General features: G+C 57.4%; 56 protein-coding genes, 9 tRNA genes, 1 riboswitch and 1 other annotated feature (2 of these 67 running past the window's edge). Of the genes, 40 read left to right on the top strand and 25 right to left on the bottom strand.

Annotated features, from left to right (window positions below):
* The 12 genes from lon to C6Y32_RS04390 form a co-directional block, all read left to right on the top strand.
* Positions 1-2,206, top strand: the 3' portion of a protein-coding gene (gene lon, locus C6Y32_RS04445) for an endopeptidase La (RefSeq protein ID WP_243562526.1). 218 nt of this gene lie to the left of the window's left edge; 2,206 of the gene's 2,424 nt are visible here — the last part of the coding sequence; its start codon lies off the left edge, out of view; its stop codon occupies positions 2,204-2,206.
* 94 nt (positions 2,207-2,300) lie between these two features.
* Positions 2,301-2,894 (top strand): ribosome biogenesis GTP-binding protein YihA/YsxC, encoded by a 594-nt coding sequence (gene yihA, locus C6Y32_RS04440; protein WP_105204052.1) that lies wholly within the window; start codon positions 2,301-2,303, stop codon positions 2,892-2,894.
* Between the two features lie 57 nt (positions 2,895-2,951).
* Positions 2,952-4,253: a diaminopimelate decarboxylase gene (gene lysA, locus C6Y32_RS04435; RefSeq protein WP_105204050.1), complete on the top strand. Its 1,302-nt coding sequence runs from the start codon at positions 2,952-2,954 to the stop codon at positions 4,251-4,253.
* 175 nt (positions 4,254-4,428) lie between these two features.
* On the top strand, positions 4,429-4,728 hold the full coding sequence (locus tag C6Y32_RS04430) for a YerC/YecD family TrpR-related protein (RefSeq protein ID WP_105204048.1): 300 nt from the start codon (positions 4,429-4,431) through the stop codon (positions 4,726-4,728).
* Between the two features lie 10 nt (positions 4,729-4,738).
* Positions 4,739-5,485 (top strand): class I SAM-dependent methyltransferase, encoded by a 747-nt coding sequence (locus C6Y32_RS04425; RefSeq protein WP_105204046.1) that lies wholly within the window; start codon positions 4,739-4,741, stop codon positions 5,483-5,485.
* Between the two features lie 2 nt (positions 5,486-5,487).
* Entirely contained in the window at positions 5,488-6,363 is an 876-nt protein-coding gene (gene hslO, locus C6Y32_RS04420; RefSeq protein ID WP_105204044.1) for an Hsp33 family molecular chaperone HslO, read from the top strand.
* A 77-nt stretch (positions 6,364-6,440) separates the two neighbouring features.
* Positions 6,441-6,517: transfer RNA gene (locus C6Y32_RS04415), tRNA-Asp, on the top strand.
* Between the two features lie 5 nt (positions 6,518-6,522).
* A tRNA-Phe gene (locus tag C6Y32_RS04410) sits at positions 6,523-6,598 on the top strand.
* A gap of 4 nt (positions 6,599-6,602) precedes the next feature.
* A tRNA-Gly gene (locus tag C6Y32_RS04405) sits at positions 6,603-6,678 on the top strand.
* 153 nt (positions 6,679-6,831) lie between these two features.
* A complete protein-coding gene (locus tag C6Y32_RS04400; protein ID WP_207204804.1) occupies positions 6,832-7,380 on the top strand; it encodes a methylated-DNA--[protein]-cysteine S-methyltransferase in 549 nt (182 codons plus the stop codon).
* Between the two features lie 196 nt (positions 7,381-7,576).
* Entirely contained in the window at positions 7,577-7,921 is a 345-nt protein-coding gene (locus tag C6Y32_RS04395) for a VOC family protein (RefSeq protein WP_105204040.1), read from the top strand.
* A 10-nt stretch (positions 7,922-7,931) separates the two neighbouring features.
* Positions 7,932-9,938 carry a fructose-1,6-bisphosphatase gene (locus C6Y32_RS04390; protein ID WP_105204038.1) on the top strand — a complete coding sequence of 669 codons (2,007 nt, stop codon included), beginning with the start codon at positions 7,932-7,934 and terminating at the stop codon, positions 9,936-9,938.
* 55 nt (positions 9,939-9,993) lie between these two features.
* Here the strand turns inward: C6Y32_RS04390 and C6Y32_RS04385 are convergent, their stop codons facing one another.
* Positions 9,994-10,464, bottom strand: coding sequence for a VanZ family protein (locus C6Y32_RS04385; RefSeq protein WP_164998135.1), 471 nt, complete (start codon positions 10,462-10,464; stop codon positions 9,994-9,996).
* 183 nt (positions 10,465-10,647) lie between these two features.
* Between C6Y32_RS04385 and C6Y32_RS04380 the strand changes: the two genes are divergently transcribed.
* On the top strand, positions 10,648-11,199 hold the full coding sequence (locus C6Y32_RS04380) for a TIGR01440 family protein (RefSeq protein ID WP_105204034.1): 552 nt from the start codon (positions 10,648-10,650) through the stop codon (positions 11,197-11,199).
* Positions 11,200-11,322: 123 nt separating this feature from the next.
* Here C6Y32_RS04380 and C6Y32_RS15280 read toward each other — a convergent pair whose 3' ends face one another.
* Entirely contained in the window at positions 11,323-11,493 is a 171-nt protein-coding gene (locus C6Y32_RS15280; RefSeq protein ID WP_164998134.1) for a hypothetical protein, read from the bottom strand.
* A 166-nt stretch (positions 11,494-11,659) separates the two neighbouring features.
* Between C6Y32_RS15280 and C6Y32_RS04375 the strand changes: the two genes are divergently transcribed.
* Complete coding sequence (locus C6Y32_RS04375; RefSeq protein ID WP_243562523.1) at positions 11,660-14,035, top strand: ATP-dependent DNA helicase; 2,376 nt, start codon at positions 11,660-11,662, stop codon at positions 14,033-14,035.
* Between the two features lie 76 nt (positions 14,036-14,111).
* Here the strand turns inward: C6Y32_RS04375 and C6Y32_RS04370 are convergent, their stop codons facing one another.
* On the bottom strand, positions 14,112-14,312 hold the full coding sequence (locus C6Y32_RS04370) for a hypothetical protein (RefSeq protein ID WP_105204033.1): 201 nt from the start codon (positions 14,310-14,312) through the stop codon (positions 14,112-14,114).
* A gap of 287 nt (positions 14,313-14,599) precedes the next feature.
* On the opposite strand from C6Y32_RS04370, the gene C6Y32_RS04365 reads away from it, so the two are divergent.
* The 9 genes from C6Y32_RS04365 (at position 14,600) to C6Y32_RS04325 (ending at position 17,545) form a co-directional block, all read left to right on the top strand.
* Positions 14,600-14,675 (top strand) — tRNA-Val (locus tag C6Y32_RS04365).
* 5 nt (positions 14,676-14,680) lie between these two features.
* Positions 14,681-14,757, top strand: a tRNA-Asp gene (locus tag C6Y32_RS04360).
* A gap of 5 nt (positions 14,758-14,762) precedes the next feature.
* Positions 14,763-14,838, top strand: a tRNA-Phe gene (locus C6Y32_RS04355).
* Between the two features lie 12 nt (positions 14,839-14,850).
* Positions 14,851-14,926 (top strand) — tRNA-Gly (locus C6Y32_RS04350).
* Between the two features lie 58 nt (positions 14,927-14,984).
* Positions 14,985-15,058: transfer RNA gene (locus C6Y32_RS04345), tRNA-Cys, on the top strand.
* A 4-nt stretch (positions 15,059-15,062) separates the two neighbouring features.
* Positions 15,063-15,138 (top strand) — tRNA-Gly (locus C6Y32_RS04340).
* 348 nt (positions 15,139-15,486) lie between these two features.
* Positions 15,487-16,002: a CarD family transcriptional regulator gene (locus C6Y32_RS04335; protein ID WP_105204031.1), complete on the top strand. Its 516-nt coding sequence runs from the start codon at positions 15,487-15,489 to the stop codon at positions 16,000-16,002.
* A complete protein-coding gene (locus C6Y32_RS04330; RefSeq protein ID WP_105204029.1) occupies positions 15,999-16,466 on the top strand; it encodes a hypothetical protein in 468 nt (155 codons plus the stop codon). Before C6Y32_RS04335 ends, C6Y32_RS04330 begins: the two co-directional genes overlap by 4 nt.
* Before the next feature lie 230 nt (positions 16,467-16,696).
* Entirely contained in the window at positions 16,697-17,545 is an 849-nt protein-coding gene (locus C6Y32_RS04325; RefSeq protein ID WP_105204027.1) for an AraC family transcriptional regulator, read from the top strand.
* A 188-nt stretch (positions 17,546-17,733) separates the two neighbouring features.
* Here C6Y32_RS04325 and C6Y32_RS04320 read toward each other — a convergent pair whose 3' ends face one another.
* The 3 genes from C6Y32_RS04320 to C6Y32_RS04310 all read right to left on the bottom strand — a co-directional run bounded on the left by C6Y32_RS04320 (position 17,734) and on the right by C6Y32_RS04310 (position 19,876).
* Positions 17,734-18,015 carry a hypothetical protein gene (locus C6Y32_RS04320; protein ID WP_129589384.1) on the bottom strand — a complete coding sequence of 94 codons (282 nt, stop codon included), beginning with the start codon at positions 18,013-18,015 and terminating at the stop codon, positions 17,734-17,736.
* Between the two features lie 371 nt (positions 18,016-18,386).
* Positions 18,387-19,466 (bottom strand): phage major tropism determinant, encoded by a 1,080-nt coding sequence (locus C6Y32_RS04315; protein ID WP_105204023.1) that lies wholly within the window; start codon positions 19,464-19,466, stop codon positions 18,387-18,389.
* Positions 19,463-19,876: a hypothetical protein gene (locus tag C6Y32_RS04310; RefSeq protein WP_105204021.1), complete on the bottom strand. Its 414-nt coding sequence runs from the start codon at positions 19,874-19,876 to the stop codon at positions 19,463-19,465. The genes C6Y32_RS04315 and C6Y32_RS04310 overlap by 4 nt, the downstream gene beginning before the upstream one ends.
* Before the next feature lie 246 nt (positions 19,877-20,122).
* Here C6Y32_RS04310 and C6Y32_RS04305 point away from each other — a divergent pair, with 246 nt between their 5' ends.
* Both C6Y32_RS04305 and radA read left to right on the top strand, forming a co-directional pair.
* On the top strand, positions 20,123-20,845 hold the full coding sequence (locus tag C6Y32_RS04305; protein ID WP_105204019.1) for an N-acetylmuramoyl-L-alanine amidase family protein: 723 nt from the start codon (positions 20,123-20,125) through the stop codon (positions 20,843-20,845).
* Positions 20,846-20,868: 23 nt separating this feature from the next.
* Positions 20,869-22,260, top strand: coding sequence for a DNA repair protein RadA (gene radA, locus C6Y32_RS04300; protein ID WP_105204017.1), 1,392 nt, complete (start codon positions 20,869-20,871; stop codon positions 22,258-22,260).
* On the opposite strand, the gene C6Y32_RS15275 is transcribed toward radA, so the two are convergent.
* Complete coding sequence (locus C6Y32_RS15275; RefSeq protein ID WP_164998133.1) at positions 22,257-22,412, bottom strand: hypothetical protein; 156 nt, start codon at positions 22,410-22,412, stop codon at positions 22,257-22,259. The two genes, radA and C6Y32_RS15275, sit on opposite strands and share 4 nt — an antisense overlap.
* 223 nt (positions 22,413-22,635) lie before the next feature.
* Here C6Y32_RS15275 and C6Y32_RS04295 point away from each other — a divergent pair, with 223 nt between their 5' ends.
* The 4 genes from C6Y32_RS04295 to C6Y32_RS04280 all read left to right on the top strand — a co-directional run bounded on the left by C6Y32_RS04295 (position 22,636) and on the right by C6Y32_RS04280 (position 27,108).
* Positions 22,636-23,586, top strand: coding sequence for an efflux RND transporter periplasmic adaptor subunit (locus C6Y32_RS04295; protein WP_105204016.1), 951 nt, complete (start codon positions 22,636-22,638; stop codon positions 23,584-23,586).
* Positions 23,583-24,767, top strand: a complete 1,185-nt coding sequence (locus C6Y32_RS04290; protein ID WP_105204014.1) for an ABC transporter permease — start codon at positions 23,583-23,585, stop codon at positions 24,765-24,767. The genes C6Y32_RS04295 and C6Y32_RS04290 overlap by 4 nt, the downstream gene beginning before the upstream one ends.
* Before the next feature lie 66 nt (positions 24,768-24,833).
* A complete protein-coding gene (locus C6Y32_RS04285) occupies positions 24,834-25,553 on the top strand; it encodes a DUF6873 family GME fold protein (RefSeq protein WP_105204012.1) in 720 nt (239 codons plus the stop codon).
* Positions 25,554-26,055: 502 nt separating this feature from the next.
* Complete coding sequence (locus C6Y32_RS04280; RefSeq protein WP_105204010.1) at positions 26,056-27,108, top strand: tyrosine recombinase XerC; 1,053 nt, start codon at positions 26,056-26,058, stop codon at positions 27,106-27,108.
* A gap of 102 nt (positions 27,109-27,210) precedes the next feature.
* Here the strand turns inward: C6Y32_RS04280 and C6Y32_RS04275 are convergent, their stop codons facing one another.
* The 5 genes from C6Y32_RS04275 to proC form a co-directional block, all read right to left on the bottom strand.
* Positions 27,211-27,576, bottom strand: a complete 366-nt coding sequence (locus C6Y32_RS04275) for a DUF2200 domain-containing protein (protein WP_105204008.1) — start codon at positions 27,574-27,576, stop codon at positions 27,211-27,213.
* Between the two features lie 373 nt (positions 27,577-27,949).
* Entirely contained in the window at positions 27,950-28,570 is a 621-nt protein-coding gene (locus C6Y32_RS04270; protein WP_105204006.1) for a flavodoxin family protein, read from the bottom strand.
* Entirely contained in the window at positions 28,571-29,494 is a 924-nt protein-coding gene (locus C6Y32_RS04265) for a tyrosine-type recombinase/integrase (protein ID WP_105204004.1), read from the bottom strand.
* Between the two features lie 19 nt (positions 29,495-29,513).
* Complete coding sequence (locus C6Y32_RS04260; protein WP_105204002.1) at positions 29,514-30,143, bottom strand: stage II sporulation protein M; 630 nt, start codon at positions 30,141-30,143, stop codon at positions 29,514-29,516.
* Between the two features lie 69 nt (positions 30,144-30,212).
* Positions 30,213-31,028, bottom strand: coding sequence for a pyrroline-5-carboxylate reductase (proC, locus tag C6Y32_RS04255; protein WP_105203999.1), 816 nt, complete (start codon positions 31,026-31,028; stop codon positions 30,213-30,215).
* Between the two features lie 332 nt (positions 31,029-31,360).
* Here proC and C6Y32_RS04250 point away from each other — a divergent pair, with 332 nt between their 5' ends.
* Positions 31,361-32,227 carry an EamA family transporter gene (locus tag C6Y32_RS04250; protein WP_105203997.1) on the top strand — a complete coding sequence of 289 codons (867 nt, stop codon included), beginning with the start codon at positions 31,361-31,363 and terminating at the stop codon, positions 32,225-32,227.
* A gap of 89 nt (positions 32,228-32,316) precedes the next feature.
* Positions 32,317-32,526, top strand: a complete 210-nt coding sequence (locus tag C6Y32_RS04245) for a hypothetical protein (protein WP_105203996.1) — start codon at positions 32,317-32,319, stop codon at positions 32,524-32,526.
* A 240-nt stretch (positions 32,527-32,766) separates the two neighbouring features.
* On the opposite strand, the gene C6Y32_RS04240 is transcribed toward C6Y32_RS04245, so the two are convergent.
* The 3 genes from C6Y32_RS04240 to tgt form a co-directional block, all read right to left on the bottom strand.
* Positions 32,767-33,180, bottom strand: a complete 414-nt coding sequence (locus C6Y32_RS04240) for a TIGR04086 family membrane protein (protein WP_105203994.1) — start codon at positions 33,178-33,180, stop codon at positions 32,767-32,769.
* A gap of 183 nt (positions 33,181-33,363) precedes the next feature.
* Positions 33,364-33,687, bottom strand: coding sequence for a preprotein translocase subunit YajC (gene yajC / locus C6Y32_RS04235; protein WP_105203992.1), 324 nt, complete (start codon positions 33,685-33,687; stop codon positions 33,364-33,366).
* A 122-nt stretch (positions 33,688-33,809) separates the two neighbouring features.
* Positions 33,810-34,940 carry a tRNA guanosine(34) transglycosylase Tgt gene (tgt, locus tag C6Y32_RS04230; RefSeq protein WP_105203991.1) on the bottom strand — a complete coding sequence of 377 codons (1,131 nt, stop codon included), beginning with the start codon at positions 34,938-34,940 and terminating at the stop codon, positions 33,810-33,812.
* Positions 34,941-35,165: 225 nt separating this feature from the next.
* Between tgt and C6Y32_RS04225 the strand changes: the two genes are divergently transcribed.
* Positions 35,166-35,540 (top strand): metal-dependent transcriptional regulator, encoded by a 375-nt coding sequence (locus tag C6Y32_RS04225; RefSeq protein WP_105203989.1) that lies wholly within the window; start codon positions 35,166-35,168, stop codon positions 35,538-35,540.
* A 133-nt stretch (positions 35,541-35,673) separates the two neighbouring features.
* On the opposite strand, the gene gpmA is transcribed toward C6Y32_RS04225, so the two are convergent.
* The 3 genes from gpmA to eno form a co-directional block, all read right to left on the bottom strand.
* On the bottom strand, positions 35,674-36,453 hold the full coding sequence (gene gpmA / locus C6Y32_RS04220; protein ID WP_370738802.1) for a 2,3-diphosphoglycerate-dependent phosphoglycerate mutase: 780 nt from the start codon (positions 36,451-36,453) through the stop codon (positions 35,674-35,676).
* Positions 36,454-37,245 (bottom strand): ZIP family metal transporter, encoded by a 792-nt coding sequence (locus tag C6Y32_RS04215; RefSeq protein ID WP_105203985.1) that lies wholly within the window; start codon positions 37,243-37,245, stop codon positions 36,454-36,456. It abuts the gene before it with no gap.
* Between the two features lie 145 nt (positions 37,246-37,390).
* On the bottom strand, positions 37,391-38,683 hold the full coding sequence (eno, locus tag C6Y32_RS04210) for a phosphopyruvate hydratase (protein WP_105203983.1): 1,293 nt from the start codon (positions 38,681-38,683) through the stop codon (positions 37,391-37,393).
* Positions 38,684-38,904: 221 nt separating this feature from the next.
* Here eno and C6Y32_RS04205 point away from each other — a divergent pair, with 221 nt between their 5' ends.
* Positions 38,905-39,099 carry a hypothetical protein gene (locus tag C6Y32_RS04205; RefSeq protein WP_105203981.1) on the top strand — a complete coding sequence of 65 codons (195 nt, stop codon included), beginning with the start codon at positions 38,905-38,907 and terminating at the stop codon, positions 39,097-39,099.
* A 216-nt stretch (positions 39,100-39,315) separates the two neighbouring features.
* Here the strand turns inward: C6Y32_RS04205 and C6Y32_RS04200 are convergent, their stop codons facing one another.
* The 4 genes from C6Y32_RS04200 to queA form a co-directional block, all read right to left on the bottom strand.
* Positions 39,316-41,082: an ABC transporter ATP-binding protein gene (locus C6Y32_RS04200; RefSeq protein ID WP_105203979.1), complete on the bottom strand. Its 1,767-nt coding sequence runs from the start codon at positions 41,080-41,082 to the stop codon at positions 39,316-39,318.
* The gene (locus tag C6Y32_RS04195) at positions 41,079-42,869 is read right to left on the bottom strand and encodes an ABC transporter ATP-binding protein (RefSeq protein ID WP_243562520.1); all 1,791 of its coding nucleotides are present in this window, start codon (positions 42,867-42,869) and stop codon (positions 41,079-41,081) included. Before C6Y32_RS04195 ends, C6Y32_RS04200 begins: the two co-directional genes overlap by 4 nt.
* Before the next feature lie 49 nt (positions 42,870-42,918).
* Entirely contained in the window at positions 42,919-43,815 is an 897-nt protein-coding gene (locus tag C6Y32_RS04190; protein WP_164998132.1) for an AraC family transcriptional regulator, read from the bottom strand.
* A gap of 547 nt (positions 43,816-44,362) precedes the next feature.
* Positions 44,363-45,406 (bottom strand): tRNA preQ1(34) S-adenosylmethionine ribosyltransferase-isomerase QueA, encoded by a 1,044-nt coding sequence (queA, locus tag C6Y32_RS04185; protein ID WP_129589383.1) that lies wholly within the window; start codon positions 45,404-45,406, stop codon positions 44,363-44,365.
* 169 nt (positions 45,407-45,575) lie between these two features.
* Positions 45,576-45,755, top strand: a riboswitch (Lysine riboswitch).
* A gap of 116 nt (positions 45,756-45,871) precedes the next feature.
* Between queA and asd the strand changes: the two genes are divergently transcribed.
* From asd to C6Y32_RS04150, 7 genes are all read left to right on the top strand, one after another.
* Positions 45,872-46,951, top strand: coding sequence for an aspartate-semialdehyde dehydrogenase (gene asd, locus C6Y32_RS04180; RefSeq protein WP_105203973.1), 1,080 nt, complete (start codon positions 45,872-45,874; stop codon positions 46,949-46,951).
* Between the two features lie 55 nt (positions 46,952-47,006).
* Positions 47,007-47,894: a 4-hydroxy-tetrahydrodipicolinate synthase gene (gene dapA, locus C6Y32_RS04175; protein ID WP_105203971.1), complete on the top strand. Its 888-nt coding sequence runs from the start codon at positions 47,007-47,009 to the stop codon at positions 47,892-47,894.
* A 75-nt stretch (positions 47,895-47,969) separates the two neighbouring features.
* Positions 47,970-48,719, top strand: a complete 750-nt coding sequence (gene dapB, locus C6Y32_RS04170; protein WP_105203969.1) for a 4-hydroxy-tetrahydrodipicolinate reductase — start codon at positions 47,970-47,972, stop codon at positions 48,717-48,719.
* A gap of 27 nt (positions 48,720-48,746) precedes the next feature.
* Positions 48,747-49,199 (top strand): ACT domain-containing protein, encoded by a 453-nt coding sequence (locus C6Y32_RS04165; protein ID WP_105203967.1) that lies wholly within the window; start codon positions 48,747-48,749, stop codon positions 49,197-49,199.
* A 221-nt stretch (positions 49,200-49,420) separates the two neighbouring features.
* Positions 49,421-50,164 (top strand): MerR family transcriptional regulator, encoded by a 744-nt coding sequence (locus C6Y32_RS04160; protein WP_105203965.1) that lies wholly within the window; start codon positions 49,421-49,423, stop codon positions 50,162-50,164.
* A 408-nt stretch (positions 50,165-50,572) separates the two neighbouring features.
* Positions 50,573-51,142: an ABC transporter ATP-binding protein gene (locus C6Y32_RS04155; RefSeq protein WP_306418965.1), complete on the top strand. Its 570-nt coding sequence runs from the start codon at positions 50,573-50,575 to the stop codon at positions 51,140-51,142.
* Entirely contained in the window at positions 51,139-51,882 is a 744-nt protein-coding gene (locus C6Y32_RS04150; RefSeq protein WP_105203963.1) for an ABC transporter permease, read from the top strand. Before C6Y32_RS04155 ends, C6Y32_RS04150 begins: the two co-directional genes overlap by 4 nt.
* A gap of 105 nt (positions 51,883-51,987) precedes the next feature.
* Here C6Y32_RS04150 and C6Y32_RS04145 read toward each other — a convergent pair whose 3' ends face one another.
* The 3 genes from C6Y32_RS04145 to recN all read right to left on the bottom strand — a co-directional run.
* Positions 51,988-52,821 carry an alpha/beta fold hydrolase gene (locus tag C6Y32_RS04145; protein WP_105203961.1) on the bottom strand — a complete coding sequence of 278 codons (834 nt, stop codon included), beginning with the start codon at positions 52,819-52,821 and terminating at the stop codon, positions 51,988-51,990.
* 209 nt (positions 52,822-53,030) lie between these two features.
* Positions 53,031-54,254, bottom strand: coding sequence for a tyrosine--tRNA ligase (gene tyrS, locus C6Y32_RS04140; RefSeq protein WP_105203959.1), 1,224 nt, complete (start codon positions 54,252-54,254; stop codon positions 53,031-53,033).
* 89 nt (positions 54,255-54,343) lie between these two features.
* Positions 54,344-54,610: a binding site (T-box leader), on the bottom strand.
* A 77-nt stretch (positions 54,611-54,687) separates the two neighbouring features.
* On the bottom strand, positions 54,688-55,836 hold the 3' portion of the coding sequence (gene recN, locus C6Y32_RS04135; RefSeq protein WP_105203957.1) for a DNA repair protein RecN. Its footprint extends 525 nt past the window's final position; the window shows 1,149 of its 1,674 coding nt (coding positions 526-1,674); its start codon lies off the right edge, out of view; it ends in the stop codon at positions 54,688-54,690.

Raw genomic sequence — 55,836 nt, 5'->3', positions numbered from 1 at the left:
CGGCACCGTGGCCAAGGTCAAGCAGATCTTAAAAATGCCCGGCGACGGCATCAAAGTGCTGGCCAAAGGTCTCTATCGGGCCAAAACGATCGAGATGCATACCGGCGGCGACATGCTCACCGCCGTCACCGAACGCATCGATCTGCCGCTGCCCCGCCGCACTACCGACAGTCTGCTGGCCAAAATGCGCACAGTCAAGCAGCTGTTCGAGACCTATTCGCTCTCGGGCAACAAGCAGGCCCCCAAAGATATCCTGCTGGGCGTGCTGGCCGAGCAGGAGCCGGCCCGGCTGGTGGAGTTCGTCTGCGCCAATACGGTGCTCCCCTACGAAGTCAAACAGGAGATATTGGAGCAGCCCACCGTCATCAAACAGCTCGACCGGCTGATGGTGGCGCTGGAGCGCGAGATCAACGTGCTGCAGATCGAGCGCGAGATCTACGACAAGGTGAAGGTGCAGCTCGAGCAGAACCAGCGCGACTTCGTGCTGCGCGAGCAGATGCGCATCATCCAGAGCGAGCTGGGGGAGGACGACGACACCGCCGACGAGCTCGACGAGATGGAGGCCAAGATCCTCTCGCTGCAGGTCCCGCAAGACACCACCGACCATTTGATGAAGAACCTGCACCGCCTCTCTAAAATGCCCCCCAGCTCGCAGGAGGCCAATTTGTTGCAGACCTATCTCGAGACCTGCCTCGAGCTTCCCTGGAACACCTGCACCAAGCAAAACTACTCCATTTCCAGCGCCAAGCGCATTTTAGAGCGCGATCACTACGGACTGCAAAAGGTCAAAGAGCGCATCCTGGAGTTCATCGCCGTATCCAAAATAGCGCCCAGTTCCACCGGTCAGATCCTCTGCCTGGTAGGCCCTCCGGGCGTGGGCAAGACCTCCATCGCCAAAAGCGTGGCCGAGGCGATGGGTCGCAATTACGTGCGCATCTCGTTGGGCGGCGTAAAGGACGAGGCCGAGATCCGCGGCCACCGCAAGACCTATATCGGAGCCATGCCCGGCCGCATCATCCGCGCCATGGCCGATGCCGGCAGCCAAAACCCGCTCATCCTCCTCGACGAGGTAGATAAGCTGGGCGGCGACTACAAGGGAGATCCCTCCTCGGCGCTGCTGGAAGTGCTCGACAAGGCCCAGAACTCCACCTTCCGCGACCACTATATCGAGGTGGAGTACGACCTGTCCAACGTGCTGTTCATCACCTCCGCCAACGATGCCTCGCAGATACCCGGCCCGCTCTACGACCGCATGGAGATCATCGAGCTCGACGGCTATACCGATGTCGAGAAATTTAACATCGCCAAGCGCCACCTGGTGCCCAAACAGCTGGCCGCCCACGGGCTCACCGCCGGGCAGCTGCGCTTTTCCAAAGACGCCATCTTCGAGATGATCGACGGCTACACCCGCGAGGCCGGTGTGCGCAGCCTGGAGCGCCAGATCGCCTCCTGCTGCCGCAAAGCGGCCAAAGCCATCGTCTCGGGCGAGAGCGAAAAGATCTCGCTGACGGCCAAAAATCTGGCCCATACGCTGGGCCGCCGCAAATTCGAAAAAGACGACGACCGGCACGAGAACCGGGTGGGTCAGGTCACCGGTCTGGCCTGGACTTCGGTGGGCGGCGACACCCTGCCCATCGAAGTCATCGTGCTCGAGGGCAGCGGAAAAACACAGTTTACCGGCAAATTGGGCGAAGTGATGCAGGAGTCGGCCCAGCTGGCGGTGAGCTATGTGCGCTCCATCGCCGATATCTACGAGATACCCGGCAATTTCTACAAGACCAAAGACATCCACATCCACGCCCCCGAGGGCGCCGTGCCCAAAGACGGCCCCTCCGCCGGCGTCACCATGACTACCGCTCTGGTCTCGGCTCTGACCGAGCTGCCGGTGCGCGGCGATATCGCCATGACCGGCGAGATCACCCTGCACGGCGACGTGCTGCCCATCGGCGGCCTCAAAGAAAAAAGTATGGCCGCCTACAAAAATGGCTATACCACGGTGCTCATCCCCCAAAAAAACCTGCCCGATCTGGAGGATGTAGACCAGGAGGTCAAAGACCACCTGCAATTCATCCCGGTACAAAAACTGTCCGAGGTGCTGCAGCTGGCGCTGGTGCGCCCCGCAAAAAAAGAGGCCCGGCACCAGGATCTGCCGGCGGTGCCCCAACAGCAGCCGCCGCGCGAAAAAGGCCGTCGGGTGCGGGTGTGATCTATCGGGTCAAACGGCGCCAAACAAGGGCAAAACAGGCTGTTTTTACAGTTTGTTCACATTTATCTTGCCGGTGACCGGCAGGGGAGATAACATGAATTTTCAGCAGATCGAATTTTATACCTCTTTTGGCGTGTCCAGCCAGCTGCCCGGCGAGAGCACGCCCGAGATCGTGTTCTCCGGCCGCTCCAACGTGGGCAAATCCTCACTGCTCAACAAGATCGCGGGGCGCAAAAACCTGGCGAGGGTCTCGTCTATGCCGGGTAAAACAGCTACCATCAACTTCTATACCGCCGCCCCGGGCTACTTTGTAGACCTGCCGGGTTACGGCTACGCCAAGGTGGCCAAAACTGAAAAGCAGCGCTGGGCCCAGCTGATGGAGCACTATTTTCACTCCCAGCGCGACATCCGCCTGGTGATCCAGCTGGTGGATATGCGCCACCCCCCTTCGGCGGATGACCTGAATATGATCAATTTCCTCATCGACGGCGGCTACCCGTTCCTCATCGCCCTGACCAAGAGCGACAAGCTCACCAAAAACCAGCAGGCGAAGCGGTTGGAAGAACTGGCCGGCGAGATACCCTGCGGCGACCAGGTCACGCTGGTGCCCACCTCGGCCCAGACCGGTGTCGGCATCGAGACGCTGCGCGAGATCATCGAGGATGTGTTCATCGACGCCGAGGAATAGACTGCCGGCTGCTGCCGCATGTTCACTCACGACGCCCCAGAGGGAGGAATATACACCATGTACATAGCTAAAAATCTCAACACCAACGAACTGGGCCACCTGACCATCGGCGGCATCGACAGCCTACAGCTGGCCGAGCAGTACGGCACCCCCCTGTACGTGATGGACGAGGACCTGCTGCGCGAGAACTGCCGGGCCTTCAAGGGTTCTATCGACAAGTACTACGGCGGCCGGGGGCTGGTCACTTACGCCAGCAAGGCTTTCTGCTGCAAAGCGGTGTGTAAGATCGCCGCGCAGGAGGGGCTGGGGCTGGATGTGGTCTCGGCCGGCGAGTTGTACACGGCGCTGCAGGCCGGCTTTCCCATGCAGCGGGTGTTTTTCCACGGCAACAACAAGACCCCGGTAGAGCTGCGCCAGGCGCTGGAGAACGGCGTGGGCTACATCGTAGTCGACAATCTAGATGAGCTGCGGCTGCTGGGCACGATGGCCCAGGCGGCGGGCAAGGTGCAGGATATCCTGTTTCGCATCAAGCCCGGCATCGACGCCCACACTCACGACTTCATCCGCACCGGCCAGATCGATTCCAAGTTTGGCCTGGCGCTGGAAAACGGTGAGGCCGAAGAGGCGGTGCGCGAGGCGCTGGCTATGCCCGGGGTACGGCTGGTGGGTCTGCACTGCCACATCGGCTCCCAGATCTTCGATATCGCCCCCTTCGAGCTGGCCGCCCAGGTAATGCTCGACTTCATTGCCAAGATCGGCAGCGAACTGGGCGCCGAGATCGAGATACTGGATCTCGGCGGCGGCTTTGGCATCCAGTACACCAGCGCCGACCACCCCTCCAGCTACGACGAGTACATGCGGCGGGTGTCGTCCGTCATCGCCGCGCGCTGTGCGCAGCTGGGGATCGATACGCCGTTCGTGGTCATCGAGCCCGGCCGCAGCATCGCCGGCCCGGCGGGCATCACGCTGTACACTGTGGGCTCGGTCAAGCACATCGAAGGGGTGCGTACCTATGTCTCGGTCGACGGCGGCATGACCGATAACCCCCGTTATGCCCTGTATCAGGCCAGCTACGATGTGCTGGCCGCCGGCAAAGCCGCCCAGCCCCGCACCGAGACGGTAACGGTGGCCGGCAAGTGCTGCGAGAGCGGAGACCTCATTCAGGAAAACACCCAGATACAGCCGGTCCAGCCCGGCGATGTCTTGGCGGTGCTGGCCACCGGCGCCTATAACTACTCTATGGCCTCCAACTACAACCGCATCCCGCGCCCGGCGGTGGTGTTCGTAAAAGACGGCCAGAGCCGGGTGGCCGTGCGGCGCGAGTCGCTGGAGGACCTGCTGCAAAACGATCTGGACTAAGCGGCAGCGCCCCGACAAATTTTGTGAAAAGGCTTTACTTTCACGGTTTAAGGTGTTAAACTTTAAATATGTGAACTGCCTGTATGGCGGCAGGGGACTGCCGGGCATGGCCCGGCGGCCCCCTGTGTGCTGTACCGGCCTTTTCTAAAGAAGAAAATTGGGGAGGTAGCGGGTTTTGAACAGCAACTTATCCAGAGATACTTTCGAGGACCTGTTTACGGCCATCGTGTCCATCGACAACATCGACGACTGCTACGACTTTTTCGACGACCTGTGCACGATCCAGGAGCTCAAGGCCATCGCGCAGCGCTTTCACGTAGCCAGAATGCTGCGGGCCAAAAAGGTCTATTCCGAGATCGTCAAAGAGACAGGTGCCTCTACGGCCACCATCAGCCGGGTCAACCGCTCGCTGCTCTACGGCTGCGGCGGGTACGACAAACTGCTCGACCGCGAGCAGGAGAACGCACAGGATTAGGGCTTTTAAAATGAGTTATTACGGCAATTTTGCCGCCTTTTACGACGCCTTTACCGACGATGTCGACCGGGCGTCCATGGCGGCTTTCATCGCAGAAAAACTCAAACAAAACGGTATCTCAGGCGGGATACTGCTGGATGCAGGCTGCGGAACAGGCGGCCTGTCTGTTTTGTGCGCCCAAATGGGCTTCGATGTCATCGGCACCGATATCTCGCCCGAGATGCTGCAAAAGGCCCGTGAGCGCGCCCAGCAGGCCGGGGTGCAGCTGCTCCTTTTGAACCAGCCGCTGGAGGAGCTCGACCTCTACGGCACCGTGCGCGCCGCGATCTGCACCCTCGATACGGTCAATCACCTCACCGGCGAGCAGTCGCTGCGGCAGGCTTTTGCCCGTATCGGCCTGTTTTTAGAGCCCGGCGGCGTCTTTTTGTTCGACTGCAACACCTACTATAAGCACAGCCAGGTGCTGGGCGACAACGCCTATATCTACGATCTGGGCGACACCTACTGCGGCTGGCAGAACACCTTTTACCCCGAGGACAACACCACCGATGTAGACCTCACTTTTTTCGATCGTCAAGGCGGGTCGTTTGCCCGCTATGACGAGTCGTTCACCCAGTACTACTTCACCCCCCAGCAGCTCGAGAGCGCTCTGGCCGCCGCCGGTATGCGCGTCTTGCAGGTGTGTGGCGGGTACCGCGACCAGCCGCTGAAAAAAGACAGCCAGCGGGCTGTATATATTGCCAGTAAGGAGAGATGACGATGGGCAGGATCTTGCGCGCCATCAGCGAAAATGGGGGCGTGGTCATCACCGCCGCCGACACCACCGATATCGCCGCCAGGGCCGAGCAGATACATAAGACCTCGGCGGTAGTCACTGCGGCCTTGGGCCGCCTGCTCACCGCCGCCTCAATGATGGGCTGCTCTTTAAAGGGGGAGGAGTCCAGCCTCACGCTGCGCCTCAAAGGCGACGGCCCGGCCGGCTCGGTGATCGCCGTGTCCGACGATCGGGGCAACGTGCGCGGCTATGTGCAAAACCCGGTGGTAGAGCTGCCGCTCAACCGCTACGGCAAGCTGGATGTAGGCGGTGCCGTGGGCCAAAACGGCCTGCTGCACGTCATCAAAGACGTGGGCATGAAAGACCCCTACGTGGGCAGTGTGCCGCTGGTGTCCGGCGAGGTGGCCGAGGACATCACCGCCTACTTTGCCGCCAGCGAGCAGATACCCACCGTCTGCGCGCTGGGGGTGCTGGTCAATCCCGATCTCACCGTCAAGGTAGCCGGCGGCTTTTTGGTACAGCTGTTGCCCGGCGCCACCGAGGACGAGATCTCCCGCCTGGAGGAGAATATCAAAGGCCTGCCCTCCATGACCAACATGTTAGACAGCGGCCTCGCGCTCGAACAGATCATCGACCGCGTGCTGGCTGGGTTTGCCCCCAATATCCTGGACGAGTTCCCAGTCGATTACCGCTGTAACTGCAGCCGCTCGCGGGTGGAGCAGATGCTCATCAGCCTGGGCCGCGCCGAGCTGGCAGATATGGCCGCCAAAGGTGAAGATACCGAGGTAGCCTGTCACTTCTGCGACAAGAAATATCGATTTACCGCAAAAGAAATCGAAAAACTGCAAAAACAGTGTTGACAAGCAAAAACGAGTATTGTATAATAACATTCGTCGCTGGGAAGAACGCAGTCGCGGGGCACCCAGGGCGAAGATGTGGCCCGATAGTTCAGTTGGTTAGAACGCTAGCCTGTCACGCTAGAGGTCGAGGGTTCGAGCCCCTTTCGGGTCGCCAATTATGCCTCTGTAGCTCAGTCGGTAGAGCAGAGGACTGAAAATCCTCGTGTCGATGGTTCGATTCCGTCCGGAGGCACCAGGATGCGGGTTTAGCTCATCTGGTAGAGCGCCACCTTGCCAAGGTGGAGGTAGCGAGTTCGAGCCTCGTAACCCGCTCCAGGTAAAAGCACGGTGCAGTTTTGCACCGTGCTTTTTTCATGTCAAAAGGCGGCCCGCCAAAGTCCGCTCAAATTCAGCTGATGCCACTGTCTGCGCCGTCCCAAGCGGCACGCGGTATTTTGCAGCGCTTTAAAGAGGGGAGAGAAAGTCATCGTGTACATCTATCGATACCGCAGCGTCGCCGGTCCGCTGTGGTTTTTAGAAAAAGACGGGGTCATCTGCGGGCTATACCTGCGTCCCAATACCTGCTTTAACGGCGCTCAGCCGGCCTGTACGCCGCTGATACAGCAGGCGGTAGAACAGGTGGCCGATTATCTGGCCGGCCGCCGTTACAACTTTTCGGTCCCCATCCTGCTAGAGGGCACCCGCTTTCAAAAAAAGGTCTGGCAAACGGTGGCGGCCATCCCCTACGGCAGGCGGTATACCTATGCGCAGGTGGCCCAGATGATCGGCAGCAGGTCGCCCCGGGCGGTGGGCGCGGCCAACGGCCAAAATCCCGTCTCGCTCATTGTTCCCTGCCACCGACTGGTGGGCACAGCCGGCGATCTGCGCGGCTACGCCGGTGGTTTACCCATGAAACAGGCTCTTTTGGATATGGAGCAGGCGGTACTGCACGGCGGCTCCTGGGGCGGATTTGATGCCGTCTGTCGCCAGCGCTGGGACCAGCTTACAGCAGTGGAGCAGGAACAGTTGCAAAAGTGAAAACGCGGAATTTCGCACCGCTTGGACCCTGTATACAAGCTGGGTTTTATAATGGCAACGCCACGGCCGTCCACTGCTGCTAGCTGCTGCCAACTGCCGTTCATACTACCGGGCGATCTGTGGTATACTGGGTAAAGATGACCGTCCGGCCGCTGAAATACCCAGTCGCCGGTTTTACAAAGGGAGGCTATATACCGTGGAGTACCGAGTAGATCATATCGGGATCAACGCCGGCAGCAGCCAAAAGGCAGAGCAGATGGCCGGCCTGTTCAAGACTCTGTTTGGCTTTGCGCCATGCCGGCTGCCCGTCTCGCATTTTGCCGGCGACCAGATCGAGATCATGCACCAAAACGGCCGCGGTCAAAACGGCCATATCGGCATCGCCGTGGCCGATATTTCGGCAGCCATGGCCGAGCTGACCGACAAAGGGGTATCTTTTGATCTGCCTAACGCCCGCTACGGCGAGAGCGGACGGCTCTATCTGGTTTACACAGACCTGGATATCGGCGGTTTTGCCGTCCACCTGATCGAAAAGAAATAGGAGAGCATCCATGCCCAAAAAACCCTATGTGTTCACATCCGCGCAGCTGCGGTATCTAGAGCTGCTGGCGCGCAGTTATCCCACCATACAGTCGGTCTGCACCCAGATTATCGATCTGCAGGCGGTGCAGAACCTGCCAAAGGCGACCGAGCATTTTATGAGCGACCTGCACGGCGAGTACGAGGCCTTTTATCACATCCTCAACAACTGCTCCGGCGTGATCAGAGAAAAGGTGCAGCTGCTCTTTGGCGATACGCTCAGCAAAGAACAGTGCAGCGAGCTGTGCACGCTCATCTACTACCCCCGCGAAAAGCTCAAGCGGGTCAAGCGCGAGCAGCCGGAAATGGATGGCTGGTACCGCCAGACCTTCGCCCAGCTCATCGCGCTGTGCAAGCTGCTCTCCTCCAAATACACCCGGCAAAAGGTGCGGCAAGCCCTGCCGCCCGAGTACAGCTATATTATCGACGAGCTGCTGCACGCCCAGCCCGACGAGGACGACAACCAGCTGTACTACCATCAAAAGATCGTCGATACCATCATCAGCATCGACAATGCCGAGCCTTTCGTCTGCGCCATGGCTGCGCTCATCAAACAGCTGGCGGTCGACTGCCTGCACATCGTGGGCGACATCTACGATCGCGGTCCCCGCGCCGACAGCATCATGGACATGCTCATGGAGCACCACAACGTAGATATCGAGTGGGGCAATCACGATATCCTGTGGATGGGCGCCGCCTGTGGCAGCGAGGCCTGTATCGCCACCGCCGTGCGCAACAGCTTGGCCTACGGCAATCTCAGCACGCTGGAAAACGGTTACGGCATCAGTCTGCGCCCGCTCACCCTATTTGCCGCCCGCACCTATCAAAACGCGCCCAGCGCCGAAAGAGCCGCCCACCGGGCCATCACCGTCATGCTCTTAAAATTAGAGGGCCAGGTGATCCTGCGCAACCCCGACTTTGCCATGTCCGACCGGCTGCTGCTCGATAAAATAGATGCGCAGCGGCAAACGGTAGCGCTCTCCGGTCGGTGCTACACACTCAAAGATCCCGATTTTCCCACTGTAGACCCGGCCGATCCCTATGCGCTGTCGCCCGAAGAGGCCCAGGTGCTCGCCGAGCTGAAAGCCGCCTTTAAAGAGAGCCGCCAGCTGCACCGGCATGTGCAGTTTTTGTACGCCCGCGGGGCCATGTACCGCTGCTACAACCACAACCTGCTCTATCACGGCTGCGTGCTGCTCGATGAGAGCGGCCAGCTGCTCACTGTGCAGATGGGCGGCAGATCGCTGCGGGGCAAGGCGTATATGGACTATGCCGACAGCATGGCCAGAAAGGCCTATTTCGGCCACCTGCACGGCTCTAAAAAAGTCTTTGCCCGCGATTTTATGTGGTACCTGTGGTGCGGCCGGTACTCGCCGCTCTTCGGCCGCGAAAAGATGACCACCTTCGAGCGCATGTACATCGCCGACGAAAATACCTGGGAGGAGCGCAAAAACCCCTATTATACCTTCTACAACAGCGAAAAGACCTGCAAGATGATTTTGCAGGAGTTTGGTCTGCGCGGCAGCCACAGCCACATCATCAACGGCCATGTGCCGGTGCGGGCCCAAAGGGGAGAGAGCCCCATCAAGGGCGGCGGGCGGCTCATCGTCATCGACGGCGGCTTCTGCCGGGCCTATCAGCCCACCACCGGCATCGCCGGCTACACGCTCATCTATAACTCGCACGGCATGCGCATCATGTCCCATCAGCCTTTTGCCGACACCGAGCGCGCCATCGACGAGAACGAGGACATCCTCTCCCGCTCCCAGGTGTTCGAGACCGAGGTCGCCCGCCTCATGGTGCAGGACACCGATAAGGGCAGCCGGGTCAGCGATCAGCTGTACGATCTGTCACTGCTGCTCACCGCCTACCGGCAGGGGGATCTCATCCCCAAGCTGCCGGCCTCCCAGGCCGGCCGAATGCCCGGCGGTTACGAGGAAGATGAGCCGAACACGAGCGCACCGGGCCCCGTATCGTAAAAAAGAGCCGGACCGAGTGGCTTCCCGCCACCGCAGTCCGGCTCTTTATCATGTGTCATGTCCTGCTATTTGGCTTTTTGTCGCGGCGCCGGTATGCGGTGCGGCACAGCAAACACAGCAGAATGCCGGCCAGCACGCCGGCAAAATCCAGCAGCACATCGCTCACCTGTCCGCTGCGCCCGGGCACAAAAAGCTGGATCGTCTCGTCGCACAGCGCCCCGGCCAGCCCGCAAAAAAATATGGTGAACAGGTGGGGCCACAGGCGCCTGGTATACTGCCCCAGCGTCACCGCCAGCAGCAGCCCATACAGCGCGTACTCGGCAAAATGGGCGCTCTTTCGCACCAGGTGGTCGGTCACCGCCAGCGGGATCGACCAGTTCTCCAGCAGCCGGTTGATATGGGCCACCACACCCAAACTGCGCTGTCCCGATACCTGCGCCGTCTGCAGCGAATTAAAAAAGATAAACAGCAGATAACCGGCAGTCAGCACCGTCCAAAACAGCTGTCGCTTTCTCTGTGCGGTCACAGTACCACATCCCGTCTTACATAGTCTTTTGGCAGCCCTGCCGCCAACGCCTATCATACGCAAATACGGGCGGTTTTGCAACCGCTCGCCCCTTTCGCCACTCGGTCCAGCGTGGTATACTGTTAAAAAAGCCGGTTTCTTACCGGCGCTTACAGATGATCTTTAGCCTACGAGGTGATCGGCATGTATCAAGAAATCACACAGCAGGCCCTGCACGCGGTCAGCCAGCTCTTACAGGTGGCTAAGCTGCAGCCCGGCCAAATACTGGTGGTGGGCTGTTCCTCCAGCGAGGTGGCGGGCCAGCAGATCGGCTCCCACTCCAGCACCGATATCGCCCAGGCCATTTTCAGCGGCCTCTACCCAACGCTAAAAGAAAACGGCATCTATCTGGCGGCCCAGTGCTGTGAGCATCTCAACCGCGCGCTCATCGTCGAGCGCGCCGCCGCCGAGGCTTATGGTCTGCCGCAGGTAAACGCCGTGCCCCAGCCCAAAGCCGGCGGCTCCTTTGCCACCGCCGCCTATAAAGCTTTTGCCGACCCGGTAGCCGTAGAGCGGATACAGGCCCACGCGGGCATAGATATCGGCGACACGCTTATCGGCATGCATCTGCGGCCGGTAGCTGTGCCGGTGCGGCTCTCTGTGCGGCAGATCGGCCGGGCCAATCTGGTCTGCGCCCGTACCCGGCTCAAGTTCGTAGGCGGCAGCCGCGCCCAGTACGACCCCGCGCTGCTCTAAACTGCCATCTCCAATAAAAACAACAGGCGCCCCGCCCCAGGCTGTTCTAGCCGGGCCGTGGGCGCCTGTCGGCCAAGTCTCCGTGTGGCGGTCAAAAAGGGGAGAACAGAAAAAGAGCACGGTCTATGAGCCGCGTTGATAGCTGCTGCAGCCGGCGGTGGGCCGCTGGTCGTCGGCGGGTATCTCTGCTGCCCGGGCGCCGGTCGGCGCCAGAGCAAAAGAGAGCCAGTACAGCATACCCAGCACCAGGATCGATAGAATAAACCAGGTCAGCATCCGCTTTTCCGCCCGCATCCGTACCGCACCTCCCGCCACCTGTGATGAGATCGAGTATAGTGGCCGATGCTGAACAGCGGGTGTCGAGTATTTGAGCGGCAGGTGAAAAGTCCGTTAAATTTTTGTGTCGCCCTATATGGGCGCACACAACACTACAGCACTACCGATAGAGGGGGGAACTGCCGTGCCAGCACTGCGCCAGATCAAATTGCCGGTCAAAAAGCTGGTGGCCATGACCGCGCAGTGCGGCAGTATCGACAGCCGCTATACCGGCCCCGACCGGGCGGCCGAGGGGTCGCGCATCCACCGCCGCTTACAGCGGCAGGCCGGCGATGACTATCAGGCCGAGGTGGCGCTGCGCATCGACGTCGCCCACGGCGGGTTTCTGTTTACCGTCGAGGGCCGCGCTGACGGTATATTCGAGCAAGACGGCCAGTTTACAGTGGACGAGATCAAGACCACCGCGGTCAGCTTTGAGCTGCTGCACGAGGATTTTGACCCCATGCACTGGGCGCAGGCCATGTGCTACGCCCATATCTACTGCCGGCAAAACGAGTTGCCGGGCATGGGGGTACAGCTCACCTACTACCAGATCGACACCCGGCAGGTCCGCCGCTTTCAGCGCACTTACACCGCCCTGCAGCTGGAGGAGTACTTTGTCGGCCTGCTCGAAAAATACCGGGTCTGGGCCCAATTTCAGCTCGACTGGTCGGCGCTGCGCGATCAGTCTATCCGCGATCTGTCTTTTCCCTTTGCCAATTACCGGCCCGGGCAGCGGCAGCTGGCCGTGGCGGTGTACCGTACGGTACAGGCCGGCAGTCGTCTGTACTGCCAGGCCCCCACCGGCATCGGCAAAACGGCCTCCACGCTGTTTCCCGCCTTTAAGTCGCTGGGGGAGGGACTATGCGAGAAGATCTTTTATCTCACCGCCAAAAATACCACCGCCGGGGCCGCCTTACAAGCTGTTGAGCACATGGCCGCCGGCGGCCTGCGGGCCAAAACGGTGGCGCTCACCGCCAAAGACAAGATCTGCTTTTTAGAGGAGCGCCACTGCGACCCCGACCACTGCCCCTATGCCGACGGTCACTACGACCGCGCCGGCGACGCGCTGTACCAGCTGCTCCAGCAGCACGACCACATCACCCGCCAGGTGCTGGAAGATACCGCCCGCCAAAACCGGGTGTGCCCCTTCGAGCTGGGGCTCGACTGCTCTCTCTGGTGCGACTGCATCATAGGCGACTACAACTACCTGTTCGATCCCACCGTAGCTCTCAAGCGCTTTTTTGCCGACGATGGCGGCCCCTATGTCTTTTTGATCGACGAGGCCCACAACCTGCCCGACCGCGCGCGGGAGATGTACTCCGCCCGCCTGCGCAAATCCGATCTGCTGCAGCTGCGCCGTCAGCTGGGCAAAGAGCAGCGGCAGCTGTTTCGCGCACTGGGTAAAGTCAATACAGCGCTGGTGGCACGGCGCAAGCAGTGCCAGGAGCAGGGGGGCGGTTACACCCAAAAGAGGCAGGATGAGGAGCTCATATCTCTTTTGCAGGGCTGCTCGGCGTCCTGTGCCCAGTGGCTCGAGGAGCACCGCGGCCACGCGCTCGAGCAGCCGGTACTCGAGCAGTACTTCGCCATCGAGGACTACCTGCGCACCGCCTCACTGTTCGACGAGCGCTACATCCTGCTGGTGCGCGCCTTCGGCAGCGAAGTGGTGGTACAGCAGCTGTGTCTCGATCCCGCCCACTTATTGCAGCAGGCCATGAAAAAGGGGCGGGCGGCGGTGCTCTTTTCGGCCACTTTCTCACCGCTCAGCTTTTACGCCCAGGTGCTGGGCGCCGATGAGCGATCCAAAAAATACCAGCTGCCATCGCCGTTTCCCCGCAAAAATCTGTGTCTGCTGGTAAACGGGGCCCTCAGCACCCGCTACCAGCACCGCCAACAGAGCGCCCCGGCCGTGGCCGACTGTATCGCCGCCGTGGCCGGGGGCCGGCCGGGGCATTATATGGTCTATTTCCCCTCCTACAGCTATCTGCAGCAGGTCAGCGACCTGTTTGGCGCCCAGTACCCCCATATCCCGCAGCTGTGCCAGCAGCCGGGCATGGATGAGGAGGCCCGAACAGCATTCTTGCAGCGCTTCGACAGCGGCGGCGACACGCTGGTCGGTTTTTGTGTACTGGGGGGCGTGTTCGGGGAGGGGATCGACCTGGTGGGCGATCGGCTCATCGGCACTGTGATCGTGGGGGTGGGCCTGCCTCAGCTGGGCACGGAGCTCGACGCCATGCGCGACTACTACGATCAAAAAAACCGTCAGGGCTTCGCTTTTGCCTATCAGTTTCCGGGCATGAACAAGGTGCTGCAAGCCGCCGGCCGGGTCATTCGCGACGAGCGCGACCGCGGAGTGGTGCTGCTCATCGACGACCGCTTTTTGTCGCCCCGTTACCAGATGCTCTTTCCGGCCCACTGGCAGGGTTTTGCCCGCGCCGATTCAGTAGAGGCCATATCCGGCGCCGTACAGGCTTTTTGGCAGCCGCCGGCATCCGGCGGTAACCAGAGCGGTGGGTGACGGAGGCTGCTGTTATGTAAAAAGAGCGGCCCGCGCCTATCTTTCCACTGCACGAACGACCGCTCTTTTTTTGCGCCTACCGGCCGGTCCCGCCGTCGGCCAGCTGCTGTACATAGCGTGCCATCTCTTTTTTCGAGGTCACCTGATGGGTGCCGTCGATGATCCGCTGTTGCGCTGCTGCCGGCAGGGCAGAAAAGTGCTCCATAGCGGGTACATTTTGTGCCAGAGCCATCCCAAATCCCATGGGCAGGTCCGAGAGGATATTTTTTTCTTGCATACGATCGCCGCCTTTCGGTAAAATAATATTGCCGCTTTAAAAAGGGGGGCCGTTGCGCCCCATGTATATAGTGTGGGCAAAAATCGGCCAGTCTTGCGCCTGGCGGCAGATCCGCCGCATATTTTTAATACCGGCCGGCCAGCGGTTTTTGGCTTCCTCGTGCGGTATCATCAAATAACAGGAAATAGCTGGTGGAATTACAGAAAGAAAATGTAAAAAAAGTGTTGACTTTCTACCACCGGTATAGTACAATAAATCTCGTCGCTGGGGAGACAAAGCGACACAACGGGAGCATAGCTCAGCTGGGAGAGCATCTGCCTTACAAGCAGGGGGTCACAGGTTCGAGCCCTGTTGTTCCCACCATTTGTGGCCCGATAGTTCAGTTGGTTAGAACGCTAGCCTGTCACGCTAGAGGTCGAGGGTTCGAGCCCCTTTCGGGTCGCCAATTATGCCTCTGTAGCTCAGTCGGTAGAGCAGAGGACTGAAAATCCTCGTGTCGATGGTTCGATTCCGTCCGGAGGCACCAGAGTTTTATTGTGCGGGTTTAGCTCATCTGGTAGAGCGCCACCTTGCCAAGGTGGAGGTAGCGAGTTCGAGCCTCGTAACCCGCTCCAGTAAAACGGGTGCAAAGCACTTGTCTCATTGTAAACCGGTCGTTCGATCGGTGTATAAGGCGCCATAGCCAAGCGGTAAGGCAGAGGTCTGCAAAACCTTTATCCCCAGTTCAATTCTGGGTGGCGCCTCCAATATGCGGGTTTAGCTCATCTGGTAGAGCGCCACCTTGCCAAGGTGGAGGTAGCGAGTTCGAGCCTCGTAACCCGCTCCAAAAAAAGCACTTGTCGGTTGCGACAGGTGCTTTTTTCGCCTTTATATATTCCCTGTCTACCGTTTGCCTGCTCCCCCTCAAAAATAGCTTTTTTGGCCCCGGCGGCAAAAGTGTCCCCCAAAACCGGCTGGACAAGCGCTTTTAGGGCGGATAAACCTGCTTCATAGCCTATGTTTGGGGAAAATGCCTATGACAATTCCCGCGTCAAAATGTTATAATATAGCTACACACAATGTGCGGTTTGCTGATAAGACGGCGCGAGTGCCGGTCTTGCCAGTGGGCTGTGCGTTTTTTTGTAGCAGAACAGTGCTCTGTTCTGCCGGGCGTTCAGAGAGGACTGAGGGGTAAATGTTTCAGCAAAACGATACGGTGTTATATGGCGCCCAAGGCGTGTGCCGCATCGCCGAGATCAGCGTGATGGATCTGTGCGGCAACAAAGAGGAATACTATGTACTGCGGCCGGTCTACGACGAGAAATCTACGATCTTCGTGCCGGCGGCCAACCAAAAATTGTGCGATAAAATGCGGCGTATCCTCTCGGCAGAAGAGATCTACGCGCTCATACGCTCTATGCCCGACAAAGAGAATATCTGGATCGAGGACGAAAATCAGCGGCGCGAGGCCTACCGCACCATTCTGGCCGGCGGCGACCGGGTGCAGCTGGTACAGCTCATCAAAACGCTGTATACCCACCAGCAGCTGCAGCAGCAAAAGGGCCGCAAGCTGCACGCCTCCGACGAGCACTTCATGAAAGAGGCCGAGCGCATGCTGTACGAGGAGTTCGCCCACGTGCTCAAGATCAAACCCCAGCAGGTGCTGCCGCTTATCGTCGAGCAGATCGAGGTAGAGGACAAGATACAGTGAGCGAACATATCTTTGCCGACGGCAGTTATGTGCTGCTGCGGGATCGTGACGGCGTCTGGCAGGTCACTGGCCGCAGCGGGCAAAGATCAGAGCTCAAAGCCTGCCACAGCCGGCAGCGCGCGTCTGTGTCAAACAGCGAGATCGCCCGGGCGATGGCTCCTGATGCCGTACTGCAAGAGGCGGTGGAGCGCATCGGTTCAGTGCGCACGATACAGGCCCCCAGCAACAAGGTACGGCGCGAATTTTACAAACAGGCCATGGATGCTTTCGATGAGCTGGAGTGGGTCCGGGTCATCAAGACCGCTTATCTGCGGGGCAAAGACCACTGTGCCCAGCCCTACGAAGAGGCTTACAGTCAGCGGGCCAAGAGCTATCTGCACGGCCAGCTGGCAATCGCACTGTATATACCGCTGGAGCAAGTCGAGCAGTACATCACCCAAAAAGTAGAGAGCGACGAGTGGTGAGGTACGGCGGTCTCCAAACGGGGAGCTGCCGCTGACCTGTACATGTGTACACCGTCAAAATAATAAGCAGCGCCGTTTTATGCTGCGGTAAGGGCCCAGCGGCTGACCGCCTGCTGGGCCCGATCTTTTGTACGGCAGTAAAGCGCAGTACTACCTCGCATATGCGGGCAGTAAAAGAGAGGACAGCCCAGCTGTCGCGGTCTATACTACTGTGTAAGGAGTTTGATGGTATGGAATGGATAGAGCGTCTCAACCGGGCTATGGTCTACATCGAAGAAAATCTCGACGGGGAGATAGACGTCGCGCAGCTGGGGCAGATCGCCTGTTGCTCGGCCTATCACTTTCAGCGCATGTTCGGCTATATGGCCGGGGTGCCGCTGGCCGAGTATATCCGCCGTCGGCGCATGACGCTGGCCGCAGCCGACCTGCAGGGCGGCCAGCAAAAGATCACCGATGTGGCACTCAAATACGGCTACGCGTCGCCCACCGCCTTTAACCGCGCCTTTCAAAGCGTGCATGGGGCAGCCCCGTCGCTGGTGCGTCAGGGCGGTGTACCGGTGCGCTCCTACCAGCCTATCAGCTTCAAGATCACTATTAAAGGAGCAGAGCAGATGGAATACAGGATCGAGAAAAAAGAGGCCTTCGATATCGTCGGTGTCTCGGTGCCGCTGCACCGCGAAATCGAAAAAAACTTTCAGGAGATACCGGCGCTCTGGGGCCGCATCGCCGAAGACGGCACGCTGCCCCGGCTGATGGAGTTGATGGATATTCCGCCCATGGGCATGCTGGGCGTCAGCGCCTGCGGCGACAGCGAGCAGTGGCGCTACTACATCGCTGTGGCCACTACCGGCTCCACACCCGCAGGTATGGAGCGCTACACCGTCCCCGCCGCCACCTGGGCCGTATTCCCCGGCGAAGGCACTGGCCAGTCTATCCAAACGCTGGAGCAGCGCATCGTCACCGAATGGCTGCCCAGCTCTGGCTACGAGTACGCCAGCGGTCCCGATGTCGAGGTCTACCTCAACGCCGACCCGCAAAACGCCAAATACGAGGTGTGGATCCCGGTCGTTAAAAAGTAATCGTCCCTCCTCGCCACACAGCGCAGATGGCACTCCTCAACAGGGGCGGCAGGTACTTGGATAAGTACCTGCCGCCCCTGTTTCTCTCTGCTTTTATCGCTTTCTCTATGCCTTTTTGTGGCGGCCGCATGAAGTGGTGCAGCGCTAAGAACTCCACCGCCAGCCCCGCAAAAAGGCGGCCAAAGCCATCAAACGGCAACCAGTGCAAAAAGCCCCTCAAAGCCACCCCAAAGCGACCGTGTGCCGTGTACCGGGTACAGTGTACCGTGCCGCCGCCTGCCGGTCAGGCCGTGCAGTACAAACCTGCACACCAAGGTGCACGGCAGCACCGCGGTACCGGGGGTGATCTCGACACGAAACAGGCAGGTGCCATATAGCCAGTCGACCGGTATGTCCGCCAAAAAGTTTGCCGCGCACAGGGGCACGACCGCTGTGCTCTCAATACCCAGCTTGTCATTCATCGCTGTCACCCCGCTGGCTGTCTCCTGCCGGCGGCTGGGTGTCTATAGCGTGCAAAAAGCCACCACTGCTGCACACCGGCATATATCGGCGCAGGTTCCCCAATATCGAGATATGGGTGACCGGGTTCCGGTGCAAAATTCAATGTTCTGGCTATCCCAGCGCGCCAACGGCTCTCACGGCCGCACACAGTCGGCGGGCAGGGGAGAGAAACGCTCCGCGCGGCATATCCGTTCCTGAAACTGCACCGCGCTCAAGTGTCAAAGAGCGGCCGATATATAAAATGGGCTCCCGCTCATAAAGAGGGGAGCCCAAAGATCTTTTATTACATCTCACATCGTACGCGGCGCTCAAACCGATACACTACTGATAAAGTAGCTGCTTACAGGCTGTCACAGGCACCGCGGGTGCCAAAACCAATACCTTTTTTCCAGGGGCTGCGGTAGATGTTGGCCGCCCGGGTCCCCGAGTGCTCGCCGTCCACCCAATCGCCGCCGGCCAGCATGGTAGCCAGCGTCGTATTGTAGTAGTGGAACAGGTTGCCGCCGTTTACTTCCATAGGGGTCTCGTCGTACCAGACCCACTGTTTTTCGCCGGGTGCCGGTGCAGGCACCTCCGGGTCGGGCTTTACCAGCACCTCGTCTACCCATTCCCACACGGTGCCGCAGCAATCGGCACAGCCCAGCGCCGACACTGCATTGGGCACAAAGCCGGTCATGTTGCGGGCAGTGTTAAAGGCGGCAGACCAGCAGTTTTCATTGGTCTCGTCCTCGCCTTCGGGGCTGCCGTAAGCGGCGCGGCAAAACTCACTGTAGCGCAGCATCCGCTTGCCGCTGCGCAGCAGTTTTTCCTGAAAAATATACCAGTTGGCGCCTTCAGCTCCGGTCATGGGGGTGGCGTGCCAGGCAGAGCGCAAGCCGCCCTGCCCATCGTCAGAGGCGATGTAGATATCCACCCAGGTGCCGCTGCCCAGGTAGACCATTCCGCGGGGGTCGCAGCTGGGCCGGTGCTGCAGCGTCCAGACCGAGGCCGGCAAGATCCCCGGGGCCACATTGGCTTTCCAGCCCTCGCCAAAAGCCTTGCCATCGGTGCCTACCGGCTGTCCATCAGCAGCCAGCGCCCGTACCATCCCGTAGTGGAAGCCACCGATCTGGCGGCAGTCGCCGGCGGCGAAACCGTCGGGGTAGGTGGCGTTGCGGCTAATGACCGGTCTTGCCGTATCACCGTCCTTACAAAGGTAAATACCATAGTCGGCTCCCACGGTAAAGCTGCCGGTATCCAAGTCGCTCTCGGTCAGCGTACGGCTAGTGCTCTCGTACAGGTCGCCGCCCACTAAAAATGTGCAGCCTTCAAGTAGCTGTACCGATCCCGTATCTTTTGCACGCAGATAATCTTTTTGCGGCGCGCGGCCATCCAGCGCCGCGGCAAAAGCGGCGGTCAGGGCCGTATCGATCTTTTTCATTTGGCGATCCCCCTCTCAGCAGCGCACAGGTCCTCTTCGGTGATACCAGTCACCTGCATATAGCTGGCCATGGCCGGCACCAGCAGGCAGCTGTCTGCTGCGGGCACGGGCCGCGACAGGGTCAGCCGCAGCGTCTCCTCCTGTCCGATCTCGTTTTTAATAGCCACTACATCTAAGATCTCGCCGCCGTTTTGCGTCTGTACGCCCGGGGCGATCTCGCCGCAAAACAGCACCTCTACCTGGGTGCGGTTCTGGTCGGCGGTATGGATGGGGCAGTGGACCCAGCTCAGGTAGCGGATCTGGTCGATGGCCGCCTGCAGCACCTGTGGGCACAGTTTGCCGTCTTTTACCATCTGCAGTGCATGGCGCACGTCAGACGGGGTGTTGAGCGCGATAGATTTTGCTGACACTTGTAATGCCTCCTCTGTAAAACTGCGGTATCATTACCAGCACGATTATAGCACAAAAGCCTGTCCCCATACTAAAAAATCCGTTTTGCAGCCACAAATACGTCAGGGGGTACAAAGTTTTGTCCCCCACTTTGGGAGTTATTGCAAAACAGTGGCGCGGCCGGCACGAAATTTGCTATACTAAGAGCGTACCGGGCAAACATAACCACACACAGATCTTCATACCCATGGTAGAGAGGTGAGGATATGTTTTGCAGAGTAAAGAGCGTACGCCTGTGGCAGCTGATACTGGGCCTTTCGGTGTGCGTGGCGGTAGGGGCCGCATTTTTTAATTTCCGCAGTTTTGCCAGCGAGCAGGACACAGCAGTCAAAAAACGGCCGGCCGTCATTATCGATGCCGGTCACGGCGGGTTCGATCCCGGGGCCTCCAGTCAGGGCATCGACGAGAAAAATATCAATCTCCAGATCGCTCTTACCCTGCGGGATGTGCTGACCTTCCAGGGGTACGATGTGTACATGACCCGCGAGACCGACATCTCTACCGATACCGAGGGGGACGGTGCCCCCAGCAAAAAGAAGTCAGATATGCACAACCGGCTCAAGCTCATCGAGAGCCATCCCGACGCCATCTTTCTCTCTATCCACCAAAACGCCTTTCAGAGCAGCAATAAGGGCTCACAGGTGTTCTACAACAAGAAAAACGCGGAGGGAGAGCTGCTGGCCGAGTGTATCCAAGAGACCATCAAGCAAAATCTGCAGACCGATAGCCACCGCATGCACAAGCCGTCGGGCAGCGAGTACTATCTGCTCAACCAGAGCAAAAACCCCGGTGTGCTCATCGAGTGCGGCTTTATCTCCAACGCCGAGGAGCGGCAAAAGCTGCAAGACCCCGAATACCAAAAGCAGCTGGCTTTTTGTATCTATCAGGGCATGTTACAATATGTAGAGAGGTCCGCCCTGCAAAAGTAAGACTGGCCTTTAGGAGGACGTATATGAGATCAGACCAAAAAGTGATGTTCGTCTGCGACGACTGCGGGGCCGAGTTTGCCCGCTGGAGCGGCCAGTGCCCCAACTGCGGCAGCTGGAACTCGCTGCAGGAGCGGGTGATGCTGGCGCGTGGCGGCGGCGCCAAAACAAAAGTAGCTGCCAAAAAAGCGGCTGGCGGCAGCGGGTACAGCGACCTGCAGCCGGTCACCTTAGATCAGGTCGAGCAGCACCGCGAAACGCGCTTTCTCACCGGCCTGGAAGAACTTGACCGCGTGCTGGGCGGCGGTATCGTGGCCGGGTCGCTGGTGCTATTGGGCGGCGAGCCCGGCGCCGGCAAATCCACACTGCTGCTGCAGATCTGCGAGTATCTGGCGCAAAAGCTGCAGATACTGTATGTATCGGGGGAGGAATCCACCCGTCAGATCAAGCTGCGCGCCGACCGGCTGGGGGTCAAAAACCCCAATTTAAAGGTGCTGGCCGAGACCGATATCGTCTCGATTTGCAACTTAGTCGCCGCCACCGCGCCCGACCTGGTCATCATCGACTCTATCCAGACCATGAATTTAGAGGAGCTGGCCTCCTCGCCGGGCAGCGTGGCCCAGGTGCGCGAATGCACGTCTCTGCTCATGAAAACAGCCAAGACCAAAGATATACCGGTACTCATCATCGGCCATGTCAACAAAGACGGGGCCATCGCCGGCCCCAAGGTACTAGAGCACATCGTGGACACGGTGCTCTATTTCGAGGGGGACAAGCACTTCACCCACCGCATTTTACGGGCGGTCAAAAACCGCTACGGCTCCACCAACGAGATCGGCGTGTTCGACATGACCGGCCACGGTCTCAAAGAGGTCAAAAACCCCTCTATGATGCTGCTCACCGGTCGGCCGCTGGGCGCTTCGGGCACCTGCGTGGCCTGCAATATGGAGGGCAGCCGCCCGCTCTTGTCCGAGGTGCAGGCGCTGGTCACCAAATCCGGTTTTGCCGTGCCGCGGCGGGTCTCCACCGGCTTTGATTACAACCGCACCAATCTGCTCATCGCCGTGATGGAGAAAAAGGCGGGCTTTTTCTTCGGCAATCTCGACGTGTACATCAACGTGGTGGGCGGTATCAAGCTCGACGAGCCGGGTGCCGATCTGGCGGTGCTGCTGGCCATGTACTCCAGCTTAAAAGATCAGCCGGTAGCCGAAGAGGTGGTGGCCATCGGCGAAGTGGGCCTCACCGGCGAGGTGCGGGCGGTCGCTCAGCTGTCCCAGCGGGTGAGCGAGGCCAAGCGCCTGGGCTTTGGGCGCATCGTGGTGCCCCAGCAAAATCTAGACCACGAGCAGCTGTCGGTGCCCGGCATCCAGGTCATCGGCGCCAGAACGATAAAAGACGCCTTTAAGGCCGCTTTTTAAGCGTGTGGGCCGCTGTTTGGCGTCTTGGCGTCCAGCGGCATGTAGTGGGCACAATCTCCCTCCTCGGTGCGCTGGCCGGGCGCAGGTGACGGCAGCTCACAGTAGCCGTCTCTCTGGTATTTGCAGTTTTTGCAGCAGATGACAAAATTCATCGCGATCTCCTCCAACGCTGGCGGCGCGGCTATTTCCAGGGAAAAGAAATCCCTGCGCGGCCATTTTCTGTTATTGTAACTGCTTTGCGGCGGTTTATTCCCTGTATTGGCTGGCTTTTACATCTATATCGCCAACCTTTTTTGCAAAACTAATCCAAGAACGCGGTGCGGGCTTTGAGCGGCGCAGTTTTCTCGGAATTTTGGCGAAAAGGGGTATGTGGATATGAAGAAAAAAGTGGCGGTCTTGGGGGCGGTACTTACGGTGGCGCTGCTGTCGGCGCCGGCAGTGCAGCTGCGGGGGGTGCAGCAGGCGTCGTTTACTTATCTGCGGCCGGTCACCTACACCCAACAGGTGGTCGTGGCCGGCGAAGTGGCGCAAAAAGAGGGGGAGTCCTACTCGCTCGACTACCCCGTGGTGGCCAAAGACGTGCTGGTAAAAGAGGGCCAATGGGTCGAGGCGGGGCAGACCATCGCCACCGTCGACGCCCAAAAAACGGCCAAGCTCATCCAGGAGACCTATTCCAGTCAGGCGCTGCAGGTGCTGGGCGGGCAGAGCAAGCTGGGTACCAGCGCGCTGCCCCAGACCATACAGGCACAAAAGAGCGGCTATATCGGTTCGGTCTCGATCAAAAAAAATCAGTCCACCGCCCCGCAGGACGAGCTCTACACGCTCTCTGAGGGAGGGGCGCTGCTGGTAAAGGTCTCTATACCCGAAAGCGAGATCGAAAAAGTGGCTGTGGGCCAGCAGGCCCAGGTGACCTGCTCGGCCTTTTCCGACAAGAGCATGTCGGCAACCGTCACCGATGTGGCCAAATTTGCCAAAAAAGAGACCCGCGGCACCAGCCAGTCTACCGTGGTAGAGGCAGAGCTGGCCCTGGAGGGGGCCGGCAGTGAGATCATGCCCGGCCTCACCGCCACCGTCTCTATCCAGTGCGATGACCCGCAGCAGATGTCGGCGCTGCCCCAGTCATTTATCGGTCAGGATGAACGGGGCGAATTCCTGTACATTTTGCAGGATGCCTGTAAGGTCAAAAAGCACTACATCACCACCGGCCGCCAGACCGGTGAGTGGGTAGAGGTGCTCGACAGCACGCTGACGGGCCAGCCCATCCTCTCGCAGCAGCAGGTCAAAGAGGGGAGCACCTGTCTGCTCAGAGAAGGGGCTGTGCGATGATGAACAGCCTGCACACAGCGCTGCGCTCGGCGGCTAAAAACAAGTTTCGCACAGCCATCACCGCACTCAGCGTGTTTATCGGCGTCCTGTCGGTTCTGCTCATCTCGGGTATCGTGCAGGCAGGCAAGACGGCTCTGGGCCAAGAGCTCAGCTCACTGGGGGCCGATGGGCTCACCTTAAAGTACAGCGAGGACAGCACGATCTACCAGCTCGATGAGTCGGCGCTGCAAAAGGTCGCACAGACAAAAGGCGTCAAAGGCGCCTCACCCATCGTAGTAGAGCCCGGTCAGCTCACCGGTCCATCCGGCAGTGTGCAAAAAGTGTACACCTGGGGCGTGGGCAACAACGCCGATAGCCTCATCTCACTCGACTTACTTTGGGGTCGCTCGATCTCCCGCGGCGATATTGCCAGCCGGGCAGCGGTCTGCCTGCTCGACAGCAAGACGGCACAGGAGATGTTTGGCCGCGAAAACGTGGTGGGCAAACGGGTACCGCTGAATATCGCCGGCTACCAGCAGGAGTTCGAGGTAGTGGGGGTCGTGTCCTCCTCCAGCAACATTCTAAAGAGCTTTGCCGGCGGGCTCATGCCCACCTTGGTCTACACCCCGTACACCGTTATCCCCATGGCCACCGGCGATTCAAGCTTTGACCAGATCGCCGTCAAGCTCGATCAGGGCGCCGACAGTCAGGTGGTGCGCACCCGCCTGCAAAAAGCAGTAGACCCCGATGGCCGCTGCGGGGTCGATATCCTCGACCTGGCCTCACAAAAAGACAGTCTCGACCGTATTTTAGACATCGTCACACTGGTGCTCAGCTGCGTGGCCGCCATATCGCTTTTGGTGGCCGGCATGTGCATCACCACCGTCATGATCTCCTCGGTGGCCGAGCGCACCCGTGAGATCGGTATCAAAAAGGCGATCGGGGCCACCTCCGGCAGCATTCTGCGCGAGTTTTTGGCTGAGGCCATGCTGCTCTCGCTGGTGGGCAGCACGGCGGCTGCTCTGCTCTGCTTGCTCCTGCTAAAAGCCGCCACCGCGCTCACCGGTATCGACATGGCGCTCAGCAGCACCGTGCTGTTTTTTAGTTTGGTCGGATCGGTGCTATTGGGGGGCGCTTTTGGCGCCTACCCGGCCTATAAGGCTGCCCGTATGCACCCGGTCGAGGCACTGCGGCGAGAGTAGGACCGCTGTGAGGTCTCGCAATTTTCGTCCGCCCAGACCCACCATACCCAAAAGAGGGGAGAGCCCATGCTCATCATCGGCAATATACCGCTCTGCTATCGGCAGTCGCTACAGGCACATCTGCCGGAGCAGGAAGAGATATTGTGTCTGCCCAACAGCAAAAAGCTTCCCGTACAGACTGCATATCACGCCGATATGCGGCTGTTACATATAGGCGACGGTCAGCTGGCCATCGACTGCGCTATCCCGCCTCAGCAGCGTGAAAAGCTGTGGCAGATAGGCTATGTAATAACGTTTTTACAAGAGCTGGGGGAGCGCTATCCACAAGATACAGCCCTCAATATTGCCCTGGTAGGCGAACATGCGCTGTTTAACCCGCAAACAGTTCCGCATCCGCTCCAACAGCTTCTGTGTCAAAAGTACCAGCCGGTACCAGTCCGGCAGGGGTATACGCGTTGCAGTACCGCTATACTGGGTCCACAGGCGATCATCACCGCTGATACAGGTATTGCCGCCGCGGCGGCAAAGGTGGGGATATCGGTGCTGCATATACGTCCCGGCCATATTTTACTGCCGGGGTACGATTACGGCTTTATCGGCGGCTGTGTGGGCCGGGTAGGCGATACGCTCTACAGCACCGGCAGCCTGGGCCGGCACCCAGACGGACAGGCGATGCGCGCGTTTATCAGAGCACAGCAACTAAAACTAATTCAGCTCACTGATGGGCCGTTACGCGATATCGGCGGTATGATCTGGCTGCCCAACAGAACGAACTATAAAAAGTGAAAAAGCAGCTGCCCGTAAAATACCAAGATCTATCCAGCAGTGAGTCCAGCAGTAAACCACAGTGCGCAGTTTGTAAAAAGACCGGTCGAGTGAAAATAAAAAAGGCGCCAGTACATTTTTACAGCTCATCCCAAATCTGAGCTTGTACAAAGTGAAGAGAAGTGGTATTCTATTTATAGTGGTAATTGCGCTAAATAAAAATTTAGTGCAATTTAGGGTATAGGAAATTGCTGTTTTCCCAACAAACCCACATTAGGCTCATACAAGCTCACACACGAATGACGTTTAAAGAGTCCTGTATAAAACTATATAATTTGGATTTGGCGCCTGTCAGAATGCAGCTCTGGTGTGTATTCCACTGACTACGATATTATATTATATATTGCGGCCACGCACATCACGCACGTAATGTAAGAATGTAAGAACGACTGGCCCGCCATTCCGACCCCCACGTCTTACCGCGCCAAAACACTTTATTCACGTTTATTTTGGAGGTTTTCCCATGGCCACAGATTATGCCGTCAGCTGCCCGCCGGTCATCAAAGATTTTCTATTTTACATGCAGACCATCAAGGGCCGCTCGGTGCGCACCGTCGAGAGCTACTTTATCGATCTGCGCACCTTTTTTCGCTTTATCAAACAGTATAAAGGCCTGTGCAGCAAAGATATGCAGTTCGAGGATATCGATATCCTCGATGTCGACCTCGACGTAATCTCATCGGTCACGCTGTCGGATGTGTACGAATACATGTATTTTATCACCCGTCAGCGCCAAAATAGCGCGGCCACGCGCGCCCGCAAGGTATCCTGTCTCAAGTCCTTTTATAAATATCTCACCGTCAACGCCAAACTGCTCGAGTCCAACCCGGTCAAAGACCTTGAGATCCCAGCTATCAAAAAGAGTATGCCCAAATACCTCACGCTGGAACAGAGTCTGGAACTGCTGGTCCATGTCCCCGAAGACAATCCGCACTACCAGCGCGATTTTTGTATCCTCACTCTGTTTTTGAACTGCGGTATGCGGCTGAGCGAACTGGTGGGTATCGATATGACCGATATCAGCGAAAATACCGCCCGTATCACCGGTAAAGGAAACAAGGAGCGCATCATCTACCTCAACGATGCCTGCCTGGCCGCCGTCGAGGCCTATCTGCCGGTACGCGCCAAAGGCCTGGCCAGCGTCAAAGATAAAAATGCGCTGTTTCTCTCCAGCCGCGGCACACGCATCAGTAAGCGCCGGGTGCAGCAGATCGTAGAGCACGCCCTGCAGGCAGCTGGGCTCTCTGGTCAGGGCCTCTCAACACATAAGCTGCGCCACACCGCCGCCACTTTGATGTACCAGCACGGCGGGGTCGATATCCGGGTACTCAGCGAGATACTGGGGCACGAACACGTCTCCACCACCGAGATCTATACCCATGTCTCCAATCGCCAAATGCAGGAGGCCTCAAAGCGCTCGCCGCTGGCCGGTGTCAAGGTCCCCAAAAAGAAACGCGTCCCCAACGCAACAGACGCGCCGACAGACGACGACCCGGGCGATCCGCCAAAAAGATGAGCACTGTACTTTACATATGGCATATAGAACCAATTACAACGCAAACAGAAGAGCAGACCGAGCGCGCACAAAACCGCTCGATCTGCTCTTTGCTCTGCCGTTTCAATCAATACGCTGCTCCGCCCGCAGTATCCGATCCAGCGCCTTACCTTTCGCCAATTCATCGATCAATTTGTCAAGATATCGGATCTCCTGCATCAGCGGCTGCTGTATCGCTTCCACCCGCACCCCGCATACTGTCCCCTTGATTAGCTTGCGGTGCGGGTTCATCGCCGGCGCACCCTCGAAAAAGGCGGCGTAGGTGCTCTCCCCTTCTGCCAGCTGGTCGAGCTCTGTCTGGCAATATCCTGTAAGCCAGTGGATGATCTCATCCACCTCATTTTTTGTCCGCCCCTTTCGGTTGGCCTTGTCAATGAGCAGCTGGTATATTTTCGAAAATCGCATTTGGTATATCCGTGTATCTTCCATAATGCACGTACGCCCCTTCTGCTGTATTTTGTCTCATCCAGTCTCGTCCGGCGGCGGCCAGTCACGAAAAAGTAGTACAGCCCGGCTTTTTCCTCGCCAGCAAGTGCCCAGATTGCCGCTATATAACATCTATATTGCCCCATATCTCAAAAAATAGTATGCGATCACTTCCCTGGCAGCACCCAAGCACCTACCGTCTTAGTCCTGGTCGCACAAGACCACTTTTCAGTGCCGATACACAGCCCCCAACAGCCGCTCCCCCACTCTTTCACCGTGTCAACTTTTGTCTCTCATACATAAGTCAAGAGCTCCCGCTCCGCACACAGAAAGCTTGTTACTGTGCACGAGAACAAGGAGCTCACGAAAAACATGATCAGCGAATAAAATTGGTGCGGGCGCGGTCTATCGCCGGCGGCGGGGGCAGCGTCTTTGCGGTCTGTTCTTTCATCTGCAGCAGCCAAGCCATGTTGGCCGCCAGCACGCGCAGGGTGTCTAGCCCCTCGGCGTCCTGGGCCGCCTCTCCCGGTTTGGCCCCGTGGATGATGTTCCAGTAGCTCGAGGGGGCCACCACCATCTCCGAGATAAGAAAATAGTGGTTGAGCTCATCAAAGGTGCTCATACCGCCGCTGCGCCGCAACACAGCTACCGCCGCACCGACTTTGTGCCGCATGCAGCCGGCACTGGCGTAAAACAGCTTGTCCAAAAATGCCTTCATGGTGCCGGCCACACCGGCATAGTATACCGGGCTGCCGATGATCAGGCCGTCTGCCGTATAGACCTTCTCGCACAGCGCGTGAAAGTCGTCTTTTTCAAAAGCACAGCGGCCGGTCTTGCTGCACGCCCCACAGGCCATACAGCCGCGGATCATCCTATTGCCCACCTGTATGGTCTCAGTCTCGATGCCTCGCTCCTGCAGTGCGTCAGCTACCGTCTGCAGCGCTAAAGCGGTGTTGCCGTTTTTGTGCGGGCTTCCATTTATCAATACTACACGCATCTAAACCTCTCCTTTTTTCAGTGGTCTCTTTTTAAATTTGGGATGGTGGATCTTGTACGAGGTCTTGGCCTCATTTTGCAGCACACGCTGGTAAAACTCGGTAGTCGAATGCGCCAGGTGCCCCGACAGCTCCTGCACGTGCTTGAGCGGGGCGCCGTCCTCCAGCAGATGTACCGTAAACGACTGCCGCAATGTCTTGGGGGTGATGTACGGCCCCAACCCGGCCTTTTCTACATAGCCGTGAAACAGCTTACAAAAGCCCTGTCTGGATATGGGCCCGCCTTTTAAGTTGGCAAACACCAGCTGGCTCTTTGGTGCTGTGCACATCAGTTGGGGCCGCACCTGCTGTAAATACTGCTCTAAAGTGGCCAAAAATCCCTTGTAGAGCGGTATCTGCCGCGGCCCCTGCGCCCCGTAGATGGTGATGAGCGCCCGCGGTATGTCGAGCTGGGTCAGCTGTAGCTGTAAAAGATCTTTTACCGGTATGCCACTGGCGTAGAGCAGCTCGATCATGGTGCGGTCCCGCAGCCCCTTGGCGGTCCCGGTATCGATCGCCGCAAACAGCGTGTCGATCTGTTGGGGCGACAGGATCTCGGGGTATTTGCGGGGCTTTTTATTCTGCTGCAGAGGGATGGCCGACAGCTGATTATACGAAAACAAGTCGATCGCTTTCAGGTACTTTACCAGCGCATTTATCGAGGAGATCTTGCGGTTGATGGTCGATACCTTGTTGCCCTGCTCCTTTAAGTGCTGCAGGTAGCGCTCTACCGCCGGGTAGGTGATGCTGTCCACATCGCCCTCAAAGCGGCAGTACTCCAAAAATGCCTGCACGTCCAGGCAATAGGCGCGCCGAGTATTGGCGGCGACTTTGGCGGCAGCCAGGTGCTCGTCAAAACTGTCTATGATGGCATACACTGTCGTCACACCTCCCCTCTCGTGGTCCCTATACCTGTATGTGGGCCGAAAATATCAAAAAGCAGAGCACTTTGACGCCGGCGGCCAACAGGCACAGCCCGCCCGCCACCAGTACACTGCCGCGCAGCTTTTTAAAGCGGCCGGCCAGCTCCTGTTTTTCCCCTAAAAACAGGTCCTTGCACACCAGATATGCGCAAGAGGTGCACAGCCGGGCAAAGCAGATCATCGCCACCGCCGTGAGCACCGTCGCCGGCAGCAGCATCAGCAGGTTAAATAAGATACCGCTGCCGCTATAGGCGCTGTACAGGTACCCGCCTACTAAGCCGCTGCCAAAGCCGTAAACGGCCACGATCCCGTAGCAAAACGGGATGCCCACCCCGCTAAAGGCGCTCAAAAGCAGGCACAACAGCAAGAAAAGCGGCAGCAAAAAGGCACTTACCGCCATGTGCCACAGCTGGTTGGATACAGCCGTCTGCACCAGGCGCATACAGCTGCCAAAAAACAGATCACCGCTGTGCTGGCGCATGGCCGGTACCGTCAGCGCTCCAGCCAGCAGCCCCAGAAAAAAAGCGACTGCCAAACTGGTGGTGAGCGGATCTAAAAAAGGTGCCGCCCCGCCGCGGTGTGGGCGGCCGGGCCGGCCTGAAGTTCGTCTCATACCAATACCTCCTGTCACAAGAGATATATATGAGACAAGCTACCCATCTAGTACAAGCTGCCGGCAGTTTTACTTTTTGCCCAGCTCATAGGCGCGGTCCACACAAGCCTTGATGCCGTGCTCCACCGCCTGGGGCATCCCCTTTTCTACAAAGCCGTCGATACCGGCAATAGTAGTGCCGCCCTTCGAGCATACCTTGGCGATCAGGTCATCGATATCTGCCCCGGGGGCCAGCATCATCTTGGCCGAGCCGATCAGTGTCTGGCAAAACATCTCTTTGGCCATCTCGCGGTCGATGCCGTACTGCTGGTGCAGGCAGTCGCAAAACAGCTTGGTGTAAAAGTAGATAAAGGCCGGCGAGCTGCCATTGGCGGGGATGATCTCATTGAGCTTATCCTCGTCGATGTACCACACCTTACCGCTGGCTGCAAAAATATCCCCAACAAACTGCAGTGCCTGGGGCGCGGTCTGCGGCCCACGGCCAATAGCGACCGCCCCTTCACCGATGAGCAGCGGGGTATTCGGCATCACCGGTACCACCTGCAGCTGTGGCCGCCCCAACCTCTGCCGAATATACGGGGCGGTAATGCCGGCGGCGATCGACACCACCACCATATCGTCGTGGATCTGAGAAGAGAGCGCATCCAGCACGTCGTCTATCTGCTGCGGCTTTACCGATAAAAATAGGTACTGGGCAAATTTCGCACAGTCCCCCGCGTCCGAAAAAGTCTGGTGGCCCAGCGCGGCAAAGTGCTCCAGGCGCTGGTGGCTGATATCGCATACCCCAATATTGGCCGCCGGCACCAAGCCGCTGCCGTCTATGCCTTTAATAATGGCCTCTGCCATATTGCCAGCGCCAATAAAACCGATCGTCTCCGTATTCAAAGCAAACACTCCTTTTGGCAATCACCAGCTCGCGCCGCCCGTTCAGGCTCCCCTGTGGGCCGGCTAAAGCATCTTCCCCTATTATAGAAAAAAGCCTGTCAAAACACAAGCGCTGCCATGCGCACAAGAAGCTTGTTAAGAGATGCAAACGCGCATTACCGTCCCGCTTTAGGGTAGGCCCAGCAAGTTTGTGCAGCTATTTTTGCCGATCTTTTTCACCGGTAGCTGTCACAGTGCTATATGCTATAATAAAGGGGAACATATACAGCTGTATGGCAAACACAGCGTACAGTACACAGCAACAGCACACATCATTTAGGGGGATAGCCGATATGTGGGTCCTATTTGCCTGTGGCTCGGCTTTTTTTGCCGGTGTCACCTCTATCCTGGCCAAATGCGGTATTCGAAAAACAGATTCTACCACCGCGACCGCGATCCGCACCATCATCGTATGGGCCTTCTCCTGGCTCATGGTCTTTTTGGTCGGTTCACAGTCTCAAATTTCGCAGATCAGCGGCCGCACCTGGCTCTTTTTGGTGCTGTCAGGGCTGGCTACCGGTGCCTCGTGGCTGTGCTATTTTAGGGCGCTGCAGCTGGGCGATATCAATAAGGTCGTCCCCATCGACAAATCCAGCGTCATCCTCACCATCCTGTTGGCCTGCATCCTGCTGCGCGAACCGCTTCGGCTGTCCGGCGCTGTCGGCGTCGTTTCGATCGCCGCCGGTACCTACCTCATGATCGAGCGGCGGAGCCCGTCCGTCGGCCGCCCTCAAAAAGGCGAGCACTGGCTGCTCTGCGCTGTCGGCTCAGCTGTTTTTGCCAGTCTCACTTCCATTCTCGGCAAAGTCGGCATCTCCGGTATCGAATCCAATCTCGGCACTGCCATCCGCACCGGGGTGGTGCTCATCATGGCCTGGCTGATGGTACTGACCGAGGGTAAAACACACACGGTAAAAAAGATATCTCCCCAAGAGCTCGGTTTTATCTGTCTCTCTGGGGTCACCACCGGGGCCTCGTGGCTCTGCTACTACCGCGCACTGCAAAATGGGCCCGCCAGCATCGTCGTCCCCATCGATAAGCTCAGTATCCTGGTGACGGTGGCGTTCTCCTATTTTGTATTTCACGAAAAGTTATCTAAAAAAGCAGCTGTCGGGCTGGGCTTTATCGTCTCTGGCACGCTCATCATGCTCCTGCCGTGATTTCTATTACCAGTATTCCGGCTGTCTCAGCGGGTGGTGGAGTCATGACTTTGATTTATCCGGTGTTTTTCAGGGTGTCACGGTCGTAAATGGCAGCTGGTATTTTCGGTGCTGCCCACATAAAACTGCTGTTTGTTCCCGATGCGCTCACCTGCGCCCCTGCACAGATCTCGGCGCTGCTTGCTCGCTACCAGTCTTCGCGGAGCTTGGCCGTAAATGTGATCTTCTGGTACCGACACGGCAACATCATGGCCGCCGCGGTACTTATATGGGGCATCCACCCCCGCTGCGCACGGTAAATGGTCCGGCGCCTATTCTGCTTTCCCCATACCATCACTGTTGCCAATAACTCTTTTTATTCATGCGCCGCCGCTCTATGGCCGTCAACGCCGTTCACGCGCAAAAAGGCAGCGGACCAAACCATCTTGGTCCGCTGCCTTTTCTGTTCTCTCTATATTGCTGCTGCGCCCCACCGGCGGGGCCGTATCGATCACGTACGGCAGTACTTTTACCTCCGCTACACCTTACTTTATAAAACGCTAGTGGTGTTTTTTGCGGTGATTTACGCCCAAAACGCCGCCCAGTGCACCGGCCAGCACCCCAATAGCCACTTTGGTGATGAGCTGACCGCCAAAGTGAAAGCCAAAAAAGATGAGCGAGAGCAGCACCAGGATCACCATCAGTGCGGCGCCCGATAGCGCCCCCATCAACATGCCGTTTTTGCGCCGCAGCTTGGCGGCTAAAAAGCCGCTACCAAAACCGCCCAACCCCAGCGTGGCCAAAGCGATGATGCGCAGCACCGTCACGTTAAAGTCCTGTACCGTCATTACCGCTGCGCAGATGCACAGCAAGATCAGCATCAGCAGTGCTCCGCCTCCGGTCCCCCAGAGTAGCGTCTTTACCATCGTACCTGTCTCGCCGGTACCGCGTGCGGTCTGCTGTCTGCCCTTCATGCCCACTCACCCCATCAATCAAGTTTTATGGGATATGTATATGTGCGCATCGGCGCCGGTATGCCGGCCCCCGGCGGTGATACAGGCAAAAAAGTGGCGGGGCGGTACCGCAGGCGCCCCCCCCCCTATGTACAAACTTCACGAGCAATAAACGGTAGACCGGCACAGTGCGTAGGAGCACACTCAGTCGATCTCGATCTTCTCCACTTCCTGAACGGCAAATTTCTTGATGCGCACCTTGGTGCGGTCGCTGCCGCTCTCGATCAGGATGGTGTCGTCTTTGATCGATACGACCCGGCCCACGATACCGCCGATGGTGGTGATCTCGTCGCCGATGCTCAGCTCTTCACGCATTTTTTTCAGCGCTTTGTCCTTCTTGCTCTGGGGACGAATGAGCATAAAATAAAACACGACCAGGATGATGAGCATGGGCAAAAAGGATGTGAGCAAGCTCATGCCGCTGCTGGAACTGCTGCTGGCCGCGGCCAGTACGGTAAGATTAGACATTGATAGACCTCCAAAAAATTAACAGTACATATTTATTATACAAGCAGATACTGGGAAATACAATGTTTTTTTGGTATCCCCTGCAAAACTATCGCCGTATTCTGCTGCCTAAAAGCTGCCGATTATATGCGCGTGTCCAAAACATCCACGTACTGCGCTCTAAACTGCTCAAACGTATCATTTTCCAGCGCCTCGCGAATGCGCTCGAGCAGGCGGTTGTAAAAATACAGGTTGTGCATCACCGTCAGGCGCTGTCCCAGCGTCTCACCGGCGCGCAGAAGGTGACGGATATAGGCGCGGCTGTGGCGGCTGCATACCGGGCAGTCACACTGGGGGTCAATGGGCAGCAGATCTTTTTCGTATTTGGCGTTATTCAGGTTGCGAATACCCTCCCAGGTAAACAGGTGTCCGTGGCGCGCATTGCGGCTGGGCATCACGCAGTCAAACAGATCTATACCTCGGGCCACGCCCTCGATGATATTTCCCGGTGTGCCCACCCCCATCAGGTAGCGCGGCTTATCCCGGGGCAGGTATTCGTCCACCACCGAGATGATGTGGTACATCTCCTCTTTGGGCTCCCCTACCGCCAGCCCCCCTATCGCGTGGCCGTCCAGGTCGAGCTGGGCGTTGAGGCGGGCGTTTTCAATGCGGATATCCTCATAGGTCCCGCCCTGATTGATGCCAAAGAGCATCTGGTGGGGATTATTGCGGTCGGGGAGCTGGTTCAGGCGGTCCATCTCGGCCTTACAGCGCACCAGCCAGCGGTAAGTGCGGTCGCACGACTGCTTTACATAGTCGTATTCGGCCGGCAGCTGGATGCACTCATCAAAAGCCATAGCAATGGTCGAAGCCAGGTTCGACTGGATCTGCATGCTCTCCTCGGGGCCCATAAAGATCTTGCGCCCGTCGATGTGAGAGGAAAAATGCACCCCTTCTTCCTTGATCTTGCGCAGCTTGGCCAGCGAGAACACCTGAAAGCCGCCGCTGTCGGTGAGGATGGGACGGTCCCAGCCCATAAACTTGTGCAGGCCGCCCAGCTCGTGGATGAGCTTGTCACCGGGTCGCAGGTGCAGATGATAGGTATTACACAGCTCCACCTGGGTGCGGATATCTTTCAGGTCGTACGAGGATAGCCCTCCTTTGATGGCCGCCACCGTACCTACATTCATAAATGCCGGGGTCTGTACGGTGCCGTGCACGGTCTTAAATTCGCCCCTGCGGGCATGTCCTACCTGTTTTTTTAAGGTGTACATAGGTCACTTCCTCAAATGGTTATGATCTTGGGCCCGCAGGCGCTGCCACCGCCGCATGCCAAGTATTGCGTATAAACAGCTATTTTATTATTATACACGTTTGCCCCCATGTATTTCAATGGGCAATTCCCTCCCCGAACTTGACGGGGCGCAGAAATTATGATAACATATAGTTAGTTTATGCTAACCGCATGCTGCCTATCCTATTTTTACGAGGTGAGATCCTTGCGTATCTACCAATCGGCTGAAGACTATCTCGAGACGATCCTGGTGCTGCAAAAGCGCCAGCCCCAGGTGCGCGCCATCGATATCGCCGCCGAGCTCTCCTACTCCAAACCCAGTGTCAGTGTGGCTATGAAAAACCTGCGTACCGGCGGGTATGTGGCTGTCGACCAATACGGCCATATCACACTGCTCGACAAGGGGCGCGAGATCGCCGAGAAGATATACGAGCGCCACACGCTGCTCACCGACTGGCTCGCGGCGTTGGGCGTCGATCCCCAGGTAGCGGCAGAAGACGCCTGCCGCATAGAACACGTCATCAGTGACGAGACTTTTTCAGCTCTAAAAACACATGCCGGTCGCCGCGCAGATACCTGACCAGTCACCCGTTATGGCAGAAGACGCAAAAGAGGTGTTCAGTGAACCTGAACACCTCTTTTCTATAAGGAAAAAGCCAGTTTTTACAATTTGTTCACAATTTTCCCGCCGTCTTTTGCCGCAGTTTCTCCTGCTATGCGCTCTGGGTGGCTCGGCCCTGGTCGGCCACGGCCTGCATTTTGGCCGCCACTTTTTCGCGGTCGCCCAAGTAGTACTTGTCACGGATTTTTAGCGTGTTGCTCAGTTCGTATACCAGCGGCACGCCGGTGGGCAGGTTGACTTTGGCGATGGTCTCTGGCGTCAATTTTTCCAAATACATCACCAGCGCCCGCAGCGAATTGCCGTGTGCGGCGATCAATACGCGCCGGCCCGCCCTTATGGCAGGCTCGATCTCCAGCTGAAAATAGGGGACCGCCCGCGCCACCGTGTCCTGCAGGCTCTCGGCCAGCGGCAGCAGGTCGGGGGTCACGTCCCGGTACGCGGCTAGTCGGGCCGGGCAGCGCGGGTCGTCAGGGGTCAGCAGCGGGGGCCTGGTCGTATAGGAGCGCCGCCATCTATGTACCTGCTCTTCGCCGTATTTGTCGGCAGTCTCCCCTTTGTCTAGGCCCTGCAGTGCACCGTAGTGCCGCTCGTTGAGCTGGTAACTTTTGATCACCGGCAGCCACTCCCGGTCCAGCTGTTCCAACACCAGATGCAGGGTATTGATCGCCCGTTTCAGGTAAGAGGTGTAGCAGAGGTCAAAATCAAATCCCGCCTGCTCGAGTGATCTCCCCGCCTCTTGTGCCTCGCTCCTGCCTTCGGGCGACAGGTCCACATCGGTCCAGCCGGTAAAGCGATTTTCGCGGTTCCAGGCACTCTCTCCATGCCGTAAAAGCACCAATTTCACAGTGATCCTCCCTCTCTGTATCTCCATTTATCCCAGTGCCACGTCCAGCACCATCATGATCAAAAATCCGGCCATAACACCCAGTGTACCACTGTTGGAGTGCTCGCCCAAATGCGCCTCCGGGATGAGCTCCTCCACCACTACATACATCATGGCACCGGCGGCAAACGACAGCAGCCACGGCATCAGCGGCTGTATGCTCCCAGCTACCAGCACCACTAAAATGCCAAAAACAGGCTCTACGATGCCCGACATACTGCCGTAAAAAAACGACTTGGTGACCGTTATCCCCTCCTGCCTCAGCGGCAGCGAGATCGCCGCCCCTTCGGGGAAATTCTGGATACCGATGCCCAGCGCCAACGCCACCGCCGCCGAGAGCGCCGCATGCTCTCCTTGGTGCTGTGCCGCCAGCGCAAACGACAGTCCAACGGCCATCCCCTCGGGGATATTATGTAGCGTCACTGCCAGCACCAACAATGTTGTGCGCTTCCAGGAGGAGCGCAGCCCCTCCGGTGCTTTGGCGTCCAGGTGCAGGTGCGGCAACAGTACATCCAGCCCCAGCAAAAAGGCGACGCCCAGCAAAAAACCTCCTGCGGCCGGCACCCAGCCGATACCACCGGCAGCACTGGCCTCTTCAATGGCCGGTATCAAAAGGCTCCACACCGAAGCGGCGATCATAACGCCGGCGGCAAAGCCCAAAAAGATGCGCTGGATGCCAGCGGCCAGCGCCTTTGAAAAAAAGAATACCATCGCTGCGCCCAAGGTGGTCATCAAAAAGGTGAACCCTGTGCCGACCGCAGCCCAACAGATCGGTTGCATATATGCACCTCCCAACTTTAACTTGTGCCCTGTAGACGATCTCTGTCAAAAATAAAGGCGCGCCCCGCCCAGGGGCCAGATCCCTGTAGACGGGGCGCGCCTTGGCTACTGCCGTGCAGAGACCACTTGCTTTGCGCTTCTTATTTTACCGGGAGATATGAAAGGCACCAAATCCGGGGTACACGGCGCTCTCGCCCAGCTGTTCTTCTATGCGCAGCAGCTGGTTATACTTGGCTACGCGCTCACTTCTGCTGGGGGCCCCGGTCTTTATTTGGCCGGTGCCCAGCGCCACTGCCAGATCGGCAATGGTAGTGTCCTCGGTCTCGCCCGAGCGGTGAGAGGCAATAGCTGTGTAACCGGCCTCGTGCGCCATCTTAATGGCTTCCAGCGTCTCAGACACCGAGCCGATCTGGTTGAGCTTGATCAAGATCGAATTGCCGCAGCCCAGCTCGATACCCTTTTTCAGGCGCTGAGTATTGGTCACGAACAGGTCGTCGCCCACCAGCTGTACTCTGTCACCGAGCGCAGCAGTCATCATCTGCCAGCCTTCCCAATCCTCCTCGTCCAGCCCATCTTCGATAGAGTAGATGGGATACTTTTCACACAGTGCCTGCCAGTGGGCCACCAGCTCGGCCGAGGTAAATCTCTGCTGGCTCTTGGGCAGTAGGTATTCCCCTTTGTCACCGCTCTTCCACTCGCTGGAGGCCGCATCCATGGCCAGTACAAAATCCACTCCGGGCCGGTACCCGGCTTTTTCGATAGCTTCTAAAATGCAGCGGATAGCATCCTCATCGCTGTCCAGGTCGGGGGCAAATCCCCCCTCATCGCCCACCGAGGTAGTCAGTCCGCGAGACCGGAGCAACCCTGCCAGCGTATGAAATACCTCGGTGCACCAGCGCAACCCCTCGGCAAAGTTGACGGCGCCCACCGGCATGATCATAAATTCCTGCACGTCTACCGTGTTGGCGGCATGTGCGCCGCCGTTTAAAATATTCATCATCGGTACCGGCAGCCGATTGCCGCTAATACCGCCCAGATAGCGGTACAAAGGCAGATGCAGGGCCTGTGCGGCTGCTCGTGCACAGGCGATCGATACCGCCAAGATCGCGTTGGCTCCCAGTTTTGATTTGTCTTTGGTGCCATCGACTCTCATCATCGCCTGATCTACAGCGTAGATGTCGCTGGCATCCATGCCCCTCAGCGTCTGATCGATGACAGTATTTATGTTTTTAACTGCCTGACCCACACCTTTGCCGCCAAAGCGCCCCTCATCATTGTCGCGCAGCTCCAGCGCCTCAAATTCGCCGGTAGAGGCGCCGCTGGGGGCTGCCCCTCTGGCTACAGTCTTGTCAGCCAGGTGTACTTCTGCCTCTACGGTGGGGTTTCCCCGTGAGTCGATGATCTCGCGTCCAATGACCCGCTCGATAGTTAGATCCATAGTGGTCTCCGTCCTTTCTGTATCGCTTGCACCGCTGCCAGTATATGCCTGCAGTGCGGGTGGGGTGTTTTATATAAGCCTTGGTTAGCTATTGCTAACCAAGGTCACTATACCACTTATTGAGGTGAAATACAAGAGGTATATCGGCAATACTCATCTTGTCTTATCGGTGGATAATATGAATGAAAGCGCAAAAAATAGCGGTAGGAGGAGCGTAGACCATGAGATATAGAGATCTACACGATCTGATCCAAAACAGCTATAGCAGCCGCGCGTATTTTCTCTCGCTGCCTGTCCAGATGCAGTGTGCACTACATCGGCTGGGTGGCACTGTGCACTCAGCAGCCCAGCTGCACCGCCAAGTCTCTGCTATCCAGCAGACCGACCATCTGCTGCAGATCGGCCACTGGAAGTAAATATCTGGCCGGGTATGTGTGTGTACCCGCTATGCCGATAAAAGCTTATCTGAACGGTGTAAGAACTGGTAGAGTATGCCCTGTAAGTATGTGCGGTTTTCACCTCTTTCAGTCAAAACAAAAAGCGCCGGACGCAGCTCTTGAAGGCTGTGCCCGGCGCTTTTACATCCGCAGTGAATATTCTCTGGTGCAAGCGGTAACTCGGCTGTGCGCCTTTTATGGCCGCTCTTTGGTACTGCCGGGCAGCGACCAGCTCTGGCTCTGGGTCTGCAGTGCCACCATATGTGCAAAAATACCGCCTTTTTTCACCAGATCTTCAGGGCAGCCCATCTCGGCTACCTTGCCACCTGCAAGCACCACCACTTTGTCGGCTCCCATAACTGTGCGCATGCGGTGAGCGATGATGAGTACCGTCTTATCCTGTACCAGGCCCGAGAGCGCAGCTTGTACAGCGCTCTCATTTTCCACGTCCAAAGAGGCGGTGGCCTCATCCAGCAAGATCACAGGCGCATTTTTGAGTAGCGCGCGGGCGATAGAGATGCGCTGCCGTTCACCGCCCGAGAGAGTTGCCCCATTTTCACCGATCATGGTCTGGTAGCCCTCGGGCATCTTCTGTACAAAGGTATCGCACTGAGCTGCTCTGGCAGCCGCCAATACCTCCTGGTCACTGGCATCTCTTCTCCCCAGGCGAATATTCTCCATCACTGTATCGCGAAACAGCACTACATCCTGAAAGACGATAGCATAATTTTTAAGCAGTGCCTCCGGTTCAACAGTAGAGACGTCTACGCCACCCAGAGTTATGCGGCCGCCGTCGACATCCCAAAAGCGGGCTGCCAGCTTGGCAGCGGTGCTCTTGCCCCCGCCCGAGGGACCTACCAGCGCCGTTACTTCACCCTGTCTGGCAGTAAACGACACATCGGCGAGTACCCCTTCTCTCTGGTCGTAGGCAAATTTTACCCGGTCAAAAGCGATGTCGTAATTTTTGAGTGTATAGCTCTTAGCCCCAGTCTGTACCGGCTGTTGCTCGATCTCGCGCATGCGCTGGATCTTGATCTGAGAGCTGAATACCGCCGCCATATTGGCCAGCGTCGTACTGATGGGGTCGTAGAGCCGCGAGGCTGCAATGAGGTAGATCAGCAGCGTCGCCAGCTCCAAACTGCCGCCCACCAGCAGATTGACCCCCACTAAAACGGTGGTGGCCAGCCCCAATTTTAAGAAGGCCTGCGCCGAGGTGACACAGGTGCCGGTCACCAGTTCCGAACGCACTGTAGCCCGTTCGGCTTCGTCCATTTTCTCATCCAATCCGTGCAGATATTTTTCTTTCTGATTGCAGGCCTTTATGTCCTTTACCGTCTCCAGCAGTTCCTGCAGACTATCTGTGGCTGCCCGTTTAGCCAAAAAATTGCGGGTGCCGAACCTGTCTTGCAGCCAGCGCGAGCCTGCAGTCAGCAAAAAAGCGACCGGCAGTACCCACAGTACGGCAAGACCCATGCGCCAGTCCATAGTCAGCATGCCAATGGCTATCAGTACAGTCGAAATGATCGTCCCCCAGAGCTGGGGCACAAAATGTGAGAATGCCTGTTCCAGAGCGCTGCAGTCAGACATCATAGTCGCAGTCAGGTCCGACAGATCGCGCTGACCAAAAAAGGAGAGCGGCAGCTGGCGCAGTTTTTCCCCCAGCCCAATACGGCGGTTGGCACTCTCGATATACGTGGCGATGTACAGCGCCTTATACTGAAACCAGTGCACGATGTAGATGAGCACCAGCAGGCCCGCTCCTAAAGCAGTAATACTCCAGATCTCAGCTGCCGGGTCTCCACCGCTCATCAGTGCGTCAATGATGTCCTGCAGCGCCATAATGAGCAGTCCTACCGGCAACATCAAGCTCAAATTGGCCGCTACGGTCCACAGTGTGGCTTTTACAAGGTCTTTCGCTCCCCGTTCGGTGAGCGCATAAATATGTTGGATTTTCCCGATCATACGGCTGACGCCTCCTTCCCTACTTTCCACCTGGCCGAAGTCTGGTAATCGCGCCACATAGCGGCGTATAAGCCCTGTTGCTGCAACAGCTCCCGGTGTGTGCCGCGCTCGGCAACAGCGCCGTCGCACAGCACCAATATGTCGTCGGCGTCCTGCACAGTAGAGAGCCGGTGGGCGATCATCAGCACCGTCTTACCCGCGGTCAGTTTTTCAAATGCCTTTTGTATGAGCAGTTCATTTTCCGGGTCGGCAAAGGCAGTGGCCTCGTCCAGCACTATGATGGGCGCATCCTTTAAGATCGCCCGCGCCAAAGCGATGCGCTGCTGCTCACCGCCAGAAAGATACACGCCTTTGGTCCCCACTACGGTGTCTAGGCCCTGAGGCATTTTAGATAGGATATCGTCGCACTGGGCAGCATGGGCCGCCGCCAATACCTGTTGTCGAGTGGCGTCGGGCCGTGCTGCGCGTATGTTTTCCAGTAAACTGTCCTTAAATAAATGCGTATCCTGAAAAACGAACGCCACTTTGTCCATGAGTTCGTGGCCTGCCATGTTGCGCACATCGACGCCGCCAATGAGCACCTTTCCCTGCCCTGCATCCCAAAAGCGGGGGATCAAACTGGCGACGGTGCTCTTACCTCCGCCCGAGGGGCCCACCAGTGCCACAGTCTTACCGGCCGGTACCTGAAAACATACATTCTTAAGTGCCGGGCTTTTGGCTCCGGGGTAGGTAAAAGTGACGTCTTTCAGCTCAATATCGCAGCCGGTGGTGCTCTGTGGACGGATGTCTTCAGGCAGGGGCTCTACCTCCATGATCTGGTCGAGCTTGCGCACCGCCTCATCTGCCTCCATAACTGCCTGGCTGGCATACATGATGCGGGTCATCATCATGGCGCAAAGCGGTGTGAATAAGATATAAAATACCAGGTCTACCAAAACTGCCCAGCCATTGCTCGCCGCTCCGCACAAGAGCATACCGGCGGGGATGAGTAGTAAAAAGGTGCCGTTGAGCACGGCGGTAAAGGCGGTCATCGGCCGCCCGCAAGACATGGCATAGTCGGTGGCCAGCTTGCTGTAGCGCATAATAGCGCCGTAAAAGCTCTTGAACGAGTACACCGTCTGCTGAAACACCTTGACCACTGGAATACCGCGCACATACTCAGTGGCCTCGGCACTCAGGTCCTCAATGGCTTTTTGGTAGGTGCTGAAAAATCTGGCATTTTTGCCACCCATCATCCGCGTCAACAGGTAGACTGCCAGCACCAGTGGAATAAAGCACAAAAGCCCCATCCGCCAGTCAAATACGAACAGCAGAATAATGGCTGCTACCGGGGTCACTACCGCCCCTACCAGGTCTGGCAGCTCATGGGCCAGCATCTGTTCAGTCATACCGGCATTATCGTCTATCTGCTTGCGCAGCTTTCCCGACTGGCTGACATTTAAATATCCCAACGGCACATCCAGCAGGTGTTTGGCTGCCGCTTTACGCATGTTTTTTGCGGTGCGAAAGGCGGCCAGATGGGTGCACATCAGGGCGGCAAAATAAATAGCCGCACTGCCCAGTGCAAACCACAGTGCATACCAGCCGTAGCGCACCAGATCTCCTGCCTGCCGGTAGTCGGGCATTGCAGCAAACACACCGCGCACCACGTACCAAATACATATGTAAGGTGCCATCGACAGAACTGCCGCTATACCAGACAGCGTACATCCCAATACGGTGAGCCTTTTATGTCCGCCGGCATAGTAGAGCAGCTTGGCGACACTGCTCTTCCCTTTTTCTCTCACATCGAACCCTCCCTTATTATTGTGGTTAGTTATCGCTAACTTATGGTTATTATACTGCTCCATCCCGATTCTTGCCCAGCTCCAAACAGTCGTTTTGCTCCAATTGGGCGGTCCCGCGATAAATTTTAGGGGTCATCCCGTATACCCGTGTAAAAGCGGCCGAAAATTTGCTGGCATTCTGGTAGCCCACCAGCTCGGCAATATGCCCCACCGGCAGCTGAGTGCTCTGCAGCAGTAATGCCGCCTCCTCCATGCGTCGCCGTCGCAAATACTGGTAGGGGGCCTGCCCGTACTGCTGGTAAAACAGCTTTTTTAAAGTTGTTACCCCCATGCCAAATTCTACTGCTAACTCGGTGAGCGAATGTCGGCGGCGCAAATTCTCGGTCATACGGCGCTCAATAGCGGCTACTTTCTCAGCATCATGGCCACAGTGATAGGGACGGGCCATCCGCCCCTGTTGCTCACTGCTCACCGCTAAAAACAGCAGCAGCTCCAGCGCTTTTATTTTGTAATAAGCCAACTGATAATTATCCGGCGGCTGATACAGCTCCAATACGATGTGCTGGATCTTGGGGTTGGCCCGTAGCAGCAACACTTCATCGCTGTATAACTGTGCCTCTAAGCAAGCCACCAAATCGGTCGTCTGTCCCAATATATCTCGCCACGAGCGCGCCGCCTCCTTTAGCTGCAGGACTAAACTGATGCCGGTATAATCACCCGATAAAAAAACAGAGTTGCGACACGGCCTCCCCATGTCGCTGATCGAGAGGTCCTGAGCTCCCAGGGTCACCTGCCGGCCGCTCTGCAGTGTACAGCCGTAGCGGCCGCGGCGGCAGTGATTGATCTCGATGATACCCGGCCGCGCGCGCTCATTTTGAAAACCCTGCGCGGTATGAAAATCATTAAAGATGAGCAGTATGCCGGGAAAGACCTCATAGGCCTCCATGACTCCTTTCCCGTCAGAAAAATCTAACTGATATACCATGTGTTGAGCGTGTATTCGGCACAATTTTGCACCCTGTGGAAATATCGCTGTCCAGTCCATAAACTGGTTCCTCCCCCACATGACAGGATGACTGTCTATATTTTTTAGTGCGATGACGATCAGTTTATTTAGACGCAGTATCCAGTATTTTATAATGCGTTTGGCCTGACACGGCTGCCATCTTGATGATTGTGCAGACACGCATGTTTTCGCTGCCGATACTATGTCGGCGTTCCAGTCAGATCAGGCCTTTTTACCTCAGCCACGGGTAACTGGCGACTCTGCTCGACTATCGGTTAGCAATCAGTAACCACACAGTACATCTGTCCATAGCTTAGGCTCTATGTGAGAGCAGACTGCGGTCATCACGGCCCAGTCACATCGTAGTACGCCCCGTACCAGCCGTCAATACAGTGTCGGGCAGAAACCCGTTAGAATAGAAAAAGAGCCTATAGACGCCGCTGGTGGCTGGCTATAGGCTCTTTTTATTTTGTAAAACGCACCGTATTTATAATATGAGCATGGCGTCGCCAAAACTGTAAAAGCGGTACTTTTCCTGTACGGCCACCCGGTAGGCGTTTAGAATAGGCTCCCGCCCGGCCAGCGCCGATACCAGCATGATCAGCGTGCTCTCCGGAAGATGGAAGTTGGTGATCATACCGTCGATAACGCCAAAGGTATAACCCGGGTAGATAAAAATGCTGGTATCATCTTCAAAAGGCACTACAGCGCCATTTTTTTGGTAGCAAGATTCCAGTGTGCGGCAGCTGGTGGTGCCCACGGCAATGACCCGTTTGCCGTTTTTTTTGGCCAGCGCGATCGCATCGGCCGTCTCCTGGGGGATCACATAGTGTTCGGTGTGCATCTTATGGTCTAATACGTTTTCCTCTTTTACCGGGCGAAAGGTCCCCAGCCCCACATGCAGCGTAACACGGGCGATGACCACCCCTTTTTGCCGCAATCTTTCCAGCAATTCCTCGGTAAAGTGCAGCCCGGCCGTAGGCGCCGCCGCCGAGCCGCGCTCATGGGCATACACAGTCTGGTAGCGGTCCTTGTCCTCCAGCTCAGCGGTGATGTAATGGGGCAGCGGCATCTGCCCGATCTGGTCGATTACGTCGTAAAAACTGCGCCCTTTACATGCAAAGCGGATGATGCGGTTGCCGTCATCGCAGACTTTGCACACCTCACCGGTGAGCAGTCCCTCGCCAAATACCAGCTTGGTCCCCTCTCTGATCTTGCGGCCGGGCTTTACCAGGCATTCCCACAGATCCTCAGTGGCCTGCTTTTTTAAGAGCAATACCTCAGCTTTGGCCCCTGTGTCCTCCTTGTGGCCGTACAGCCTGGCCGGCAGCACTTTCGAATCGTTCACCACCAGCGTGTCGCCGGGCTGTAAAACATCTACGATATCGTAAAAGTGCTTGTGGGCGATCTCGCCGGTCGTGCGATCGAGCTGAAGCAGCCGGGAGTGATCGCGCGGGTAGATGGGGTGCTGGGCGATGAGTTCCTGGGGCAGATCAAAGTAAAAGTCTTTTTTCAGCAGTGGTTGTGACATACAAAACACATTCTTTCTATCAGTAAAAGCCGCCCGGCAAAAACAGCCAGACGTACCGCCGGCGCCGGGCGGGAGTGCGGCCCGCAAAAATCGCTGCTACAGGGCGAAATGCGCCGTATTTAAATTGACAGGCAGCTACCGTGGTGCTATGATAAGGGTAAACTTCATAGACCCGGATAGAGGTGCGGATTTGATGAGTACACACAGGCGAGGCCAGCCAGGGCTGCACGAGCGGTGTGAAAAGGCAACTCCGCCGAAGAGAGCGCAGCTGGCGGGGCGGTTCTCTGGTCGCGTGGCCGAACAGGCGCGCGACTGTCATCATGTACTTTGATGGAGAGCTATCGGCCTTTTTGTGTCCATACTTTTCTATTATATTGCATGTACTGCCGGTTTTCAACCGGTTTTTTCTTTTTGCGGGTCTATACGGTCTTTTGGCACATAAACTGAACATAGGAGGAACAGATGATGAAGGAATACAATGTTGCGGTGATCGGTGCGACGGGAATGGTCGGCCAGCGCTTTATTACGCTGCTCGAAAACCACCCCTGGTTTCACGTAAAAATGCTGGCGGCCTCGGCCAATTCTGCCGGCAAAACTTATAAAGAGGCGGTGGGCAGCCGCTGGGCTATGCAGTCGCCCATGCCCCAGTCGGTAGCCGATATGGTGGTGCTCGACGCTACCGCCGACGTGGAAAAGATCACGTCGGCAGTCGATTTCGTGTTCTGTGCTGTCAACATGAAAAAAGAGGAGATACGCTCTCTGGAGGAGATGTATGCCCGCCACGAGTGCCCGGTCATCTCCAATAACTCGGCCAATCGCTCGATGCCCGATGTGCCGATGATCGTGCCCGAGATCAACGACGATCACTCCGAAGTCATCACCGCTCAGCGGGCCCGTCTGGGCACCAAGCGCGGTTTTATCGCCGTCAAGTCGAACTGTTCGCTGCAGAGCTATGTGCCGGCCATCCACCCCCTGCTCAAGTTCGGGGTGACCAAAGTGCTGGCCTGCACCTATCAGGCTATTTCCGGTGCCGGCAAGACCTTTGCTACCTGGCCCGACATGGTGGATAACGTGATCCCCTTTATCGGCGGCGAAGAAGAAAAGAGCGAGCAGGAGCCTTTAAAGATCTGGGGCCATGTCGAGGACGGCAAGATCGTAAACGCCGACTCCCCCTCCATCACCACTCAGTGCCTGCGGGTACCGGTGTCGGATGGGCACACGGCAGCGGTTTTCGTCTCGTTCGAGAAAAAGCCCACCATCGAAGAAATCAAAGCCTGCTGGAAAGACTTTAGCGGCGCGCCGCAGGCGTTGGGCCTGCCCTCGGCGCCCAAGCAGTTCCTCCACTACTTCGAGGAGGACGACCGCCCCCAGGCCAAGCTCGACCGCAACCTGGAAAGTGGTATGGCCGTGTCGGTGGGCCGCCTGCGCCCCGACACCCAGTACGACTATAAATTCGTCTGTCTCTCGCACAACACCCTGCGCGGCGCTGCCGGCGGCGCGGTACTGATGGCTGAACTGCTGGCCGCCCAGGGCTATTTAGACTAACGCTGTCAGCGGGGGAGCACTGCTGCTCCCCTCTTGTGGATATGGGAGGTTTTTTATGAAAAAGACCGTATTTACCGGCGCCGGTGTGGCGCTCGTCACTCCGTTCTTGCCCGATGGTTCCATCAACTACCCCAAGCTGAAAGAGCTTATCGAGTGGCAGATCGCCTCCGGCACCGACAGCATCATCACCTGCGGTACCACCGGCGAGTCGGCCACCATGACCGATAAAGAGCACGTCGACGTCATCAAATTCACCGTCGACACAGTGGCCGGCCGGGTGCCGGTAGTAGCGGGTGCCGGCTCTAACGACACCGCTTACGCCGTGAATCTGTCTAAAGAAGCCGCCGCTCTGGGTGCTGATGCGCTGCTGCAGGTAACGCCCTATTACAACAAGGCCTCTCAGCGGGGCCTCTACCAGCACTTTGTCGCCATCGCCGACGCAACTGATCTGCCGGTCATCCTGTATAATGTCCCCAGCCGTACCGGTACCAATATCGCGCTCGATACCTATCTCAAGTTATCCGAGCACCCCAATATCGTGGCCACAAAAGAGGCCAGCGGCGACATCTCGGCCATTGCCAAGATCTTTGCCGCCTGCGGCGATAAACTGGATGTGTATTCGGGCAACGACGATCAGATCGTACCCATCATGGCGCTGGGCGGTAAAGGGGTCATCTCGGTGCTCTCCAATGTGCTGCCCAAGCAGACCCACGAGATATGTGCCGCCTTTTTGGCCGGCGATACCCAGAAGAGCGCCCAGCTGCAACTGCACTACCTGGCGCTGGCAAACGCCCTGTTTATGGACGTAAACCCCATCCCGGTAAAAGATGCGCTCAATCTGATGGGCAAAGAGGTGGGCGGCTGTCGGTTGCCTCTTTGCCCCATGGACGACGCCGGGCAGCAAAAGCTGGCTGCTGTGCTCAGACAGTACGACCTGATGTAAAAATATACGGCCCCTCCCCTACATATACCGCGCCGAGGAGGAGCCACAGATAAAAAGGTTGGTGAAATAATCTCTATGACCAATATACTGCTCTTTGGCGCTATGGGTAAAATGGGCCGGGTGGTCAGCCAATGCGTGGCCCAGCGGGACGACTGTCAGATCATCGCCGGTATCGATAAGTTCAGTGATGGCAGTGCCGATTTTCCGGTCTACCCCACGATCACCGATTTTAAAGATACCTGTGATGTGATCATCGATTTTTCGCATCCGTCCGTATTTGATGAGCTGCTGCGCTACTGTGTACAAAACAAAGTACCGGCCGTCATCTGTACCACCGGTCTCTCGGCCGAGCAGATCGCGGCGATCCATACCGCCGCCGAGACTGTGCCGCTGTTTTACAGCGCCAACATGTCATTGGGTATCAATCTGCTGCGGGCACTGGCCCAAAAGGCGGTGGAGGTGCTGGGTGGCCAGTACGATATCGAGATCATCGAAAAGCATCACAACCAAAAAGTCGATGCCCCCAGCGGCACGGCCCTCATGCTCGCCGACGCGATCAACACCGCCGCCGGCGGCCAGTACGAGTATGTGTACGACCGCCACAGCGTGCGGAAAAAGCGCGATAAGCGGGAGCTCGGTCTGCATGCGGTCCGCGGTGGCACCATCGTGGGCGAGCACGAGATCCTATTTGCCGGCCGCGACGAGGTGATCACACTCTCCCACAGCGCCGCCTCTAAAGAGGTCTTTGCCGTGGGAGCTGTGCAGGCGGCACGCTTTATGCAGGGTAAAGGCCCAGGCCTTTACGATATGGCAGACATGATTTGACGGTAACCAGATAAGGAGGGACTTGTTATGCTCGGCGTTTCCAGTGTATCGGTGATCGAGGACCAGATGGTCTTGACTTTCAGCGATGTGCAGAGCGGTTCAGATTTTGTACAGGTGGTCTTTGGCCAGATGGCAGAGAGCGCGGTCAATGTAGATATGATCTCTCTCATCCCCGACCAGAGCGCCAGCTACAGTCTGGCGCTGACCACCTCAAATCAGTACTATCCCCAGCTCATGCAGCTGTTGGGCTCGCTGCGGGGCCGGTTTCCCCAGGTCAAGTTCGGCATTTCCGACGGGTATGCCAAGGTCATCGCCGCCGGCGAAGAGATGAAGAGCCAGCCCGGCGTGGCAGCTGCCGTCATCACCGCTGTGCGCCAGAGCGGGGTCGATATCCAGATGATCACCACCTCCGAGACCGATATCTCGCTGCTGGTGCAATCGGTACACGCCGACACGGTAAAATCCGCATTAGAGGGCTAGCGGCTCCCCTTTCCGCTTCCATTTCACCAAGTTTGCCCCCAATATAAATTGAAGGTGTCTCCCCCTGTGGGCGACGCCTTTTTTATGTCACTTTATCGGCCATAGCTCCGCCTGGAAAAAGATGACGATCTACGGCCAAACACTCCACTATAACACCAAACTCTGTGCCTGTGCTATGATCGTGGTAGTGGATAGTATAAGAGCAGAGAGGTGTATCTCCTATGAAAACATATACTACGGCCCAGGTGGCCAAGATCATCGGCGTACACCCCAACACCGTACGGCTCTACGAAAAACTGGGGTTGATACCGCCGGCGCCGCGGCAAAAAAATCGCTATCGGGTATTTACCGACCGCCACATAGCCCAGTTTCGCTTGGCCCGCACCGCCTTTCAGGTAGAGGTGCTGCAAAATGGGCTGCGCCAACAGATGGTACAGATGGTCAAAACCGCCGCCACCGGCAAGTATGATGCCGCCATCGAGCAGTGTCGGTGCTACCTGCAGATGGTGCGACAGGAATTTGTGCGCGCACAAGAAGCGGCCTCTATCGTCACCGCACTTTTGCACGGCGACTCACCATCCTCCTACCCGGTGCTGCTCGGCCGCCGTCAGGTCTCGCAGCAGCTGCATATCTCGATGGATGCCTTGCGCAACTGGGAGATGAACGGGTTGCTCACCGTAAAGCGCCGCCAAAATGGCTATCGTGTGTACACCAGTGAAGATCTGCGCACGCTAAGAGTTATCCGCGCTCTGCGCGGGGCCAACTACTCGCTCGAGGCCATCCTACAGCTGCTGCAGCAGCTCTCCGTCGATCCGCAGACCGATGTGCCGGCAGCCCTCGATCTGCCGGCTCAAGGTGATATCGTCTCGGCCTGTGACCATCTGCTCGACTCGCTAAGCCAAGCTGAGATCAATGCCCAGACATCGCTGCAGCTGCTGTATGAGATGCGCCGTAGATTTTCGTAGCCGCCAGGGGCGGTAAAGCACTGTCTTACGATCTGGTATCGCGTCGCCTTTAATCAGGCTGTGTCCCGCACGCGTTTAAGGTCTACAGCAATTTTTAAGCCCCCATACCTGCCAGGCAAAAATGTGGTCAACACCAGATGTCGGTTTTATGATCTGCAGCCAAAGTAATGGTGATTTTCCCGTTCTACCTGTCCCAAATATATAACGCTCCACTTTACCACCAGTCTTTTAGCTGGTGGTATTCTTTTTTTATCGAAAAAAGGAGGTAGAGACCATGTCACCAGTTATTCAAACAAGCCAGCTTACCAAGTCCTACGGGCCGCTGCTCGCCCTGAAAGGGTTAGATCTGTCGGTAGAACGCGGTACCGGGGTGCCAATGGGGCCGGTAAGAGCACCGCGATAGCCTGTATGCTGGGGCTGCAACGGCCCAGTAGCGGCGCCGTACAGATATTGGGCCAAGACCCCCAGATCGCGCGCAAACAGCTGTTTAAGCAAGTCGGTGTTCAGCTGCAAGAGACTTCTTTTCAGGAAAAGATAACCGCCGAAGAGCTCTGCCAGGTAAGTGCTGCGCTGTACCACCGCCCCCATGATTACCGGCAATTGCTGGCTCAGTTTGGCCTGGCTGATAAAGCTGGCCGCCCGGTAAAGGAGCTGTCAGGCGGACAACGGCAAAAGCTGTTTATTACGCTCGCGTTGCTGCCAAACCCACAGGTGGTGTTTTTAGATGAACTCACCACCGGTCTCGATCCGCGGGCCCGGCGAGAGGTCTGGGCCATCCTCTCCTCGCTAAAAGCGTCGGGGGTGACCATCCTGCTCACCTCGCACTTCATGGATGAAGTGGAGGCGTTGTGCGACCACATCTGTATTTTAAAGCATGGCAAAACAGTATTTTCCGGCACCGTCGGCCAGGCGGTAGCCGACAGTCCATACACCGCGTTCGAGGACGCCTACCTGTGGTATACGGAGGAAGATCGATGAGAGCTTTTCGCACGATGCTCAAAGTAGAGCTCAAACTCTCTCTGCGAGAAATGGATATGTTCATCTTTTCTATCTGTCTGCCGCTGGTGGTGCTGGCCGTCATCGTCATGCTCTACGGGACTTGCCCTGCCTTTGCCGGTGCGCCTTATACCTTTGTCGAGCAGTCTTTTCCGGCACTCGCCACCATCTCTATTTGTGCCGGCGGAGTAATGGGGTTGCCGCTGGTAGTATCCGATTACCGCAGCCGTGGCATCCTGCGCCGCTTTCGGGTCACACCGGTCAGTCCGGCACTGATCCTGCTGGTCCAGGTCGTCATCTATGCCCTGTATGCGCTGGGCTCGCTGTTTACGCTCTGGGCAGTGGCGGTGCTTGTCCTGGGTCTCCAACTGCATGGCTCTATTCCGCTGTTTTTACTCAGCTATCTGCTGGTCATGGCTACAATGTTCTGTATCGGCGTGCTGGTGGGCGGCGTGGCCGCTAACAGCAAAAGCGCCGGGATCTTCACCAGTATCCTCTACTTTCCTATGCTGCCCTTTTCCGGGGCAACGCTCCCCTACGAGGTGCTGCCTGCCGCTGCTCAAAAGATCGCCGATCTTCTGCCGCTCACACAGGGCATCAAGCTGCTCAAGGCGGCCCCGCTGGGTCTGCCGGTAAAAGAGGTGTGGATATCTATTCTGGTCATGTTGGTGTTCATCGTCGCCTGCGCTGTGCTGGCTATCCGTCTATTTAGGTGGGAGTGACCGCGCTCTTATCATATTGCAGCAAAAAAGGGACCGCCCCTCTATATAGAGGGGCGGTCCCTTTTTAATACCAGATGAGTGGTATTTGATCTCGCCGGTATCGTTTTAGCCGTTTTGTTGGGGCACTTCCAGCTCCCACAGCCACGACTTCACCATCTCGCAAAAAATATTGGGGTGTTCGATATCCAGGTTGTGGCCGGCATTTTCCAGCAGCAGCACCGAGTGTTTGCGGTAATAAGAGAGCAGGCTCAGCGTCTCGGCAAATCCGACCACATTGTCCTGTTTACCGAGCAAAAACAGCGTGGGGGTATCACAAAAACCAAAACGTTCTTCCGGGGTCACGGCATAGCCATAGCCGCGGTGCAGAATATCGGCCAGGTAATCGGCGTCATAGGCCTCCTCAGCAGGGACGATCTCATCCAGGTAGCGGTTAAAGGTGTACTGGTTTTGAATGACCATCGTCTTGGTAAATCCCTCGCGGTGCTGCTGGGGAATAGACTCTAAAAACTGATAGTTGGTAAAACCGGTAGTAAACTTGGGCAGCAAACGGTTTTCGTGTACCGGGTTGCTCACCGGGCAGATGAGCACGCCGCCCAGCACTCTGTCGCGCAGCTTGCTGATGAGCCCGCGCACCAGATAGCCGCCATACGAGTGGCCGATCACAAAAAACGGCGTGTCGCTGCCGATCACCTGGTCGATGAAAGCGATGACAAAATCGAGCATGTCGTCGGTATTTTTAATGCGCTCGCAGCGGGGCGTGTCGCCCATACCGGGCAAGTCGGGGTAGATGCGGCGGTGGTGAGAGAGCAGATTGAACACCGGCTCAATGCTCTCTCGCATGTGCAGGTGGCTGCCGGTCCAGCCGTGCAGGGCAACGACCGGGGTGCCTTTGCCCAGCTCCTCGTAATATACTGGCGTATCCCAAACGGTGGCTGTCATGATCGATTACTCCTTTGGCGTTTTTCAAAACACAGGTGTCGATACAGATATCTATACTTCTAGTGTATCAAAAAACACCGTCAGTGTAAACGCATTTTGCCCAAAGCGCGGTCAACCTCCGAAACACAGCGCAAAACGGTGGTTCAAAGGTGCAAAAAAGTCTGGCCAAGGCATTACTGCCCAGGCCAGACTCTATGAAAGATACTATTTTACAGCGTGATCTTATGGAAGGTTTTTTTACCCTTTTTGATGACGATGAATCCGTCGGCAAAATCCTCTCTGGCCACCATGTGCTTGACCGAGGTCACCTTCTCATCGTTTACCGAAACTCCGCCCTGATCGACCAGCCGTCGGGCCTCCCCGCGCGAAGGAGAGAGCCCTGCCGCCAGCATCAGGTCGACGATGCCGATCCCCTCGTCGCTCATCAGGTCGGCCGGCAACTGGGTGGTGGGCATGTTCTGCGATACACTGCCCGCCGAAAACAGCGCCTGCGAGGCCTCCAGCGCCTTCTGGGCCTCCTCCTCACTGTGCACCAGTTTGGTCAGCTCAAAGGCCAGTTTCTCCTTGGCGCGGTTGATCTCCTGGTCTTTCAGGTGCTCGTACTCGGCGATCTCCTCCAGCGGCATAAAGGTCAGCATCTTCATGCAATTGATAACGTCGCCGTCATCGATGTTGCGCCAGTACTGGAAAAATTCGTAAGGAGAGGTCTTTTCCGGGTCCAGCCACACTGCGCCGCTCTCGGTCTTGCCCATCTTTTTGCCCTCTTTGGTGGTGAGCAGGGTAAAGGTCAGGCCATAGGCCTCCTCTCCTTTTACCCGGCGGATCAGATCTACGCCGCCCAGGATATTCGACCACTGGTCGTCGCCGCCCAGCTCCATGGTGCAGCCCACTGCATCGTACATGTGCAAAAAGTCGTAGCTCTGCATGATCATGTAGTTGAACTCGATGAACGACAGGCCTTTCTCCATACGGGACTTAAAGCACTCGGCTGTCAGCATCTTGTTGACCGAGAAGTACACCCCTACATCCCGCAGAAAATCCAGGTAGTTGAGCTCGCACAGCCAGTCGGCATTGTTGAGCATCAGCGCCTTGCCGTCCGAGAAGTCGACGAACTTCGACATCTGGCGCTTAAAGCACTCTACATTGTGGCCAATATCCTCTTTGGTCAGCATTTTGCGCATATCGGTCTTGCCGGTGGGGTCGCCCACCAGGGTCGTGCCGCCGCCCAGCAGCGCAATGGGCCGGTGCCCGGCCTCCTGCAGGCGCTTCATAATGGTAAGCTGCAAGAAATGCCCGACATGCAGGCTGTCGGCCGTGGCGTCAAACCCGGTATAGAAGGTGACACCGCCGCCATTGAGCAGTTCTTCGACCTTTTCCATATTGGTCGACTGGGCGATCAGGCCACGGGCCTGCAGTTCGTTAAAAATTCCCACAGTACATTCTCCTTTGATAAATTGTAATTGCGTGCAAGGTAAGGGGCAAACAGGTGAAAAGAAAATGCCCCCCGCAGACCATATGGTCTACAGAGGGCACAAAGTCAGCTCTTTGCGCGGTACCACCTCATCGGTCACTGTCGCCTTGCGGCACACAGCCTCACAGGCTTCTAACAAAGCCCTGCACTGTAACGGGTGCTGCCCGTCCTCCCCTACTAATGGCCCGCTAAAACACAAGCCCTGTTGAGGGAGGCTGCTCGTGAGGTGTATTCCCGCCGATAAACGCTGCCCCTTCTCACCGACCAGAGGCTCTCTGAAGCTACATCGGAGGTACTCTTCCCCGTCTACGCCTTTTGCACGATATGTCTTTACTATACCCAGCCGAGACCAGAAAGTCAAGGCCCGCCCCCAATTTTATAAACATTTATCTCTTTTAGCGGGCGCCGCCGTGGGCAAAAGCCAGTATCTCACGGGCGTTTTCCAGCGCCAGTGGGGTGATGTGATCGCCCGATACGATGCGCGCCAGCTCGGTGATGCGCTCGTCGCTGCCCAGTGCCCGCACATCGGTAAAGGTCTGGCTGCCGTCGGTCGTCTTTTGAATGAGCAGGTGACTGGCGCCGTATGCCGCCACCTGGGCAGAGTGAGTGACACAGATGATCTGGTGGCTGGCGGCCACTTCGCCCAGCTTTTGGCCAATGCGCTGGGCGGCACTGCCGCTCACCCCGGTATCGATCTCGTCGAAGATCAGCGTGTCGATACCGTCTTTATCGGCCAGTATGCTCTTGATCGCCAACATAATGCGCGAGAGCTCACCTCCCGAGGCGATCTTCGAGATCGACTTGGGCTCCTCCCCCACGTTGGCCGAGATCAAAAAACGCACCTCGTCCATACCTCTAGGGTGCAGCTTGTCGGTGGGTTCTACCTGCACCACAAAGCGCACGCCGGGCATATTCAAAAAGGCCAGCTCCCGGCATACGGCCTGGGCCAACCGCTGGCCCACTTTTTTGCGCTTGGCCATCAGCTGCAGCGCCAGCTCCTTGCAGCTGTGCAGCTCGGTCTTCATCCTGTCGCGCAGCGCCTCCAGCTGCTCGCTGCCACCCTCTATCTGCGCCAGCTTTTGCCGACAGCTGTCGCCATAGGCCAGTATTTCCTCAATGCTCTGGCCGTACTTTTTCTTCAGGCGGTAAATGGTATCCAGCCGCGACTCGATAAAGTCGATGTCCAAATATTCCTCGTCATCCAGCTGCTGGGCCGAAATATCCCCGGCGTACTCCTCAATCTCATACCGCAGCGACTGCAGCTTATCACACACCGCCCCCAGTTCCGGCAGGTAGTCGCGAATGTTCTGCAGGGCCAAAACAGCACCGTCCAGCAGCTCCAGGGCGCCCGGGGCATCCTCTCCCTGCAAGCTGCCCAGCGCCGTGCGCAAGTTCTGTGCGATGAGTCCGGCATACCGCGCTCGGTCCCGCTGCCCCTCCAGCGTGCTGTCCTCCTCCGGCTGCAGCTGGGCGGTCTCGATCTCGCTGATCTGGTACGAGAGGATATCTATCTGTCGGTCCCGGTCGGCCTGTGCCTGTTCTAG

The sequence above is a fragment of the Neobittarella massiliensis (ex Bilen et al. 2018) genome (assembly GCF_900289145.1).
Taxonomy (GTDB): domain Bacteria; phylum Bacillota; class Clostridia; order Oscillospirales; family Ruminococcaceae; genus Neobittarella; species Neobittarella massiliensis.
Note: the sequence above shows the minus strand (reverse complement) of the source record. Positions and strands in the feature narration are given on the sequence as shown.

Bases quoted from the DNA above. Each gene is read 5' to 3' on its own strand.
- C6Y32_RS04315 (WP_105204023.1), bottom strand. From the start codon at position 19,466: ATGAAAAAGATCGATACGGCCCTGACCGCCGCTTTTGCCGCGGCGCTG.
- C6Y32_RS04260 (WP_105204002.1), bottom strand. From the start codon at position 30,143: ATGAGACGAACTTCAGGCCGGCCCGGCCGCCCACACCGCGGCGGGGCG.
- asd (WP_105203973.1), top strand. From the start codon at position 45,872: ATGAAGGAATACAATGTTGCGGTGATCGGTGCGACGGGAATGGTCGGC.
- C6Y32_RS04335 (WP_105204031.1), top strand. From the start codon at position 15,487: ATGTTTCAGCAAAACGATACGGTGTTATATGGCGCCCAAGGCGTGTGC.
- C6Y32_RS15280 (WP_164998134.1), bottom strand. From the start codon at position 11,493: ATGCGGGCGGAAAAGCGGATGCTGACCTGGTTTATTCTATCGATCCTG.
- C6Y32_RS04215 (WP_105203985.1), bottom strand. From the start codon at position 37,245: ATGCAACCGATCTGTTGGGCTGCGGTCGGCACAGGGTTCACCTTTTTG.
- C6Y32_RS04280 (WP_105204010.1), top strand. From the start codon at position 26,056: ATGGCCACAGATTATGCCGTCAGCTGCCCGCCGGTCATCAAAGATTTT.
- C6Y32_RS04290 (WP_105204014.1), top strand. From the start codon at position 23,583: ATGATGAACAGCCTGCACACAGCGCTGCGCTCGGCGGCTAAAAACAAG.
- C6Y32_RS04160 (WP_105203965.1), top strand. From the start codon at position 49,421: ATGAAAACATATACTACGGCCCAGGTGGCCAAGATCATCGGCGTACAC.
- C6Y32_RS04240 (WP_105203994.1), bottom strand. From the start codon at position 33,180: ATGAAGGGCAGACAGCAGACCGCACGCGGTACCGGCGAGACAGGTACG.
- gpmA (WP_370738802.1), bottom strand. From the start codon at position 36,453: ATGGAGATACAGAGAGGGAGGATCACTGTGAAATTGGTGCTTTTACGG.
- C6Y32_RS04325 (WP_105204027.1), top strand. From the start codon at position 16,697: ATGGAATGGATAGAGCGTCTCAACCGGGCTATGGTCTACATCGAAGAA.
- C6Y32_RS04295 (WP_105204016.1), top strand. From the start codon at position 22,636: ATGAAGAAAAAAGTGGCGGTCTTGGGGGCGGTACTTACGGTGGCGCTG.
- C6Y32_RS04145 (WP_105203961.1), bottom strand. From the start codon at position 52,821: ATGACAGCCACCGTTTGGGATACGCCAGTATATTACGAGGAGCTGGGC.
- C6Y32_RS04275 (WP_105204008.1), bottom strand. From the start codon at position 27,576: ATGGAAGATACACGGATATACCAAATGCGATTTTCGAAAATATACCAG.
- C6Y32_RS15275 (WP_164998133.1), bottom strand. From the start codon at position 22,412: ATGAATTTTGTCATCTGCTGCAAAAACTGCAAATACCAGAGAGACGGC.
- C6Y32_RS04270 (WP_105204006.1), bottom strand. From the start codon at position 28,570: ATGCGTGTAGTATTGATAAATGGAAGCCCGCACAAAAACGGCAACACC.
- lysA (WP_105204050.1), top strand. From the start codon at position 2,952: ATGTACATAGCTAAAAATCTCAACACCAACGAACTGGGCCACCTGACC.
- eno (WP_105203983.1), bottom strand. From the start codon at position 38,683: ATGGATCTAACTATCGAGCGGGTCATTGGACGCGAGATCATCGACTCA.
- C6Y32_RS04155 (WP_306418965.1), top strand. From the start codon at position 50,573: ATGCTGGGGCTGCAACGGCCCAGTAGCGGCGCCGTACAGATATTGGGC.
- C6Y32_RS04205 (WP_105203981.1), top strand. From the start codon at position 38,905: ATGAGATATAGAGATCTACACGATCTGATCCAAAACAGCTATAGCAGC.
- C6Y32_RS04370 (WP_105204033.1), bottom strand. From the start codon at position 14,312: ATGCAAGAAAAAAATATCCTCTCGGACCTGCCCATGGGATTTGGGATG.
- C6Y32_RS04245 (WP_105203996.1), top strand. From the start codon at position 32,317: ATGGCAGCTGGTATTTTCGGTGCTGCCCACATAAAACTGCTGTTTGTT.
- dapA (WP_105203971.1), top strand. From the start codon at position 47,007: ATGAAAAAGACCGTATTTACCGGCGCCGGTGTGGCGCTCGTCACTCCG.
- C6Y32_RS04165 (WP_105203967.1), top strand. From the start codon at position 48,747: ATGCTCGGCGTTTCCAGTGTATCGGTGATCGAGGACCAGATGGTCTTG.
- C6Y32_RS04285 (WP_105204012.1), top strand. From the start codon at position 24,834: ATGCTCATCATCGGCAATATACCGCTCTGCTATCGGCAGTCGCTACAG.
- C6Y32_RS04390 (WP_105204038.1), top strand. From the start codon at position 7,932: ATGCCCAAAAAACCCTATGTGTTCACATCCGCGCAGCTGCGGTATCTA.
- dapB (WP_105203969.1), top strand. From the start codon at position 47,970: ATGACCAATATACTGCTCTTTGGCGCTATGGGTAAAATGGGCCGGGTG.
- queA (WP_129589383.1), bottom strand. From the start codon at position 45,406: ATGTCACAACCACTGCTGAAAAAAGACTTTTACTTTGATCTGCCCCAG.
- C6Y32_RS04190 (WP_164998132.1), bottom strand. From the start codon at position 43,815: ATGGAGGCCTATGAGGTCTTTCCCGGCATACTGCTCATCTTTAATGAT.
- C6Y32_RS04200 (WP_105203979.1), bottom strand. From the start codon at position 41,082: ATGATCGGGAAAATCCAACATATTTATGCGCTCACCGAACGGGGAGCG.
- C6Y32_RS04305 (WP_105204019.1), top strand. From the start codon at position 20,123: ATGTTTTGCAGAGTAAAGAGCGTACGCCTGTGGCAGCTGATACTGGGC.
- C6Y32_RS04425 (WP_105204046.1), top strand. From the start codon at position 4,739: ATGAGTTATTACGGCAATTTTGCCGCCTTTTACGACGCCTTTACCGAC.
- yihA (WP_105204052.1), top strand. From the start codon at position 2,301: ATGAATTTTCAGCAGATCGAATTTTATACCTCTTTTGGCGTGTCCAGC.
- yajC (WP_105203992.1), bottom strand. From the start codon at position 33,687: ATGTCTAATCTTACCGTACTGGCCGCGGCCAGCAGCAGTTCCAGCAGC.
- C6Y32_RS04150 (WP_105203963.1), top strand. From the start codon at position 51,139: ATGAGAGCTTTTCGCACGATGCTCAAAGTAGAGCTCAAACTCTCTCTG.
- hslO (WP_105204044.1), top strand. From the start codon at position 5,488: ATGGGCAGGATCTTGCGCGCCATCAGCGAAAATGGGGGCGTGGTCATC.
- C6Y32_RS04250 (WP_105203997.1), top strand. From the start codon at position 31,361: ATGTGGGTCCTATTTGCCTGTGGCTCGGCTTTTTTTGCCGGTGTCACC.
- C6Y32_RS04380 (WP_105204034.1), top strand. From the start codon at position 10,648: ATGTATCAAGAAATCACACAGCAGGCCCTGCACGCGGTCAGCCAGCTC.
- tgt (WP_105203991.1), bottom strand. From the start codon at position 34,940: ATGTACACCTTAAAAAAACAGGTAGGACATGCCCGCAGGGGCGAATTT.
- radA (WP_105204017.1), top strand. From the start codon at position 20,869: ATGAGATCAGACCAAAAAGTGATGTTCGTCTGCGACGACTGCGGGGCC.